The 53,700-nt window shown below is 62.0% G+C and carries 58 protein-coding genes, 1 tRNA gene and 1 riboswitch (2 of these 60 running past the window's edge); of the genes, 31 read left to right on the forward strand and 28 right to left on the reverse strand.

From position 1 onward, the window contains the following. Positions 1-676: the 3' portion of an isocitrate lyase/PEP mutase family protein gene (locus tag ACP15O_RS02910; RefSeq protein WP_425094536.1), read on the forward strand. Its footprint begins 167 nt before the window's first position; the window shows 676 of its 843 coding nt (coding positions 168-843); its start codon lies off the left edge, out of view; it ends in the stop codon at positions 674-676. A 6-nt stretch (positions 677-682) separates the two neighbouring features. Here the strand turns inward: ACP15O_RS02910 and purD are convergent, their stop codons facing one another. Further along, positions 683-1,945: a phosphoribosylamine--glycine ligase gene (purD, locus tag ACP15O_RS02915; protein WP_425094537.1), complete on the reverse strand. Its 1,263-nt coding sequence runs from the start codon at positions 1,943-1,945 to the stop codon at positions 683-685. A gap of 73 nt (positions 1,946-2,018) precedes the next feature. Between purD and xseA the strand changes: the two genes are divergently transcribed. Beyond that, positions 2,019-3,575, forward strand: coding sequence for an exodeoxyribonuclease VII large subunit (xseA, locus tag ACP15O_RS02920; protein WP_425094538.1), 1,557 nt, complete (start codon positions 2,019-2,021; stop codon positions 3,573-3,575). Here the strand turns inward: xseA and ACP15O_RS02925 are convergent. Together ACP15O_RS02925 and ACP15O_RS02930 are read right to left on the reverse strand one after the other, a co-directional pair. Continuing rightward, entirely contained in the window at positions 3,572-4,591 is a 1,020-nt protein-coding gene (locus ACP15O_RS02925; protein WP_425094539.1) for an alkane 1-monooxygenase, read from the reverse strand. The two genes, xseA and ACP15O_RS02925, sit on opposite strands and share 4 nt — an antisense overlap. A 144-nt stretch (positions 4,592-4,735) precedes the next feature. Beyond that, on the reverse strand, positions 4,736-5,128 hold the full coding sequence (locus ACP15O_RS02930) for a hypothetical protein (protein ID WP_425094540.1): 393 nt from the start codon (positions 5,126-5,128) through the stop codon (positions 4,736-4,738). A gap of 108 nt (positions 5,129-5,236) precedes the next feature. Between ACP15O_RS02930 and ACP15O_RS02935 the strand changes: the two genes are divergently transcribed. The 5 genes from ACP15O_RS02935 to ACP15O_RS02955 all read left to right on the forward strand — a co-directional run bounded on the left by ACP15O_RS02935 (position 5,237) and on the right by ACP15O_RS02955 (position 9,287). After that, positions 5,237-5,866, forward strand: coding sequence for a lysoplasmalogenase family protein (locus ACP15O_RS02935; RefSeq protein WP_425094541.1), 630 nt, complete (start codon positions 5,237-5,239; stop codon positions 5,864-5,866). Between the two features lie 57 nt (positions 5,867-5,923). After that, a complete protein-coding gene (ftsY, locus tag ACP15O_RS02940) occupies positions 5,924-7,132 on the forward strand; it encodes a signal recognition particle-docking protein FtsY (protein ID WP_425094542.1) in 1,209 nt (402 codons plus the stop codon). 210 nt (positions 7,133-7,342) lie between these two features. Next, complete coding sequence (locus ACP15O_RS02945; protein WP_425094543.1) at positions 7,343-7,777, forward strand: hypothetical protein; 435 nt, start codon at positions 7,343-7,345, stop codon at positions 7,775-7,777. Then, the gene (locus tag ACP15O_RS02950; RefSeq protein WP_425094544.1) at positions 7,774-8,676 is read left to right on the forward strand and encodes an EamA family transporter; all 903 of its coding nucleotides are present in this window, start codon (positions 7,774-7,776) and stop codon (positions 8,674-8,676) included. The genes ACP15O_RS02945 and ACP15O_RS02950 overlap by 4 nt, the downstream gene beginning before the upstream one ends. 2 nt (positions 8,677-8,678) lie before the next feature. Beyond that, positions 8,679-9,287: an inner membrane-spanning protein YciB gene (locus ACP15O_RS02955; RefSeq protein ID WP_425094545.1), complete on the forward strand. Its 609-nt coding sequence runs from the start codon at positions 8,679-8,681 to the stop codon at positions 9,285-9,287. Positions 9,288-9,315: 28 nt separating this feature from the next. Here the strand turns inward: ACP15O_RS02955 and ACP15O_RS02960 are convergent, their stop codons facing one another. Further along, entirely contained in the window at positions 9,316-10,023 is a 708-nt protein-coding gene (locus tag ACP15O_RS02960) for a glutathione S-transferase N-terminal domain-containing protein (RefSeq protein WP_425094546.1), read from the reverse strand. A 25-nt stretch (positions 10,024-10,048) separates the two neighbouring features. Then, positions 10,049-10,996: a DUF726 domain-containing protein gene (locus ACP15O_RS02965; RefSeq protein WP_425094547.1), complete on the reverse strand. Its 948-nt coding sequence runs from the start codon at positions 10,994-10,996 to the stop codon at positions 10,049-10,051. A 110-nt stretch (positions 10,997-11,106) separates the two neighbouring features. Next, a riboswitch (SAM riboswitch) is annotated at positions 11,107-11,183 on the forward strand. Between the two features lie 62 nt (positions 11,184-11,245). Here ACP15O_RS02965 and metZ point away from each other — a divergent pair. The 4 genes from metZ (at position 11,246) to ACP15O_RS02985 (ending at position 14,713) form a co-directional block, all read left to right on the forward strand. After that, positions 11,246-12,427, forward strand: coding sequence for an O-succinylhomoserine sulfhydrylase (gene metZ / locus ACP15O_RS02970; protein ID WP_425094548.1), 1,182 nt, complete (start codon positions 11,246-11,248; stop codon positions 12,425-12,427). 113 nt (positions 12,428-12,540) lie between these two features. Continuing rightward, the gene (gene folE2 / locus ACP15O_RS02975) at positions 12,541-13,638 is read left to right on the forward strand and encodes a GTP cyclohydrolase FolE2 (RefSeq protein WP_425094549.1); all 1,098 of its coding nucleotides are present in this window, start codon (positions 12,541-12,543) and stop codon (positions 13,636-13,638) included. A 237-nt stretch (positions 13,639-13,875) separates the two neighbouring features. After that, positions 13,876-14,370, forward strand: coding sequence for a hypothetical protein (locus tag ACP15O_RS02980; protein WP_425094550.1), 495 nt, complete (start codon positions 13,876-13,878; stop codon positions 14,368-14,370). Positions 14,371-14,485: 115 nt separating this feature from the next. After that, positions 14,486-14,713, forward strand: a complete 228-nt coding sequence (locus ACP15O_RS02985; RefSeq protein ID WP_425094551.1) for a DUF1127 domain-containing protein — start codon at positions 14,486-14,488, stop codon at positions 14,711-14,713. A 183-nt stretch (positions 14,714-14,896) separates the two neighbouring features. On the opposite strand, the gene ACP15O_RS02990 is transcribed toward ACP15O_RS02985, so the two are convergent. Then, a complete protein-coding gene (locus ACP15O_RS02990; protein ID WP_425094552.1) occupies positions 14,897-16,654 on the reverse strand; it encodes a serine protease in 1,758 nt (585 codons plus the stop codon). Positions 16,655-16,844: 190 nt separating this feature from the next. Between ACP15O_RS02990 and ACP15O_RS02995 the strand changes: the two genes are divergently transcribed. The 7 genes from ACP15O_RS02995 to folP all read left to right on the forward strand — a co-directional run bounded on the left by ACP15O_RS02995 (position 16,845) and on the right by folP (position 26,112). After that, on the forward strand, positions 16,845-17,777 hold the full coding sequence (locus tag ACP15O_RS02995; RefSeq protein ID WP_425094553.1) for a glycine--tRNA ligase subunit alpha: 933 nt from the start codon (positions 16,845-16,847) through the stop codon (positions 17,775-17,777). Further along, positions 17,774-18,301: a DUF6446 family protein gene (locus tag ACP15O_RS03000; RefSeq protein ID WP_425094554.1), complete on the forward strand. Its 528-nt coding sequence runs from the start codon at positions 17,774-17,776 to the stop codon at positions 18,299-18,301. The genes ACP15O_RS02995 and ACP15O_RS03000 overlap by 4 nt, the downstream gene beginning before the upstream one ends. 1 nt (position 18,302) lies before the next feature. Continuing rightward, positions 18,303-20,558, forward strand: a complete 2,256-nt coding sequence (glyS, locus tag ACP15O_RS03005) for a glycine--tRNA ligase subunit beta (protein WP_425094555.1) — start codon at positions 18,303-18,305, stop codon at positions 20,556-20,558. A 149-nt stretch (positions 20,559-20,707) separates the two neighbouring features. Beyond that, positions 20,708-23,263, forward strand: a complete 2,556-nt coding sequence (locus tag ACP15O_RS03010) for a putative PEP-binding protein (protein ID WP_425094556.1) — start codon at positions 20,708-20,710, stop codon at positions 23,261-23,263. Positions 23,264-23,430: 167 nt separating this feature from the next. Next, on the forward strand, positions 23,431-24,048 hold the full coding sequence (locus tag ACP15O_RS03015) for a cell wall hydrolase (RefSeq protein ID WP_425094557.1): 618 nt from the start codon (positions 23,431-23,433) through the stop codon (positions 24,046-24,048). A 101-nt stretch (positions 24,049-24,149) separates the two neighbouring features. Then, on the forward strand, positions 24,150-25,070 hold the full coding sequence (locus tag ACP15O_RS03020; RefSeq protein WP_425094558.1) for a dihydroneopterin aldolase: 921 nt from the start codon (positions 24,150-24,152) through the stop codon (positions 25,068-25,070). Between the two features lie 28 nt (positions 25,071-25,098). Continuing rightward, positions 25,099-26,112: a dihydropteroate synthase gene (gene folP / locus ACP15O_RS03025; RefSeq protein WP_425094559.1), complete on the forward strand. Its 1,014-nt coding sequence runs from the start codon at positions 25,099-25,101 to the stop codon at positions 26,110-26,112. On the opposite strand, the gene ACP15O_RS03030 is transcribed toward folP, so the two are convergent. Both ACP15O_RS03030 and ilvC read right to left on the reverse strand, forming a co-directional pair. After that, positions 26,102-27,019 (reverse strand): DMT family transporter, encoded by a 918-nt coding sequence (locus tag ACP15O_RS03030; RefSeq protein ID WP_425094560.1) that lies wholly within the window; start codon positions 27,017-27,019, stop codon positions 26,102-26,104. The genes folP and ACP15O_RS03030 overlap by 11 nt on opposite strands. A 69-nt stretch (positions 27,020-27,088) precedes the next feature. Next, complete coding sequence (gene ilvC, locus ACP15O_RS03035; protein WP_425094561.1) at positions 27,089-28,111, reverse strand: ketol-acid reductoisomerase; 1,023 nt, start codon at positions 28,109-28,111, stop codon at positions 27,089-27,091. A gap of 131 nt (positions 28,112-28,242) precedes the next feature. Here ilvC and ACP15O_RS03040 point away from each other — a divergent pair, with 131 nt between their 5' ends. Genes ACP15O_RS03040 through ACP15O_RS03055 form a run of 4 tightly spaced genes read left to right on the forward strand, consistent with a single transcriptional unit; the run spans position 28,243 to position 30,832 of the window. Continuing rightward, entirely contained in the window at positions 28,243-28,698 is a 456-nt protein-coding gene (locus ACP15O_RS03040; protein WP_425094562.1) for an Lrp/AsnC family transcriptional regulator, read from the forward strand. Continuing rightward, positions 28,695-29,189 carry an Lrp/AsnC family transcriptional regulator gene (locus tag ACP15O_RS03045; protein ID WP_425094563.1) on the forward strand — a complete coding sequence of 165 codons (495 nt, stop codon included), beginning with the start codon at positions 28,695-28,697 and terminating at the stop codon, positions 29,187-29,189. Before ACP15O_RS03040 ends, ACP15O_RS03045 begins: the two co-directional genes overlap by 4 nt. Before the next feature lie 29 nt (positions 29,190-29,218). Then, complete coding sequence (locus tag ACP15O_RS03050; protein ID WP_425094564.1) at positions 29,219-30,361, forward strand: aminotransferase class V-fold PLP-dependent enzyme; 1,143 nt, start codon at positions 29,219-29,221, stop codon at positions 30,359-30,361. Between the two features lie 3 nt (positions 30,362-30,364). Further along, the gene (locus ACP15O_RS03055) at positions 30,365-30,832 is read left to right on the forward strand and encodes a DM13 domain-containing protein (protein WP_425094565.1); all 468 of its coding nucleotides are present in this window, start codon (positions 30,365-30,367) and stop codon (positions 30,830-30,832) included. Here ACP15O_RS03055 and ACP15O_RS03060 read toward each other — a convergent pair. The 3 genes from ACP15O_RS03060 to ACP15O_RS03070 form a co-directional block, all read right to left on the reverse strand. Continuing rightward, the gene (locus tag ACP15O_RS03060) at positions 30,829-32,028 is read right to left on the reverse strand and encodes a UbiH/UbiF family hydroxylase (RefSeq protein ID WP_425094566.1); all 1,200 of its coding nucleotides are present in this window, start codon (positions 32,026-32,028) and stop codon (positions 30,829-30,831) included. The two genes, ACP15O_RS03055 and ACP15O_RS03060, sit on opposite strands and share 4 nt — an antisense overlap. A 75-nt stretch (positions 32,029-32,103) precedes the next feature. Further along, positions 32,104-32,307 carry a hypothetical protein gene (locus ACP15O_RS03065; RefSeq protein WP_425094567.1) on the reverse strand — a complete coding sequence of 68 codons (204 nt, stop codon included), beginning with the start codon at positions 32,305-32,307 and terminating at the stop codon, positions 32,104-32,106. Positions 32,308-32,410: 103 nt separating this feature from the next. After that, entirely contained in the window at positions 32,411-33,055 is a 645-nt protein-coding gene (locus ACP15O_RS03070) for a pyrimidine 5'-nucleotidase (RefSeq protein ID WP_425094568.1), read from the reverse strand. A 91-nt stretch (positions 33,056-33,146) separates the two neighbouring features. On the opposite strand from ACP15O_RS03070, the gene ACP15O_RS03075 reads away from it, so the two are divergent. Next, on the forward strand, positions 33,147-33,785 hold the full coding sequence (locus ACP15O_RS03075; RefSeq protein WP_425094569.1) for a GntR family transcriptional regulator: 639 nt from the start codon (positions 33,147-33,149) through the stop codon (positions 33,783-33,785). Here ACP15O_RS03075 and ACP15O_RS03080 read toward each other — a convergent pair. Both ACP15O_RS03080 and carA read right to left on the reverse strand, forming a co-directional pair. After that, positions 33,741-35,666 (reverse strand): glycosyltransferase, encoded by a 1,926-nt coding sequence (locus ACP15O_RS03080; protein WP_425094570.1) that lies wholly within the window; start codon positions 35,664-35,666, stop codon positions 33,741-33,743. The two genes, ACP15O_RS03075 and ACP15O_RS03080, sit on opposite strands and share 45 nt — an antisense overlap. Before the next feature lie 101 nt (positions 35,667-35,767). Further along, entirely contained in the window at positions 35,768-36,925 is a 1,158-nt protein-coding gene (gene carA, locus ACP15O_RS03085; RefSeq protein ID WP_425094571.1) for a glutamine-hydrolyzing carbamoyl-phosphate synthase small subunit, read from the reverse strand. A 212-nt stretch (positions 36,926-37,137) separates the two neighbouring features. Between carA and ACP15O_RS03090 the strand changes: the two genes are divergently transcribed. Beyond that, on the forward strand, positions 37,138-37,599 hold the full coding sequence (locus ACP15O_RS03090) for a GatB/YqeY domain-containing protein (RefSeq protein ID WP_425094572.1): 462 nt from the start codon (positions 37,138-37,140) through the stop codon (positions 37,597-37,599). Positions 37,600-37,752: 153 nt separating this feature from the next. After that, the gene (locus ACP15O_RS03095; protein WP_425094573.1) at positions 37,753-38,907 is read left to right on the forward strand and encodes an aromatic ring-hydroxylating oxygenase subunit alpha; all 1,155 of its coding nucleotides are present in this window, start codon (positions 37,753-37,755) and stop codon (positions 38,905-38,907) included. Positions 38,908-38,973: 66 nt separating this feature from the next. Here ACP15O_RS03095 and ACP15O_RS03100 read toward each other — a convergent pair whose 3' ends face one another. The 4 genes from ACP15O_RS03100 to ACP15O_RS03115 form a co-directional block, all read right to left on the reverse strand. Further along, positions 38,974-39,468, reverse strand: a complete 495-nt coding sequence (locus tag ACP15O_RS03100) for a DUF2244 domain-containing protein (RefSeq protein WP_425094574.1) — start codon at positions 39,466-39,468, stop codon at positions 38,974-38,976. A 5-nt stretch (positions 39,469-39,473) separates the two neighbouring features. After that, positions 39,474-40,133, reverse strand: a complete 660-nt coding sequence (locus ACP15O_RS03105; RefSeq protein WP_425094575.1) for a class I SAM-dependent DNA methyltransferase — start codon at positions 40,131-40,133, stop codon at positions 39,474-39,476. 89 nt (positions 40,134-40,222) lie between these two features. Continuing rightward, complete coding sequence (gene ctaD, locus ACP15O_RS03110; protein ID WP_425094576.1) at positions 40,223-41,896, reverse strand: cytochrome c oxidase subunit I; 1,674 nt, start codon at positions 41,894-41,896, stop codon at positions 40,223-40,225. A gap of 287 nt (positions 41,897-42,183) precedes the next feature. Beyond that, positions 42,184-42,633 (reverse strand): c-type cytochrome, encoded by a 450-nt coding sequence (locus tag ACP15O_RS03115; protein WP_425094577.1) that lies wholly within the window; start codon positions 42,631-42,633, stop codon positions 42,184-42,186. A gap of 216 nt (positions 42,634-42,849) precedes the next feature. Here ACP15O_RS03115 and argC point away from each other — a divergent pair, with 216 nt between their 5' ends. Then, on the forward strand, positions 42,850-43,758 hold the full coding sequence (gene argC, locus ACP15O_RS03120; protein WP_425094578.1) for an N-acetyl-gamma-glutamyl-phosphate reductase: 909 nt from the start codon (positions 42,850-42,852) through the stop codon (positions 43,756-43,758). 68 nt (positions 43,759-43,826) lie between these two features. On the opposite strand, the gene lipB is transcribed toward argC, so the two are convergent. Further along, the gene (lipB, locus tag ACP15O_RS03125) at positions 43,827-44,480 is read right to left on the reverse strand and encodes a lipoyl(octanoyl) transferase LipB (RefSeq protein ID WP_425094579.1); all 654 of its coding nucleotides are present in this window, start codon (positions 44,478-44,480) and stop codon (positions 43,827-43,829) included. A 118-nt stretch (positions 44,481-44,598) separates the two neighbouring features. Here lipB and ACP15O_RS03130 point away from each other — a divergent pair, with 118 nt between their 5' ends. Together ACP15O_RS03130 and ACP15O_RS03135 are read left to right on the forward strand one after the other, a co-directional pair. Continuing rightward, positions 44,599-46,215: a peptidoglycan-binding domain-containing protein gene (locus ACP15O_RS03130; RefSeq protein WP_425094580.1), complete on the forward strand. Its 1,617-nt coding sequence runs from the start codon at positions 44,599-44,601 to the stop codon at positions 46,213-46,215. A 149-nt stretch (positions 46,216-46,364) separates the two neighbouring features. After that, positions 46,365-46,451 (forward strand) — tRNA-Leu (locus tag ACP15O_RS03135). Between the two features lie 813 nt (positions 46,452-47,264). Here the strand turns inward: ACP15O_RS03135 and ACP15O_RS03140 are convergent. Genes ACP15O_RS03140 through ACP15O_RS03170 form a run of 7 tightly spaced genes read right to left on the reverse strand, consistent with a single transcriptional unit; the run spans position 47,265 to position 49,734 of the window. Next, a complete protein-coding gene (locus ACP15O_RS03140; protein WP_425094581.1) occupies positions 47,265-47,630 on the reverse strand; it encodes a hypothetical protein in 366 nt (121 codons plus the stop codon). Beyond that, positions 47,627-47,986: a hypothetical protein gene (locus tag ACP15O_RS03145; protein ID WP_425094582.1), complete on the reverse strand. Its 360-nt coding sequence runs from the start codon at positions 47,984-47,986 to the stop codon at positions 47,627-47,629. The genes ACP15O_RS03140 and ACP15O_RS03145 overlap by 4 nt, the downstream gene beginning before the upstream one ends. Beyond that, the gene (locus tag ACP15O_RS03150; protein ID WP_425094583.1) at positions 47,976-48,308 is read right to left on the reverse strand and encodes a hypothetical protein; all 333 of its coding nucleotides are present in this window, start codon (positions 48,306-48,308) and stop codon (positions 47,976-47,978) included. The genes ACP15O_RS03145 and ACP15O_RS03150 overlap by 11 nt, the downstream gene beginning before the upstream one ends. Next, complete coding sequence (locus ACP15O_RS03155; RefSeq protein WP_425094584.1) at positions 48,305-48,790, reverse strand: hypothetical protein; 486 nt, start codon at positions 48,788-48,790, stop codon at positions 48,305-48,307. Before ACP15O_RS03155 ends, ACP15O_RS03150 begins: the two co-directional genes overlap by 4 nt. Further along, positions 48,777-48,959 (reverse strand): hypothetical protein, encoded by a 183-nt coding sequence (locus tag ACP15O_RS03160; protein WP_425094585.1) that lies wholly within the window; start codon positions 48,957-48,959, stop codon positions 48,777-48,779. Before ACP15O_RS03160 ends, ACP15O_RS03155 begins: the two co-directional genes overlap by 14 nt. Further along, the gene (locus ACP15O_RS03165) at positions 48,959-49,192 is read right to left on the reverse strand and encodes a hypothetical protein (RefSeq protein ID WP_425094586.1); all 234 of its coding nucleotides are present in this window, start codon (positions 49,190-49,192) and stop codon (positions 48,959-48,961) included. Before ACP15O_RS03165 ends, ACP15O_RS03160 begins: the two co-directional genes overlap by 1 nt. A 23-nt stretch (positions 49,193-49,215) precedes the next feature. After that, positions 49,216-49,734 carry a hypothetical protein gene (locus tag ACP15O_RS03170; RefSeq protein WP_425094587.1) on the reverse strand — a complete coding sequence of 173 codons (519 nt, stop codon included), beginning with the start codon at positions 49,732-49,734 and terminating at the stop codon, positions 49,216-49,218. 269 nt (positions 49,735-50,003) lie between these two features. Between ACP15O_RS03170 and ACP15O_RS03175 the strand changes: the two genes are divergently transcribed. After that, positions 50,004-50,261, forward strand: a complete 258-nt coding sequence (locus ACP15O_RS03175; protein WP_425094588.1) for a pyocin activator PrtN family protein — start codon at positions 50,004-50,006, stop codon at positions 50,259-50,261. Here ACP15O_RS03175 and ACP15O_RS03180 read toward each other — a convergent pair. Further along, the gene (locus ACP15O_RS03180) at positions 50,258-51,343 is read right to left on the reverse strand and encodes a tyrosine-type recombinase/integrase (protein ID WP_425094589.1); all 1,086 of its coding nucleotides are present in this window, start codon (positions 51,341-51,343) and stop codon (positions 50,258-50,260) included. The two genes, ACP15O_RS03175 and ACP15O_RS03180, sit on opposite strands and share 4 nt — an antisense overlap. Before the next feature lie 102 nt (positions 51,344-51,445). Between ACP15O_RS03180 and dusA the strand changes: the two genes are divergently transcribed. Next, positions 51,446-52,459 carry a tRNA dihydrouridine(20/20a) synthase DusA gene (gene dusA, locus ACP15O_RS03185; protein ID WP_425094590.1) on the forward strand — a complete coding sequence of 338 codons (1,014 nt, stop codon included), beginning with the start codon at positions 51,446-51,448 and terminating at the stop codon, positions 52,457-52,459. Positions 52,460-52,539: 80 nt separating this feature from the next. Next, positions 52,540-53,361 carry a sulfite exporter TauE/SafE family protein gene (locus ACP15O_RS03190; RefSeq protein WP_425094591.1) on the forward strand — a complete coding sequence of 274 codons (822 nt, stop codon included), beginning with the start codon at positions 52,540-52,542 and terminating at the stop codon, positions 53,359-53,361. On the opposite strand, the gene ACP15O_RS03195 is transcribed toward ACP15O_RS03190, so the two are convergent. Next, complete coding sequence (locus ACP15O_RS03195) at positions 53,358-53,594, reverse strand: DUF1289 domain-containing protein (RefSeq protein ID WP_425094592.1); 237 nt, start codon at positions 53,592-53,594, stop codon at positions 53,358-53,360. The two genes, ACP15O_RS03190 and ACP15O_RS03195, sit on opposite strands and share 4 nt — an antisense overlap. Beyond that, positions 53,591-53,700, reverse strand: partial view of a Holliday junction resolvase RuvX gene (gene ruvX / locus ACP15O_RS03200; RefSeq protein WP_425094593.1) — the end only. 367 nt of this gene lie beyond the right edge of the window; 110 of the gene's 477 nt are visible here — the last part of the coding sequence; the start codon falls outside the window, past its right edge; its stop codon occupies positions 53,591-53,593. Before ruvX ends, ACP15O_RS03195 begins: the two co-directional genes overlap by 4 nt.

Raw genomic sequence — 53,700 nt, forward strand, 5'->3', positions numbered from 1 at the left:
ACGCGATTCCTTTGCGGCGCTCAGCCGGGAAGAGATTTTGCACAATGCGGCCGAGATCGTTGGGGCCGTCGACCTGCCGGTTTCTGCGGATCTGGAGGATGGGTTTGGCCATGCGCCTGACATATGCGCGGCGACCATACGCCAGGCCTGTGATACGGGGCTCGTGGGTGGCTCGATCGAGGACGCGACGGGCGATCCCGATGCACCGATCTATGAGTTCTCGCTGGCTGTCGAGCGGGTTCAGGCCGCAGCCGAGGCGGCGCAAGGCTTGCCGTTTCTGCTGACCGCCAGGGCTGAGAACCATTTGTGGGGGCAGGGCGATCTGGCGGACACGATCAAACGGCTACAGGCCTTTTCCCAGGCGGGGGCGGATGTGCTGTATGCGCCCGGATTGCCAGATATTCAGGCGATCCGCACAGTCTGCCAAGAGGTTGACAAACCTGTGAATGTGGTGATGGGGCTGCGCGGGCCGGGTTATTCGGTGGAAGAGCTGGCGCAGGCCGGGGTGCGGCGGGTCAGCGTGGGCGGCTCGTTCGCTCGTGCGGCCTTTGGGGCGTTGATGCGCGCCGCCGAGGAGGTGCGCCAGCACGGCACCTTTACCTATGCCGCGCAAGCGATGCCGGGCGCCGATCTGGAGCGGCTGATGTCGCCCGGCAAGCCGGGCGAGCGTTCCTGAGCGGATTTACAGCGCGCGCCAGCCGATATCGCGGCGGCAGAAGCCTTGGGGCCAGTCGATCTGATCGACCATGGCATAGGCGCGATCTGCGGCCTGGCGCAGGCTGTCGCCGCGTGCGGTGACGTTCAGCACGCGCCCGCCGGTGGCGATGATCTGACCTTCCTTGGCGCTGGTGCCCGCGTGGAAACACATCTCATGCGCGGTTTCGGGCAGAGCCTCCAGCCCTTTGATCACGCTTCCTTTTTCATACGAACCGGGATAGCCGTTGGCGGCCATCACCACGGTCATGGCGTGGTCGTCGGCCCAGTTCACACGGGCCTCGGACAGGCGGCCCTCGGCGCAGGCTTGCATCAGGTCCAGCGCCTGCGCGCCCAGCCGTAGCATCAGCACCTGGCATTCCGGGTCACCAAAGCGCACGTTGTATTCCACCAGGCGCGGCTGACCGTCCTTGATCATCAGACCGGCATAAAGCACCCCCTGATAGGGCATCCCGCGGTCGGCCATGGCCTTCATCGTGGGGCGGATGATTTCCGCCATCGCTTTTTCAGCAATGTCGTCCGACAGGACCGGCGCGGGGGAATAGGCCCCCATGCCGCCAGTGTTCAGGCCGGTATCGCCTTCGCCGACGCGTTTGTGATCTTGCGCGGTGCCGATGGGCAGGCAATCCTCGCCATCGACCAGAATGAAGTAGGAGGCTTCCTCGCCCTCCATGAATTCCTCGATCACCACTTCGGCCCCGGCGGCCCCGAATTCACCGCCGAACATGTCGTCGATGGCGTCCAGCGCGGTCTGTTCGTCCATCGCCACGATCACGCCCTTGCCGGCGGCCAGCCCGTCGGCCTTGATCACGATGGGCGCGCCGTTTTCGCGGATATGGGCCTTGGCGGCATCCGCATCGGTGAAATGGCCGTAGCCCGCGGTGGGTGCGTTCGCCGCGTCGCAGATTTCCTTGGTGAAGCTTTTCGAGGCCTCCAGCCGTGCGGCATCCTTGGATGGTCCGAACACGCTGAAACCCGCCGCGCGCAGATCATCGGCCACCCCGGCCGCCAGCGGGGCCTCGGGGCCGACGATCACGAAATCAATCGCGTTTTCCTCGGCGAAATTCACCACGGCCACGCCGTTTTCGATGTCCAGACTGGCGCAATCGGCGATGGCGGCGATCCCGGCATTGCCCGGTGCCACGATCAGCTTGTCACATTTGGGGTTTTGCATGACGGCCCATGCCAATGCGTGTTCGCGTCCGCCGCCGCCCAGGATGAGGATATTCATGCCATGTCTCCGCTTGGCCTCTTGTCTGAGGCGTTCTAAGGTGGCTGGCGCACGGATACAAGTCAGGCCCCACATGTCGGAACTTTTTGATCAGGCCCCTGAGGGCCAAAACGCCCCCGAATTCAGCGTGTCCGAGATTTCGGGCGTGGTGAAACGCATGATCGAGGGCGAGTTTTCCCACGTTCGAATCCGGGGCGAGGTGGGGCGCGTGTCGCTGCCGCGCTCGGGCCATGTGTATATGGATCTGAAGGACGATCGCGCGGTGCTGGCCGGGGTGATCTGGAAAGGCGTGGCCGCTCGGCTGACCACCCGTCCCGAGGAAGGCATGGAGGTGGTCGCCACTGGCCGTCTGACCACCTTTCCGGGGCAATCCAAATACCAGATGGTGATCGAAGACATCAAACCCGCCGGCATGGGCGCGCTGATGGCCATGCTGGAAAAACGCAAGGCCGCGCTGGCCGCCGAAGGCCTGTTCGCCCCCGAACGCAAGCGCCCGCTGCCCTATCTGCCGCAGGTGATCGGGGTGGTGACCTCGCCCTCGGGGGCGGTGATCCGCGACATCCTGCACCGGCTGCGCGACAGGTTCCCGCGCAAAGTGCTGATCTGGCCGGTCGCCGTGCAGGGCCAGAAATGCGCCCCCGAGGTGGCCAATGCGATCCGCGGTTTCAACGCGCTGACACCGGGCGGCGCGCTGCCCCGGCCCGATCTGCTGATCGTCGCGCGCGGCGGTGGCTCGATCGAGGATCTGTGGGGCTTTAACGAAGAAATCGTTGCCCGCGCGGTGGCGGCATCCGAGATTCCGCTGATTTCGGCGGTGGGGCATGAAACGGATACGACGCTGATTGATTACGTGTCGGACATGCGCGCGCCCACGCCGACGGCGGCGGCGGAGCTGGCCGTCCCCGTCCGGCTGGAGCTGCTCAGCGCAATCGAGGACCAAAACGCCCGTCTGACCCGCGCCCTGACCCAGGGCATTGCGCAGCGCGGGCAGCGGCTGTTCGATCTGTCCCGCGCCTTGCCCCGCGCCGAGACCTTGCTGGATGGCCCGCGTCAGCAGCTTGACATGGTAAGCACGCGTTTGCCTCTGGCGCTGGGGCGGGGTGTGCAGGCGCGCAAACTGCGCCTGTCCGAAACCGTGGGCGGCCTGCGGCCTTCGGCACTGCGCGCGCGGATCGAGGCGGACAGCACCCGCCTGTCGGGCCTGTCTGCGCGCTTGCGCACGGGGCTGGAACGCTCGATCCGATCCAGCCAGGATGCGCTGGAACGCCGTGCGGATCGCTTGAAGATCGGGCCATTAGCTACTGATATAAAGCGGAAAAAATCAGATCTGAGCGCGCTTGAAAAACGCCTCTCCGAGGCTGGCCGGCGGCAGATCGATGCCTGGCGTCAGCAGGTCGGGCACCTGGATCGGATGCGGGAAACTCTGGGCTATGAGGCCACTTTGAAACGCGGATATGCCGTAGTCTGGACGGGTGAAACCGTCGTGACCTCGGCCAGGGCCGCCAGAAAGGCTGACGCTCTGGAAATCCAGTTTACCGACGGTCGTTTGCCGGTCGGGGGCGGGAAAACGGCGCGAAAACCGGCCAAGCAAACCACGCAGAAACCGCCCGAGCAAGGCAGTTTGTTCTAAGATTCCAAGGATTTGACGCGCGGATCCATGATCTTGCGCCACAGCGGCGGAAGGGTCGCGATCAGCGCCATCACGGGCAGGGAATAGGGCCATGTCGGCATCGCCTGATCCAATTTCAGCGCGGGATAGGGGCGGGTTGGATGCAAGTGATGATCCGAATGTCGCGGCGCATTCAGCATCATCGCCGAGGACCACAGATGCGGGCTGTTCCATGAATGCGCCGCGCTGACGGGAACTGCACGTCCTTTGGGGCCCGTCTGGCGGCGCAGCCCGTAGTGTTGCACATAATCGGCCAGAAGGATCTGGATTTGCGCGTATCCTGCCAGGGCCAACAGGCTGAAAATGCCCGTCGGACCGCCCAAGATATAAGATGAACTTATCGTCGTAAGTGACGTAAAAACATAAATAAAGTATGGATGGATTGGATTGCGGATCTGCGGATTTCGGGCGCGGCGCTGCTGTTCGGCCCGCCACCCGGCCAGGAACGAGCCCAGCCAGGCACGGGGGGCGAATCTCCAGAAACCGCGGCCCAGAGGGGCGGAGTTGGGGTCATTTTCCGTGCCGACATGCACATGATGCACCAGACGATGCGCCGAGACGTGATGCCCGAACAGCAGGCTGGCGTAGATCATGACGCCCAGTCCGCGCAGAACGCGATGCGAGCGGTGGATCAGCTCGTGCGCGTTCGGGTGGGACACTTGCCCAAAGAACAGGCCGTAGCCGATAAAAAGACCTGCCCGTTCCGATCCAGACAGGGCATTTTGCCCACTAATTGCCCAAACCGCCATTCCCAGCATCGGCAGGTGCAGCAGCGCCAGAAGTACCGACAGCCCGTCTGCCGCCGGGAACTCTTGCCCCGGACGGGGGGGAATGACCTGGCCCAGAAACAGCCGGTCAATCAGGTAGCAGACCACGGTGATCAGCAGCACAGCGGCCAGAATCCAGCCGCCGCCAAGCACCGAACCGCACAGTAGCAGCGCGGCGGGAACAAGGGTGGCAAGCGAGAAAAGCAACATGGGGGACCGACGGAAAACAGAGGCTCTGCGCAATGTTACGCCGCGCGGCCCGATACGCAAAGGCAGAAGCTGAATTATCGGTTCTTGATATTTATCGGGTCATTTAATGCCGATAGTAGGGTTAAAAAGACTCTTTTAGATAAGTCATACTCCGACCTCAGGGCCCAGGCATGTCATGGGTTTGGGGCTTTGGCGGGTCTCATATAACAAGGTCGCCTGCGGATCGCGCCCAAGCTGTGCGACCAGCCCGGCGGGGCTGTCAAAGAAGGTCCAGCACTGCGGGTCGGGCCGGTCCTCGTAGACAAAGCAGATCTGGCCGGCTTCTTCGTACCAATGCCCATTCTTGCACTGCCCATCCAGAAAGGACCAGCGCACGCGGCGATCGGGCAGATATTCCTCGCCGCCGTAATCCTGACCGTTTTCGGCATAATAGAAGGTCTTACCCCGCGTGTAGGCGTCGAATTCCTCGGCTGTCATCGGAGTTTGGGCGCTGGCGGCACTGGCGGCCAGCAGGATCAAAAAAGCAAACTGTTTCATGGGGCGAAAATGCCAAATGGGGCGGCTTCCTCCAAGTCACAATTGCGCGTGGCGGGAATTTGAGTGGAAAGATGCGCGTGCAGGGATATTCTGCGACAGGAGGACAGCATGATCTTGATCGCACTCGGGGCCGGGCTGGCCGTGGTTTATGGTGGCTGGTTTTGCTGGCGCGATCCCAGCTGGCTGCGATCCGCCATCAAGACCGGCGCTGTGGCGCTGCCGGCCATCGCGCTTGGCCAGATGGGGGTGCCGGGGGTGGCGCTGGCGGGGCTGTGGGCCTGCGCTTTGGGCGATTATCTGCTGTCACGCCCGGCAGAGCTGACGCTCAAGGCCGGAATCGGAGCCTTTGCGCTGGGGCATATCCTGTATGTGGTGGGGTTTGTCAGCCTGTTCGATCCGGGCCGGCCCGATCTGCTGTTCTGGACGGTGACGGGGGGGCTGATTGCGCTGGGTGCCTCGACCGAGCTGTGGCTGTCCGCTCATACCGGCCCGCTGCGGCCCCTTGTGCGGATCTATGTCGGGCTGATCCTGGGGATGGGGATCTGTGCCGCGCTGCCGGGGCTGCCACGGGAATTCCTGCTGACCGGGGCGCTTAGTTTTGTGGCCTCGGATCTGATCTTGTCCACGCTGATTTTCCTGGGGTGGACCGCCCGCTGGGCCTCTTATGCGGTTTGGGGGCTGTATTGGCTGGCGCAGGCGCTGATCATGGCCGGGTTCTGGCAGGTTGCGGCGGCCTGAGGGCTTCCATTACGGGGGCAGAATGGATAGGTGAAGTGAAACATCTTCGGAGGCCCCATGTCCTTTTTCGGCAAGCTGAAACAACGTCTGACCCGCTCGTCATCCAAGCTCGACCAGGGGCTGGACGCGATTGTCGAGGAGGGCGGTGTCGAAGAAGAGGTCGCGCTGCCTCCGCAGTCCGCGCGCCCCGAGCCCGTATCGGCCCCGCAGCCGGGCCCGGCCCCTGAGGCAGATGTTGGGCCAGATGTTGGGCCTGATGCTGAGCCAGACGCTGGTCCGGAAACCGCGCCCGTAGTGCCGTCCGAACCGGCCCCCGACACCGCCCAGCCTGAACCTGCCCAGCCTGAATCCGCCAAGCCCGTGCCCAAATCCGAACCCAAACCCGGTCTCATCGGCCGTCTGCTGGGCCGGGATGACGCGCGCACTGTCATGCGCCGCACGCTGGACGATGACATGCTGGAACAGCTCGAAGAACTGCTGATCGCCTCGGATATGGGGGTGGATACGGCGCTGCGGGTGACGTCCAATATCGCCGAGGGGCGGTTCGGCAAGAAGGTCTCGACCGCCGAAATAAAGACCCTTCTGGCCGAGGAAATCGCCCGCGTGATGGAGCCCGTCGCCAAACCACTGCCGCTGTACCCCAAAAAGCCACAGGTCGTGCTGGTGGTGGGGGTGAATGGCTCGGGGAAGACTACGACGATCGGCAAGCTGGCCAGCCAGTTCAAGGCGGCCGGCAAAAACGTGGTGATTGCCGCCGGCGATACCTTCCGCGCGGCGGCCGTGGAACAATTGCAAGTCTGGGGCGACCGCGCCGGCGTGCCCGTGCTGACCGCCCCCGAGGGCAGCGATCCGGCCAGCCTGGCCTTTGACGCGATGACCCGCGCCGAGGCCGATGGCGCCGACCTGCTGATGATCGACACGGCGGGCCGTCTGCAAAACCGCGCCGATCTGATGGAGGAACTGGCCAAGATCGTCCGCGTCATCCGCAAAAAGGACGAAACCGCGCCGCACAACACCTTGCTGGTGCTGGACGCCACGACGGGCCAGAACGCGCTGAGCCAGGTGAAAACCTTTCAGGAGCTGGCCGATGTGTCTGGGCTGGTGATGACAAAGCTGGATGGCACGGCCAAGGGCGGCGTGCTGGTGGCGCTGGCCGATAAGTTCGGGCTGCCGATCCATGCCATCGGCGTGGGCGAGCAGATCGACGATCTGGCGCCTTTCGATCCGGCCGATTTTGCCCGCGCGCTGACCGGATCGGACGAATAACCCGTTCAGGCCGATTGCCACAGGATTCCCTCAGCTTATCCCCTGGGTTATCCCCAGCTAATTCCGCCCGCCCGGTTGCGCCGCGCCGCGCTCCGAGTCAGAAATTCCGGACTTGGACAGTGGGGCCTATGATTCCGTTAAGGGATTCGCCCTTATAATCACGGGTTTCGGGCGTCGCGTCCGGGGGCCAAAGGCGCGGACGGCACGACTATGCTAGAGATTTTCGAGACCCTGAAATCCCAGGCCGACTGGGGGGAAACGGGTCTGTTCGAAGCAATGGAAGACCTGCTGGAATGGTCCTGCGTGGATGCCCGGCCCGATCAGGGGCCCTGGCCCGACGGGCGCGTTGTCTGTGCCGAATGCGTGCTGGCCAAGGGCGATGATGTCGTTGGAATGGCGCGTCTTTTGTGGGATTCGCACATCGAGGACAGCCTGCCGCGCGTGGCGCATCTGTGTCTGACGCCGACCTATCACACCGATTTCGTCATCGAGAGCCTGGAGACGGTTCTGGCCGAATCCTATGCCGCCGAGCCCATCGCTGGCGATCACATCCGCCTGAGCAACGGGCGCGTGCTGGATCTGCTGGGCAATACCCGCGCGCAAACCCGTGGCCAGGTGGGGCAGCTTGCGCCGCGTGTGATATGAGCGCCTGGCTGGTCTCTTTGGAAGGGACCGAGGCGGGGCACACTCTGGCATTGGCCCTGGCGCTGCTGGCGGCGTTCCTGCACGCGGTTTTCGGCGCGTTGCAAAAGGGCCGGCACGATCCGTGGCTGTCGCGCGGGGCGATTGATTTTTCCTACGGCGTGATGGCCGCGCCGATTGCCCTGTTCGTGGTGCCCTGGCCCGAGCCGCACATGTGGCCGATCTTTGCCACCGCTTTCGTGATCCATGTGGGCTATAAGCTGATGCAGGCCTGGGCCTATACCAAGGGCGCCTATACCGTCGTCTACCCGGTGGTGCGCGGGACGGGGCCTTTGTTTGCGGTGGTCGGCGCCTATCTGGTCTTTGGCGAGGTGTTCTCGGCCGTGCAATGGCTGGGCGTGGCGGTGCTGCTGGCGGGGATTTTCGGGCTGGCGCTCTATAATCTGATCTATCTGGAACTGAACCGAGACACGCTGAAACCGGCGCTGGCGCTGGCTGTGGGGACGGGGCTGTTTGTGGCGCTGTACACCACCTATGACGCCTACGGCATTCGCGCCACGGCCGATCCTTTCACCTTTCTGGCGTGGTTTTTCATGATTGACGGGATTTTCATGCCGCCCATCGCGGTGCTGCGCTATCGGTCGATGACGGACCGTCCGGCGCTGGGGCCGTTGATGCGCAGGGGTGTAATTGGCGCGTTTGTGGCCTATTTCAGTTTTGGCTCGGTCATGTTGGCGACGCGTCTGGATAAGGTGGGCGAGGCCGCCGTCTTGCGCGAAACCTCGACCGTGTTTGCCGCCCTGATCGGGTGGCTGGTGCTAAAAGAAACCGTCGGCCCGCGCCGGGTGGCCTTGATGGCCCTGATCGCGCTGGGGGCCGTGATTGTGGAAATGGGGGGCTGAGCATGGCCGAACAGAAGATTAACCCGATGCTGAAAACCGGGCTGGAGCTGGGGCCCATCGTGGTGTTCTTTGCCGCCTATGTCTGGCTGAAGGACCGCGTGTTCACAATCGGCGGCACCGAGTATGAGGGCTTTATCCTGGTCACGGCCGGGTTCATTCCGCTGATGCTGCTGTCCACCTTTGTGCTGTGGAAACTGACGGGCCATCTGTCGAAAATGCAGATCGTGACGCTGGTGCTGGTGGTGATTTTCGGCGGGCTGTCGGTGTGGCTGAATGACGATCGGTTCTTCAAGATGAAACCGACGCTGATCTATCTGCTGTTCGGCGGCGCGCTGGGGTTCGGCCTGTGGCGCGGCGAGAGCTATCTACAAGACCTGATGGATGCCGCGTTGCCGCTTACGGATGCGGGCTGGATGGTGCTGACCCGGCGTTTGTGCCTGTTTTTCCTGGGGCTGGCCGCGCTGAACGAGCTGGTCTGGCGCACCCAGAGCACGGACACCTGGGTTTATTTCAAAACCTTCGGGCTGACGGCGGCGCTGTTCGCGTTCTTCATGACCCAAGGCAGCGTGTTCAAACGATACGCGCTGGAAGAGGACAGCGACGAGACCTGACCCGCGCCGGGGCCGGTCTCGTGCATGTTCAGCCTTTCTGGCCGAACAGAACCTTTTGCGCCTCTTTGCTGCGCGGGCCATTGCCGCGGTGCTCGGCGGCCAGGGCGCGGCCCTTTTGGACGGCGGGGCGGGCGGCCAGCGTGTCCAGCCAGCGCTTGACATTGGGCTTGTCCTCCAGGGTCTGTTCCTGCCCTTCCCACAGCGAAACCCATCCCCACAGAGACATGTCCGCGATCGAGTAGAAATCCCCCGCGACATAGGCATTTTCCGCCAGCTGCGTGTCCAGCACCCGATAGAGCCGGCTGACCTCGTTGCGGTAGCGGTCCTGGGCATAGGGCAGATCGTTCGGCGGATCCATCGCGGGCGCGTATTTCAGGAAATGATGCGCCTGGCCCGCCATCGGCCCCACACCGCCCATCTGCCACATCAGCCATTGATCCACGGCGATGCGGTCTCGTTCCGTCTTGCCATAGAACTGGCCGGTCTTGCGCGCCAGATATTGCAGGATCGCGCCGGATTCAAAGATCGAGATGGGCGCGCCATCGTGCCCATGAGGATCGGTGATGGCCGGCATCCGGTTATTGGGTGAGATTTTCAGGAAGTCGGGCTCGAACTGATCGCCCGCGCCGATATTGACCAGATGCAGCCTGTAGGGCAGGGCCATTTCCTCAAGCGCGATAGAGATTTTCCAGCCGTTGGGCGTGGGCCAGTAATAGAGATCGATTGGTTGTGACATGGGGCTCCCCTTCCGTATGAGGGGATCATGATGGGGCTTTGCCCGCCAAAGGCAACCCAGCCCGCATCCGCACAGGGGCAAGAAAACGTGAAGGCGCAGCCGGGGCCGGGCGTGCCAGCGCGGCTTGCAGCGCCGCGAACGGGTGCCGCTGCGGGTGCAGCAGCACTGCCCGGTACAGATCGAACACGCCGGGGCGCAGATAGCCCGCCCAATGACACAAGCGCCGCTGGGGCGGGGCGACGGGCAGGCCTCGGGCGTGCAGAGCCTCAAGAGTGTGCGGGTCGGACAGGTGCACGGGCAGCAGATTTGGCAGATCGGGGTCTTTGATGCGGTCTTGGGGCTGGGGCGGGGGGATCAGCCGCTCCAGCGCGAAATCAAAGAGGCGGTTCTCGGCGCTGTTGATCCAGAAGACCTGCGTTTGCGCCCCCGCAGGCGTGGCCAGAGCCTGAGCCGCAGCCGAGCGATATTCGGCCGGGTGCAGCAGCAGCAGCCGGTGCAGGGCTCCGGGCGGGCAGTGCGGCAGGGCTTGCAGGATCACACGGCCCCCCATCGAATGGCCGATGGCGTGGATCGGACGGCGCGGCGCGGCGCGGTGCAGCGTGCTTAGCACCTGCGCCAGATGCAGCCCGGCACTGCGGGCCTGCGCATGGGCCTGCCACAGCGATCCCAGCGCGTTCCAGCCAAAGGCAATTCCCAGCCCCGGCGCATCCGCCCCCACCAGCCCCAGAGCGCAGGGCCAGCTTAGCGCCTTCCGGTTTCGGGGGCGTTCATGCGAGGACAGAATATGCGTGTGAGGGCAGTCGTTGCCCGCATCGGGGGCAAAGCGGAACCCGTGGACCATCACGATTATCGGCCTCGTGTCGGGCGCGTCCGGCGTATCTGCTGCGGCGCGGTGCAGGCTGGGCAGAACCGGCTGGGCCGAGCCATGCAGGCCAAGCCCCCGGTCCGTGGCATTGATCCGTAGCAGTGGCATTCCCTCACCCTCTGCGTCTTTTCGCGCCCTTTGTGCGCCCAGCGTGCAAAGCGTGGATGAAATCTTGGTTAAAGCTACGTGACGGTTGACCTGTTTGCGCACGGGGCGTATCAGGCGGATGTGGCGATTTGTTACCGGATTGCGGGCCACGTAAAACATGCCGCTAAAAGGTCAGGATGAGAGAGCCCCTTTCGCTTGACCGCGTTCGGGGTTTTTTTATTGGCCGATGGGGGCCAGAAGGACAGACAAATGAGCGACAGCTGGAAGAAACGCACCAAACTGGTACATGGCGGCACGCGCCGCAGCCAATATAACGAGGTCTCCGAGGCCATTTTCCTGACCCAGGGCTTTGTCTATGACACCGCCGAGCAGGCCGAGGCGCGGTTCATCGAGACCGGCCCGGACGAGTTCATCTATGCCCGTTACGGCAACCCCACCGTCGCCATGTTCGAAGACCGGATCGCCGCGCTGGAAGGCGCCGAGGATGCCTTTGCCACCGCCAGCGGCATGGCGGCTGTGAATGGCGCGCTGGTGTCTGCGCTCAGGGCGGGCGATCATGTGGTTGCGGCCAGGGCGCTGTTTGGCTCGTGCCTGTATATTCTAGAGGACATCCTGGTGCGTTTCGGGGTCGAGGTAACGCTGGTGGACGGCGCGCAGCTGGACGAATGGCGCGCCGCCGTGCGCGAGGACACAAAGCTGGTGTTCTTTGAATCCGTCTCGAATCCCACGTTGGAAGTGGTTGATATTACAGAAGTCTCCAGGATCGCTCATGCGGTGGGGGCGCTGGTTGTGGTGGATAACGTGTTCACGACCCCGGTGTTTTCCAATGCGATCGCGCAGGGGGCCGATGTGGTCATCTATTCGGCCACCAAACATATCGACGGTCAGGGCCGCGCCCTGGGCGGGGTGATCCTGGGCACGCGCGATTTTATCCGCGGCACCGTCGAGCCGTATATGAAACATACCGGCGCCGCCATGAGCCCCTTCAGCGCCTGGATCATGCTGAAAGGTCTGGAAACAATTGATCTGCGGGTGCGTGCCCAGGCCGAAACCGCGCTGAAACTGGCCGAGGCGCTGCAAGGCCACCCCAAACTGGCCCGTGTGATCTATCCCGGTCATCCCAGCCATCCGCAGCACGAACTGGCCGTCGCGCAAACCGAAAAGGGCGGCACCGTGGTGTCCTTTGACGTTGCGGGCGGGCAGCAGGCGGCCTTCAAGGTGCTGAATGCGCTGGAGGTGGCGGTGATCTCGAATAACCTGGGCGATGCGAAATCCATCGCGACGCACCCCGCCACCACCACCCACCAGCGCCTGCCCGATGAACAAAAGGCCGAGCTGGGCATCACCCCCGGTCTGATCCGCTTTAGCGTAGGGCTGGAGGATGCCGAGGATCTGATCGCGGATATTGTGAACGGGCTGGATCAGCTCTGACCTGAAAAAAGCTGATCCAAGACGCCCGATCGGGCGTATTCCCTTTCGATATTGGAAATTTCCGGCAAGAGTGACTAAGTTACTCTTCCGGAAGGAACCCGAAAGGCCCGACGATGAACATACACACGCCGGATATGGATAAGGAAATGACCCGTGACGAGGCTGCTCAGGCGCTGGCGCGGCTGCGTGCCTGGGCAAAATCCGCCAGCGCCGAGGAAATCACCGATCTGGACCCGTCTGTCGCGGCATTGCTGCCGGGGCAGGGGGGCGAGTATCCGGCTCTGTCACGCGAGTACCCGGCCGATTTTGAGGTGGACGCGGCCTATAAGGCGCAGCTGCCGGACTTGCAGAACGGCCCGGCCAGCCTGATCCGGGGCGCGAAGCGGCAGATTCAGCATGTCGGCATTTCCAATTTCCGCCTGCCGATCCGGTTTCACACGCGCGATAACGGCGATCTGACGCTGGAAACCAGCGTCACCGGCACCGTCAGCCTGGAGGCCGAGAAAAAGGGCATCAACATGTCCCGGATCATGCGCTCTTTCTACAAACACGCGGAAAAGACCTTTAGCTTTGAGGTGATCGAGGCCGCGCTGGACGATTACAAATCCGATCTGGACAGTTTCGATGCCCGGATCCAGATGCGCTTTTCCTATCCGATGAAGGTGGAAAGCCTGCGCTCGGGGCTGATGGGGTATCAATATTACGACATCGCGCTGGAGCTGGTGGAAACCGGCGGGCTGCGTAAGAAAATCCTGCATCTGGACTATGTGTATTCGTCCACTTGCCCCTGCTCGCTGGAGCTGAGCGAACATGCCCGCATGAGCCGCGGCCAGCTGGCCACGCCGCATTCGCAACGCTCGGTCGCGCGGATCTCGGTTGCGGTGGACGAAGGCGATTGCCTGTGGTTCGAGGATATGATCGACATGGCCCGCACCGCCGTGCCCACCGAGACTCAGGTCATGGTCAAACGCGAGGACGAGCAGGCCTTTGCCGAGCTGAACGCCGCCAACCCCATTTTCGTCGAGGATGCCGCGCGCCTGTTCTGCGAACAGTTGCACAAAGACCCGCGTATCGGCGATTTCCGCATCGTGGCCAGCCATCAGGAAAGCCTGCACAGTCACGATGCGGTCTCGATCCTGATGGAGGGCGACACATTCGCCAGCGAAAGCATCGACCCTTGGTTGTTTTCCACGCTGTTCCATATTGGCTGACCCAGGGTAACTGTGCCGCTTTTGCAGGCGCTGACTGGTCCAATCGCCCTGAAGAGTCCGTTTTTTGAGCGTTCCGCAGCCCCCGCGCGGGGGGGCGGGGCTTTCAGAGTCGGGCCGGGGCGGAAGCTCTGGCAGGCTCAGAGCCGTGATCTCAGCGCCCGGATGCACGTTGTCGTAGAAGAGTGATCTTCTGTTGTTAGGATGCGGCGGGCCATGCAAGCGGAAAGGACCGTACCGATGATCCATGTTATGAATCCCTATCAGCTGTCTACGTCGATGTTTCGGCTGGCGGCCTATTCGTGGGACACGCAGGTGAAGATGTTTCAGTTTTTCACCCAGATGGCCAGCCAGTCGAATCCGATGATGCTATCGCGTGAGGCGATCCTGAAGAAGGATGTGGCCGCAGCGCCGGAGCCTGCCGCTAAAGCCGTCCCGAAACCCGTGGCGAAACCCGCAGCAAAGCCGCGCGCGAAGCCTGTGGTCAAATCCGTGGCGAAACCGGCGGCTAAACCGGCGGCGGCCAGAAAAACGGCAAAGGCCCCGGCAAAGGCCGTTGCGACGACTGCGGCCAAGAAGACGGCCGCCAAGAAGACGGCGGCAAAATCCGCGCCCAAGGCGGCCTCGGCTGTGACGCCAAAAACAGCATCCAAGACCAGTGACGCACCCGAAACCAGGAAATACCGCGCGCCCTCCAAGCCTCCGGCCATGCCGAATGGCAAATCGGCCGAATGAATGCTGCGATGCAGCAATCGCAGTCCGGCCATGCGTAATTCGCATTGGTAAAGTCAAGGATGCTGACCTAGATTGAGTGGCAGGGAGGAAACCAAAGTTATCAGAGGTTTCCAAAATGGCTGCACCTGCACCTTCCATCGAATTCGTCAAAGGCGGTCTGCGCGAGCGCGTGGATGCTTTCTTTGCCAGCATTGGCCAAGGGATCAACGCTTATGTGCAATACCGCTCGCGCGCTGATCAGATCAATGCGCTTGAGGCAAAATCGGACACCGAACTGGCCAAGCTGGGCCTGAAGCGCGACGATATTCCGCGCTATGTCTTTCGCGACATGTTCTACGTCTAAGCGATTTCACACATCCTGAGGGGGCCGAGGCCTCTGATGAAAAAGCCCGCGCCGTTTCCAATCCGGCGCGGGCTTTTGGTTTGCCCCTTTTGGTTTGCCCATGGATGATCCAACATGGATGACCCAAACGGCCTGTTTAGGGGCGCAGCGCGGAGCGGGTGGCCACGCGCTGCTGTTCGGGGCCTATTCCCAGCAGCTGACCAAAACCGTCATGCCAGTGGCGGCGATGGTCAGGTCTTCGGGGTCGATCGCGGTGATCTGGCCGGTTTGGGCCGGGCTTACCCCCAACGAGGCCAGCAGCGCCTGGATATCGGCACCATCGCGGGCAAAGCTGACATCCTCGGGCAGTTTCTGAGCGCTGTCCTGACGCGGCAGCAACATGCCCAGAACGTCTCCGCCGGTATCGAAAACCGGGCCGCCCGCGTCACCGGGCATTGCGGCCAGGGCCAGACGATCCAGGTTTTGCTCGCCCTGAAGGCCGCGTAGATCGGCCAGCGTACCGTAGGTCAGGGTGGGGGTGTCCAGAACACCGCCAAAGGAAAAGCCCGAGACCGCGATTTCCGAATTCAGACGCGGCACGGCGGTCTGGAACCGGGCGACATTGGCCGGGGCCAGCGCGGTTTCAGGTGTCAGCACGGCCAGGCCCAGGGCGGCGTCGCTGCCCAGCACGGTGGCCTGAGTGTCGGCGTCCAGGGTGATGCGGCTACAGCTGGCGACAGCATCGGCGGTGGTGACCACGGTGCCCTTGCCATCCACATAAAACCCCGAGCGCGTCAGTTTCGGCTGGCGCACATCCAGGCCGGACACCAGATCCACGCGCTGTTCCAGATTGCTGCCGGCGGCGGGGTCCAGAACGCCCTGGGTGCGGGCAAAGCTGGCCTGCATTTCACCCAGCACACGGGTGCGGCGCTCTTCGTCGCCGGTGGGCCAGATCAGGGTAAAGCCCTTGATTTCACCGTCTTGCAGGCTGGCCTGGGTATGCGAGATGAAATCGCGCCCCTCGCCCGTCAGCATAAACGAGTCGCCATCCAGTTTGCGCGCGCCCTTCAGCGGGACGATTTCCAGCGTCTGCATGATGTCATAAAGACCATACAGCGTGTTGCGATCCCCCGTCTGCGAGATCATCAGAACCCGCGCCCGATCCACCGCACCGGCGGTGTCGAAATGGGCAAAAGGCGCCTCGTATTTGGTGAATTTCACCGCGCTTAGCGGCAGTTGCATCTGGATGCCCATGCGATCCTCGGTCAGCAGCTGCATGTCCAGCCCGTCCAGAATGGCATTGTATTGGGCCAGCAGCTCGGTCCGTTGTCCGGTGGTCAGAACGCCGGTGGGCTCGTATCCGTTGGCCTCTTGCCAGGCGGCCATCGAGGCGCGGGTGCCCCGGCCAAAAGCGCCATCAATCGCGGAATTGTAGAACCCGGCCCATTGCAGCAGGCGTTGCAGGTCTTTCTTTTCGTCCCGGTTCAGCGCGGCCTCAGAGCGGCGGGCCTGCGCAACGGTTTCGTCGGGCTGACGGATTTCCGGCTGGGCTGCCTGTTCGGGCTGGGTTTCGGCGGTGTTGTCTGTGGGGGGCGTGGTGGGGGCGGGGGGCGTGGCGGGGACAGTCACCCCAGCGGTGCCCACCGGATAGAACTGCGCATCGAAGTTTGAGCTATAGGCAATGAAACTGTCGCGGGGGATGCGGCGCTCGGCGCGGTAGACGCGCAGCACCTGTTCGGCGTCATCGCGCAGATACGGCCCCAGAACGATGGCATACCAGCCCCCCCGGACGGCAAACCCGCCCACATCGGGCAGATTGGCGGCATAATCGCGCGCGCGCTCCAGCGCCTGGTTCAAGGTTGGCTGGGCTTCGATCTGAACCCAGACGGTGTCTTCTTGTGCGAAAAGGCTTTTTGTGGCCATCACCACGAAAATAAGAGCGGCGGTCACTAATCTCAGCATATTGTCAAAAGGTCCTTGCCCTGCATTTGTTAACGTCTTTGATTTCGGGTTTTATCAAAAACGGTGTCTCATGCACTTAAATAATGCGTCTTGGCGCAATTGACCCCGCTGGATGGGGGCCGTAGGTAGGGCGGGACTTTTTATTAGGCCGAATACGGGCCCCGCAGCTGGGCCGATCAGAGGCAGGACGATGGCAGAAACGACCACCAAACCGCGCAGCTTTCAAGAGATCATCCTGAGGTTGCAATCCTACTGGGCGCAAAAGGGCTGCGCCGTGATGCAACCCTATGACATGGAGGTCGGCGCGGGCACGTTCCACCCGGCCACCACGCTGCGGTCCTTGGGCTCGGTTCCGTGGGCGGCGGCCTATGTGCAGCCCTCGCGCCGGCCCACCGATGGGCGCTATGGGGAAAACCCGAACCGTTTGCAGCACTATTATCAGTATCAGGTGCTGATCAAACCCAGCCCGCCGGATTTGCAGGATCTGTATCTGGGCAGCCTTCAGGCCATCGGCATCGACATGGATCTGCACGACATCCGTTTCGTCGAGGATGACTGGGAATCGCCCACTCTGGGCGCCTGGGGCCTGGGATGGGAGGTCTGGTGCGACGGCATGGAAGTCAGCCAGTTCACTTATTTCCAGCAGGTCGGCGGGCACGATTGCCATCCGGTCTCGGGCGAGCTGACCTACGGGCTGGAGCGTCTGGCGATGTATGTGCTGGGCGTCGATCACGTCATGGACATGCCCTATAATGACCCGCAGGCTCCGATCGCGCTGAAATACGGCGATGTGTTCCGCCAGACCGAGCAGGAATATTCGCGCTGGAACTTCGACGTGGCCAATACCGACATGCTGCTGAAGCATTTCGAAGAGGCCGAGCAGGAATGCGAGGACATCCTGGCCGCCGAGCATGTGGACCCCAAGACCGGCAAGCGCATCATCATGGCGCACCCGGCCTATGACCAGTGCATCAAGGCCAGCCACCTGTTCAACCTGCTGGATGCGCGCGGCGTGATTTCCGTCACCGAACGTCAGGCCTATATCGGCCGCGTCCGTGCGCTGGCCAAGAAATGCGCCGACGCCTTCGTGCAAACCGAGGCCGGGGGCTGGGCAGTCGAATGATCGGAAAACTGATTGCGGGGTTTATCGTGATAACCGCCTTGGCTGCCGGTGTGGCGATGTATTACCTTCAGGTCTACGCCTATTATGACGAGGTGTCCGCCAGTGGCACCGATGATGTGCAGATCACGTCGTTGGCCAGCGGCCAGCCCGAACCCATCGTCTATGACAATTTCCAGGCGATTGATTCCGACAGCTCGCCCATCCGGTTCCGCGCCTGTTTCACCACGGGCCACAGCCAGGCCATGCTGACGGAAACCTACCAGGCCTATGCGGATGCGGCGCCTCTGGTTGCGCCCGGCTGGTTCGACTGTTTCGACGCCAAGGAACTGGGCGCCGCGCTGGAAAACGGCCGCGCCCTGGCGTTTATGGGTCAGGAAAATTACCGCTATGGCATTGATCGCATCGTCGCCGTGATGGATGACGGGCGCGGCTATGTCTGGCACCAGATCAACCATTGCGGCGAGGTCGTGTTCAACGGCGAACCCGCCCCCGCAGATTGCCCAACCCCGCCGGAAGGCTACTGATATGTCCGATTTGCTGATTGAACTCTTCTCGGAAGAAATCCCCGCCCGTATGCAGGCGCGCGCCGCCGAAGATCTGAAAAAACGCGTCACCGACGGCCTGGTTGACGCCGGTCTGACCTATGCGGGGGCGGCGGCGTTTTCCACGCCCCGCCGCCTGACGCTGACCGTGCAGGGCCTGCTGGATCAAAGCCCCACCGTGCGCGAAGAACGCAAAGGCCCCAAGGTCGGCGCGCCCGACAAGGCGATCGAGGGGTTCCTGCGCGGTGCCGGGTTGACTCGCGATCAGCTGGAGGAACGCGAAACCCCCAAGGGCAACGTCTATTTCGCCACCATCGAAAAGCCCGGTCGCCCCGCCGCCGACATCGTCGCCGAGGTGCTGGAGGCAACCGTTCGCAATTTCCCCTGGCCCAAATCCATGCGCTGGGGCGCGGGGGCCCTGCGTTGGGTGCGGCCGCTGCATTCCATCCTGTGCATCCTGACAAATGACGCGGGCGAGGTCTCCACCGTGCCCCTGTCCATCGACGGGATTGCGGCGGGCAACACCACGCAGGGGCACCGTTTCATGGCCTCGGGGCGGTTCGCGGTGCATGGGTTTGACGATTACGTGTCCAAGCTGAAGCGCGATCATGTGATCCTGTCCGCAGACGAAAGGGCCGAGCATATCTGGCAGGACGCCACCAACATGGCCTTTGCCGCCGGGCTTGAGGTGGTCGAAGATCGCGGCCTTCTGGCCGAGGTGGCCGGGCTGGTCGAATGGCCCGTCGTCCTGATGGGTGAAATTGGCGCCGAATTCCTGGACCTGCCGCCCGAGGTGCTGCAAACCTCGATGAAAGAGCACCAGAAGTTTTTCAGCGTGAAGAACCCCAAAACCGGGCGGATCGAACGCTTCATCACTGTCGCCAACCGCGAGACCACCGATCAGGGCGCGACCATTCTGGCGGGCAACCAAAAGGTGCTGTCGGCCCGTCTGTCGGATGCGAAATTCTTCTGGGAAAACGATCTGCGGGTGGCCAAACAGGGCATGTCCGACTGGACGGACCGTCTGTCCAACGTGACCTTCCACAATAAATTGGGCACGCAGGCGGCGCGGATTGATCGCATCGCCGCGCTGTCTCGCGAGATTGCCCCGGTGCTGGGGGTCGAGCCCGATCTGGCACAGCAAGCGGCCGAGGTGGCCAAGGCGGATCTGTCCTCGGAAATGGTGTATGAATTCCCTGAGCTACAGGGCCTGATGGGGCGCTATTATGCGCAGGCTGCGGGTCTGCCACAGGCTGTGGCCAACGCGTGCGAGCAGCATTACCAGCCGCTGGGCCCCTCGGATGATGTGCCGTCCGAGCCCGTGTCCTCGATCGTGGCGCTGGCCGATAAGCTGGACACGCTGACGGGATTCTGGGCGATTGACGAAAAACCCACGGGGTCCAAAGACCCCTTTGCCCTGCGCCGGGCCGCGCTGGGGGTGATCCGGATCATTCTGGCCGGCGAGATGCGCGTGAAACTGGATCGGTTCATCGACAGCCAGCTGCTGAAACATCAGATCAACCAGGCCGGGGTCAATGGCGACGATCTGGAGGCGATGAACTCTTTGCTTGATGAAATCGCCGATCATGGCGTCTTTGGCGCTGCGCTGGAGACCGTGCTGGACCGTCTGACCGGGGATGCCAGGGCGGCTGTGGAAACGGTGGCGACTCCGGTTCCGGATATCAGCGCCGATTTGCTGGGCTTTTTCCATGATCGGCTGAAGGTGTATTTGCGCGATCAGGGCCTGCGCCATGATGTGATCGACGCCTGCCTGAGCGGCAACAGCAGCGCGCCCGAGGGGGCCGCGCCCGGCAATGACGATCTGACGCTGCTGGTCAAACGTGCCCGCGCGCTGGGGGATTTCCTGAAGACGGATGACGGGGAAAACCTGCTTCAGGGCTTTAAACGCGCCAACAATATCCTGACTCAGGCCGAGCAGAAGGATGGGGTGGAATATTCCTATGGCGCGGATGTGAAATTCGCTGAAACGGATGTGGAAAAGGCCCTGTTTGCCGCCTTGGACGCGGCCGAGGCGCAGATCTCGCCGGCGATGGAGGCCGAGGATTTCGAAGCCGCGATGCGCGCGATGGCCTCGCTTAGGGCGCCGATTGACGTATTTTTCGAGGCTGTTCAGGTGAATGCGGATAATGAGGTTGTGCGTCGGAACCGTCTGAACCTGCTGTCGCGTATCCGTGTGATCTGTCTGTCCGTGGCCGATTTGACGGTGATTGAGGGCTGAGAACGGGCTGGGGGCGCTGCCCCCACCGCCTGCGGCGGCCCCCCGGAGTATTTTTGCAAGATGAAGGCCCGCGTTCGGATTTTTCCAGACGCGGGCTTGCCTTGTGTGGGGTTGGGCGTATTCTGCCGGCATTGACGAAAGGTGCCGCAGTGCAGCAAAACGATCCCGATATTACTTTGATCACGCAAACCGCTCCGGTGGCGACGTCCACGCATGGGGGGCGGGCGAAATGTCTGCAACGGCTGGTGCGGCTGGATTTGCCGGTGCCGCGCACTGTTGCGCTGAGTTTCGATGAGGTGCATCGGATTGCGGCCGGGGATATGCCCGACATGGCTGTTTTGATGGCCCCCTTTGGGGATGCGCCGCTGCTGTGTGTGCGTCCCTCGTCCGAGGATCCCGATTGGGGCGGGCCCGGTGCGGTGTTGAACATCGGGATGAATGATGCCGTTTATGTCGATCTGTGCGATCAGCTGGGCCAGGAGGCCGCCAGCGCGATGTATCTGCGGTTTGTGCAGGCCTATGCGATTCATGTTGCCCGGCTGGATCCGGACATGTTTGAGGATGTTGCGATGGATGGTCCCGAGGGGCTGTCCGAAGCGTTGCGCGCCTATGAGGATGAAACCGAGGAGGTTTTCCCTCAGGATCCGGCGGTGCAATTGGCCGAGGTTCTGCGCTCGATGGCGCGGGCCTGGGAGGGCACGACCGCCCGTCTGCTGCGTCAGGCCAAGGGGGCGCCCGCGGATGCGGGGCTGGGGCTTGTGGTGCAGGAAATGGCGCTGGGGCTGGGGCTGGGCGAATGTGGCTCGGGGGTGATCCAGCTGGTGAATTCGCGCACGGGGGCGCCGCAGATCACCGGGCGCTACCTGTCGCAGAGCCAGGGGCGCGATGCGCTGTCCAAGGGGGCTGGGGCGCTGTTTCTGGGGCGGGATCCGCGCGGGCCGTCCTTGCAGGAACTGGAGCCCGAGGCCTATGGCGAACTAATTGAATACACACGGAAAATGCGGGTGCGCCTGCGCGAGGAAATGCAGGCTGAATTCACCATTGAAAACGGCCATGTACATTTGCTGGATGGGGTGCGCGTGGCGCGCAGTGCCCGTGCGGCGGTGCGCATTGCGGTGGGGCTGGCTCAGGACGGGATCATCCCCAAAGAAGAGGCCCTGACCCGGATCGAGCCGCGCGCCATTAACGAATTGCTGCACCGTCAGGTGGATCCCGAAGCGCGGCGTGACCGTCTGGCGCGGGGGATTGCGGCCAGTCCGGGGGCGGCCTCGGGGCGGATCGTGTTCTCGGCTGCCGAGGCGCAGGCCAGCGCCGCCCGCAATGAGCCCTGTATCCTGGTGCGGCGCGAAACCAGCCCCGAGGACATCCGCGGAATGCACGCCGCCGTTGCCGTCCTGACAGAGCGCGGGGGCATGACCAGCCACGCTGCGGTGATCGGGCGCGGGATGGGGCTGCCTTGTGTGGTGGGGGCCTCGGATATCAGCTTTGATCTGCGCCGCAACGTGCTGCGCGGGCCGGATGGGCGCGAATTCCGGGCTGGCGACATCCTGACGATCGACGGCACCAATGGCGAGGTGCTGGTGGGCGAGGCTCCGATGCTGGAGGCCACGCAGGACGATGCCTTTCTGACGTTGATGGGCTGGGCCGATGAGAACCGCGATATCGGCGTGCGCGCCAATGCCGACACGCCTGCCGACGCGAAGACCGCACGGAATTTCGGCGCTCAGGGGATCGGCCTGTGCCGGACCGAGCACATGTTCTTTGAGGCCGACCGCCTGACCGTGATGCGCGAGATGATCTTTGCCGATGACGCCGAGGATCGCCGCGCCGCGCTAGAGCGCCTTCTGCCGATGCAGCGCGATGACTTTGCCGAGCTGTTCCGCATCATGCAGGGGCAGCCGGTGTGTATCCGCCTGTTCGATCCGCCTTTGCACGAATTCCTGCCCTCGGACCGGGCAGGGCATCGCGAACTGGCCGAGGCGCTGGACCTGCCCCTGTCGGACGTGACCCGCCGGGTCGAGGCGCTAAGCGAATATAACCCCATGCTGGGGATGCGCGGCGTGCGTCTGGGCATCACCATGCCGGAAATCTACGAAATGCAGGCTCGCGCGATTTTCGAGGCCACGATCCAGGCCAGCCAGGACGGAGACCCGGTGGTGCCGGAAATCATGATCCCGCTTGTGTCTGCCAAACGCGAGGTCGAGCTGGTCAAAACCCGTGTGGATGCGGTGGCCGTGGCCGTGCGCAACGAAACCGGGGTGGAATTCGCCTATCGGCTGGGGGTGATGGTGGAAACGCCGCGCGCGGCTTTGCGGGCGGGGGACATCGCGCCGCAATGTGCCTTTCTGTCCTTCGGGACGAACGATCTGACGCAGATGACTTATGGTCTGTCGCGCGATGACGCGGGGCGCTTTATGTCCGATTATGTGCAGCAGGGCGTTTACCCTGAGGATCCGTTTCACATGCTGGATGCTGACGGCGTGGGCGAATTGCTGACAATCGGCGCGACGCGGGGGCGGCAGGCGCATCCGGGCTTGACCTTATCCATTTGCGGCGAACACGGGGGCAACCCCGAATCAATCGCCTTCTGCCGCGAGGCCGGCTTCTCTTATGTGTCCTGCTCTCCGTTCCGGGTGCCGGTGGCGCGTTTGGCCGCAGCGCAGCTGTCCGTCCGCGAGCGAATGCAGTTTCCCGTCGCTAAGTAATTATAATTTAAGTTTTTTCCAATCTTCTGCCGCAAATAGGCCAGCGTGCCGAATTGCAACAGGGCTGGCGTGCGGGGCGCTCTGGCTGGACGCGGCGGGGATTTTTCTCTATGGCGCGGGGGCTACGGCAGCGTTTTTTGACGCTTCCTCGCTTTGGAGATTGATGAATGCGTACTCTTTTGGCCTTTGTTCTGGCGCTGGCAACCATGACCCCGGCCGTGGCCGATACCCCCATGGATCAGGTGTTGAAACAGGAACAGCGCGGGCTTTTTGGCCTGTCCTCCGGTCGGCTGAGCAAATTGCTGCGCCCCTCGGGTAAGGTTGAGCAGATCACCTATTCCAAAGAATGGCTGGCCACGCTGCCCGCCACCAAGGGCGATGAGGAATGGCAATGCCTGGCCGAAGCCCTGTATTTCGAGGCCCGCGGCGAAAGCGTCAAAGGCCAGTTCGCCGTGGCCGAGGTGATCCTGAACCGTGTCGATAATGCGCGCTTCCCCGATACCGTCTGCGGCGTGATCAATCAGGGCACGGGCCGCAAATATCAGTGTCAGTTCACCTATACCTGTGACGGCCATGCCGAGGTGATCGCCGAGCCGCGCGCCTATGAACGTGTGGGCAAAGTGGCCCGGCTGGTTCTGTCCGGCGCTCCGCGCAAGCTGACCGATGGCGCCACTTACTATCACACCAAGGCCGTGCGCCCCAGCTGGTCGCGCAAATTCACACGCACCACGACAATCGGCGTTCACCATTTCTATCGCCCGCAGACGAAGCTGTCTCAAAACTGATCTCTGTGCCGGTTTTGAGGCCTATTCTGGCGGTTGCGGCCTGTTTTTTCCGGGGCGCAGGCCCTAGATAGACACAGACGAACCAGCCGGAGAGCGACGCCATGTCTCAGGAATTGAAATGGGCCTTTGGGCATCCCTCGGAACGGGCCGAAGGCACGGCTGCGGTGGGGCCCTTGGATCGGATTTCCCTGCGCGATCACGTGGTCGAGGTGGAAATCGGTGCCTTTCAGAAGGAACGCGGCACCACTCAGCGTGTGCAATTCAACATCGTGGTCGAGGTCCGCCCGCTGACCGGGCCGGTGGACGATGATGTGGATCGGATCCTGTCCTATGATCGTGTGACCGAGGCTATTGCCCATGAGCTGGCCGCCGAACGGCTGAACCTGCTGGAAACCCTGGCCGCCCGGATCGCCGAGCGGATTCTGGCCGAACCGCAGGCCATGCGCGTTTTTGTCCGGATCGAGAAACTGGATCGCGGCCCCGGTGCTTTGGGCGTTGAAATCGTGCGTGCGCGCGAGGATGTGCACCCCGCCGATCCCCCCGAGGACCGCCCCCATCCGCAGGTGGTTTACCTGTCCAACGCGGCGATTCAGTCGCCCTTGCTGACGGGGTGGATTGATCAGCTGGTGCAGGAACACCGGCCCACGATTCTGTGTATCGGCGCCCCGGACATCAGCGCGCCCGAGGTCTCTAACCCCTTGGCGCAGCGCAGAATTGACCTGCTGGCGATCGAGCAGAACGCCTGGGTTCTGGCCGGGCGCGATAAACGCTGCGTGGTCGTCAACACCCGGACCGAGCTGGACTGGGCGATGAAAAACGATCAGATCAGTGTCTGGGCCCCGTCCAAGATCGTGCTGGATGCGGTGGACGGCCCCTCGGCCGATCCGCGTCAGGCCTTGGCGCTGGTTTTGTGGTTCGCGCGGGCGATGGAAGCAGCAGATGTGTTAATAATTGGCGAGGAATTGCCGCAGGATGACAGCTTGCCCTTGCGGGCCGTCGCGGCAGACGTGAAAATGCTATAAAAGCAGGCAGCGCCTCGAGAGATTTTTTATGAAGAGCTATTTTCGTCCGATTCCACAGATTGATTGCGCGCGCCCCGAAGGTGCGCAGCCGCTGGCTGGCGGCTGGGCCTGGTTCGACCGGATCGAGGTGATCAGCCGGGCTGGCACCGCCCTGATTCCGGCTTCTCAGGCCCCCGATGACGTGCTGGAGCGTCTGACCGCCCCGCGTCCCGCTCTGGCTGGGCTGCCGATGACGCGGCCCTTGGTGATGGGCATCGTGAATGTGACGCCGGACAGTTTTTCGGATGGGGGCGATCACGCGGGGCCAGAGGCGGCGCTGGCCCACGCGCGGCAGATGGTTCAGGATGGCGCGGATCTGCTGGATGTGGGCGGGGAATCGACCCGTCCGGGGGCCACCTGGGTGCCCGTCTCTGAGGAAATCGCCCGGATTGAGCCTGCGATCTCGGCGATCCATCAGGAACTGTCGGTGCCGATCTCGGTTGATACCCGCAAAGAGCCCGTCGCCCGCGCGGCGGTGGCGGCTGGGGCGGCGATCGTGAATGACGTCTCGGGGTTTACCTTTGATGCGAAACTGGCTGAATACTGCGCTGCGGAAAAACTGCCGGTCATGGTCATGCATTCGCAGGGCGATCCGCAGACGATGCAGCGCGCGCCGCAATATGATAACGTGCTGCTGGACGTCTATGATTTTCTGGAAGAGCGCGTTGCCTATCTGACCGGCCTGGGCATCCCGCGTGGTCAGATCATGGTGGATCCGGGCATCGGGTTCGGCAAGACAATCGAGCATAACCTGCGGCTTTTAAACAGGATTTCCCTGTTTCACGCGCTTGGGTGCCCGATCTTGCTGGGGGTCTCGCGCAAGCGTTTTATCGGCACCATCGGCAACGCAGAACAGCCCAAGGCCCGCGCGGCGGGTTCGGTTTCCGTGGCGCTGCGCAGCGTGATGGACGGGGTGCAGATGCTGCGGGTGCACGATGTGGGGGAAACCCGCTCGGCGCTGAGCCTGTGGAGCGCGGTCTGCGATGGTGAATTCAACGGCTGAAAAACAGCCGTCTAAGCGCGCCCAACTGCCCCAGGGCAACCCCCGACAGGATCAGCAATAGCCCCCAGATCAGGCTGTTGGGCAGGGGCTCGGACAAGATCCAGGCCCCCAGGATCACCGACCAGATCGGCACCTGATAATTCACCAGCGTCATGAATGTCGGCCCGGCCGAGCGGATCACCAGCACGCGCAGCAGGTTCATCGCGGCGGTTGACACCACCCCCAGCGCCAGCAGCGCCCAGATTGCGCTGGCCTGCGGCATCGGGGGCAGCCCTTCGGCCAGCAGGGTAAAGGGCAGGGTGATGGCGGCGGCGCTGACCATCATCATCGTGGTCAGCCCAATCGGATCCACAGGCGGTAACCGGCGAATGGTGATCGAGTTCACAGCATAGCACACCGCCACCAGCAGGCAGGCGATCTGCCCCCATAATTCCAGATCCGCGCCTGACCCGCTCAGCCCGTCGCCGCGTACCAGACTCCACACGCCCAGGATGCCCAGCAACACACCGATCACCTTGCGCAGGCTCAGCTTTTCACCCGCGACCATGAAATGCGCCAGCGGCAGCACAAAGATCGGCACCGCTGCCATGGCGGTCCCGGCAAACCCCGAGGTCACATGCTGTTGCCCCCAGTTCAGCAGCAAAAACGGAATGCCCGAGCTGACCGCCCCGGTCCATAAAATCTGAAGCCATGTCGGAGGGTTATCGGGATCCAGCGCCAGCCGAGCGCCCTGGTGCCACCAGAACAGCCCCAGCACGATGGCCGCCACCGTCAGCCGCGCCGTGGCCAGCCAGAAGGGCGGGATGCCCCCGGCCAGGGCGATCTCGATGATCATGAAAGTCGAGCCCCAGACAAAGCCCAGGATGCCCACCATCAACCAGCTGGATTTCGTGATATTCGGTTCCATGGTCCCTCGTAAGGCAAAGAACCCCGGCGCAGGGCCGGGGTTCATCCAGATCAGGCGATGTGCCCGGCCTTAGTTTTTCTCTTTATCGACCATTTTACCGGCGGAAATCCACGGCATCATGCCGCGCAGCTTGGCGCCGGTTTCTTCGATCATGTGCTCGTCATTGGCACGGCGCGAGGCTTTTAGCGTGGGCTGACCCACGGTGTTTTCCAGCATGAAGTCGCGGACGAATTTGCCCTGCTGAATGTCGTTCAGCACTTCTTTCATGGCTTTCTTGGTCTGCTCATAGGGCAGGATGCGCGGGCCGGTGACGTACTGGCCGTACTCGGCGGTGTTCGAGATCGAGTAGTCCATGTTCGCGATGCCGCCTTCGTAGATCAGGTCCACGATCAGCTTCACTTCGTGCAGACATTCGAAATAGGCCATTTCGGGCGCATAACCGGCTTCGACCAGGGTCTCAAACCCGCAGCGGATCAGTTCAACCAGGCCACCGCACAGAACGGCTTGTTCGCCGAACAGGTCGGTTTCGCATTCTTCGCGGAAGTTGGTTTCGATGATGCCCGAACGCCCGCCACCGATGGCCGAGCAATACGACAGGCCGATTTCCAGCGCTTTGCCGGTTGCGTCGGTGTCAACGGCGACCAGGCAGGGCACGCCGCCGCCTTTGGAATATTCGCCGCGCACGGTGTGGCCAGGGCCTTTGGGGGCCATCATGATGACGTCAACGCCGGGCTTGGGCTCGATCAGGCCGAAATGCACGTTCAGGCCGTGGGCGAATGCGATGGCGGCGCCTTCGCGGATGTTATCATGGACGTATTTTTTGTAGGTTTCGGCCTGCAATTCATCGGGCATGGTGAACATGATCAGGTCACACCAGGCGGCGGCCTCGGCGATGCCCATCACTTGCAGACCTTCGCCTTCGGCTTTCTTGGCCGAGGGAGAGCCTTCGCGCAGGGCGACGACGACGTTTTTCGCACCCGAGTCGCGCAGGTTCAGCGCGTGGGCATGGCCTTGGGAACCGTAGCCCAGGATGGCCACTTTCATGTCTTTGATCAGGTTGATGTCGCAATCGCGATCGTAATAGACGCGCATTTTGGCGTTCCTTCCTTTATGTTTCTGGGGGGATCATAGGCGGATTGGCGGAAATCACGAGGTTAATCGCGTCACTAAATTCACAAGTTATATGCTTTTCATTCGCCATTTGTGCTATTACTGATAAATTCATGCTTGATGATCTGGATCGGCGCATTCTGCGCCATTTACAAAGCGACCCCGAACAATCCCTGCCGGATTTGGCGGATCTGTTGGGGATGACGGCCTCGCGTCTGTCGCGGCGGCTGGAGAAACTGCGTGAGGCCGGGATTTATCGCGGGCAGCGCGCGGTAATTGACTGGCGCGCGCTTGGCTTTACGGTCGAGGTGTCCCTGCGCGTCAGTCTGGACAAAACCCAGACCCGTGCCTTTGACGATTTCATCGCCGCCGCCCGCGACATCCCCGAGGTGATCGAGATTCAGACCTTTCTGGGCCGTGTCGATGTGCGCCTGTCCGTCATCGCGCGCGATATGGCGCATTATCAGCAGGTCTACCGCGCGCAGATCCTGACCTTGCCGCATATCAACGACATCGAGGCGCTGATGCATGTCGCCCGTATCAAATCGGACGAGACCTTGCCGCTATGATTGATCTGGATGACACCGACCTGGCGATTTTGCGCGCGCTTGCGCAGGACGCCACGCAACCGGCCAGCACCCTGGGGCGGCAGCTGGGCCTGTCGCAGCCTGCCACCTGGCGGCGGATCAAACGGCTGACCCAGGCCGGCATCATCGCCGGGCGCAAACTGGACCTGGACCGCGAGAAGCTGGGCTTTGGCGTCACCGTGTTTCTGGGGGTCAAGCTGGCCACCAAGGGTCGCATCAGCCTAGAGGATTTCGAGCGCGCCGTCAGCGCCATCCCCGAAGTGCAGACGGTCGAGCACGTGCTGGGCATGTATGACTATCGCCTGCGTGTTACCGCGCGTGATATTGCCGATTTCGAACGGGTTTTGCGGCGGCGGGTGATGGCCTTGCCCGGCGTTGGCGATGTCGAGGCCAACGTGCTGCTCAGCGAAGAGCGCAGGCCCGGTCCGTTGGGCGGCGAATGGCCCTTGGACATGGGGGCGCAACGGGGCTAAATCTGGTTTGACTGGATAGGAGATCTGACATGCCCGCATTGCTTGATACCGTTGACCCGGACGGGTTGCAGGAATTTTCCGTGGTCTTCACGGATCGCTCGTTGAATCATATGTCCGCGTCTTTTCAACAGGTTATGCGCGACATTTCGGACCTGTTGAAAGAGGTGTACACCGCCGATGGCGTGGCGCTGATCCCCGGAGGCGGCACCTATGGGATGGAGGCCGTCGCCCGTCAGTTCGGCCATGATGCTCATGCGATGATCGTGCGCAATGGTTGGTTTTCCTACCGCTGGAGCCAGATTTTCGAGGCCGGGGATTTCGCCGCGCAGACCACCGTGTTCAAGGCCCGTCAGACCGGCAATGGCACGCAGTCGCCCTTTGCCCCCGCGCCCATCGAAGAGGTGACCGAGGCAATCCGCGCGGCCCGTCCCGACGTGGTGTTTGCCCCCCATGTGGAAACCAGCGCCGGGCTGATCCTGCCCGATGCGTATATCACCGCGCTGGCCAGTGCCGCGCATGAGGTGGGCGCGCTGATGGTGCTGGACTGCATCGCCAGCGGGTGTGCTTGGGTGGATATGCAGGCAACGGGCGTGGATGTGTTGATTTCGGCGCCGCAAAAGGGCTGGTCGGCCTCGCCCTCGGCCGGGCTGGTGATGATGTCTGATCGTGCTCTGGAGCGGCTGGAGGTCACGCAATCGGACAGTTTCGCCATAGATCTAAAGAAATGGTATACGATCATGCAAGCCTATGAGGCCGGCGGGCACGCCTATCACGCGACGATGCCCACGGATGCTTTGCGCGCTTTCCGCGACACGATGGTCGAAACGCGCGACTATGGGTTTGAACGCCTGCGGGCCGCGCAGTGGCAATTGGGTGATGGGGTGCGCCAGATGCTGGCCGCGCGGGGCGTGCCTTCGGTGGCTGCTCCGGGCTTTGGCGCGCCGGGCGTGGTGGTCAGCTACACCGAGGATCCGGGCATTCAGAACGGCAGTAAATTCGCCGCAGAGGGGATGCAGATTGCTGCCGGGGTGCCTCTGGCCTGTGACGAGCCCGAGGGATTCATGACCTTCCGCCTGGGTCTTTTCGGTCTGGACAAGCTCTATGATGTTGAGGGCACGATGGCCCGGCTGCGCGTCGTTCTTGACAAGGTGATCGGCCCCGCCGCAGGCTAGGCCATGCGAAAACTGATCTTACTTGTGACACATGCGGCGGCGTTGGGTGTCGGGGGGGCGCTGGGGATTTACCTGCTGCCGATCCTGACGGCCCCCGCCAGCCCCGACGCGCAGACCTTGCAGGAAATGGCGCGCGGGGCCAGCTATCGGGCGCAATTCTCGCGCGATTTGAAGGGCAGCGATTTCCTGCATTGGGGCGAGGGGACGGTTGCGGTTTCGCCGCAGCGGATCGTGCACATGGGCGCTTTGGCCCCCGGTCCGGATTACAAACTGTATCTGGTGCCAGACTTCGCCGCGGATGAGGCAGAGTTTCTGGCGCAAAAGGCCCAATCGGCGCGGGTGGGCGATGTTTCGGGCTTCGGCGGTGCGATTCTGGACATCCCCGCAGGGATCGACATCGAGGCCTATACCACCGTTGTGATCTGGTGCGAGGCCGTTGGTGAATTCATCACCGCCGCCAAATACCGTTAACGCGTGCCCAGCCCCATCTGCATCATCGTCTTGCGCACCGGCGCCAGCGAGTAGATCGCATTCAGCCCGGCCGCCCGCAGATCGCGCAGAGGGCGGGCCTGCATCATCGAGGCGCGGTTCAACAGGTCAATCCCGGTGACGCGGGCCTGGACCTCGGGGTGGCGGCGGCGGTGATATGTCTCTAGCATCTTGGCGCTGCCCAGCTGATCGGGGGCGGCCTGGGCCAGTTCCAGCAGGATGCGCATATCGCCCAGGGACATGTTCAGCCCCTGCGCGCCGATGGGCGGAACGACATGGGCGGCCTCGGCCACCAGGGCCACGCGTTCGGCATACATCCGTTCGGCCACCTGGCTGATGATTGGCCAGACCGTCCGGCGCGAGGCCAGTTTCAGCGGGCCGAACAGCGCGCAGGAGCGCTCGGTCATTGCGGCCTCGAATTCCGCGTCGGGCAGGTCGGACAGGCGTTTGACCTCGGGGCCGCGCTCCATCCAGACAATGGCCGAGGAGGGCAGGCCGTTGTAATCGGGCAGCGGCACCAGCGTGAACGGCCCGCCCGAGCGGTGGATCTCGGTTGAGACATTTTCATGCGGAATCGGGTGGGTGACGGCAAAGGCCAGCGCCTTTTGCCCATAGCGCGTGGTTTTCACCTTCACGCCCGCCGCCTGACGCATGGGCGAGCCCCGCCCGTCTGCCGCGATCACCAGACGGGTGCGTACGGTGGTGCCATCGGTCAGCCCGACACGGGCCTCGGCCTGGCGGGTGAACAGGTTGGCGGTGCCGGTGCCGGGGCGAAAGTCCACATTGGGCAGCTCGTCCAGACGGGCCAGCATCTCGCGGCGCAGCAGCCAGTTGGGCAGGTTCCATCCAAAAGGCCGGTCCGAGATGTCAGAGGCGTTGAAATCCTTAACGATTCGAGGCTCGGGCAGGGCGCCGCCGGCATCCACGATCCGCATGATTTGCAGCGGGGCGGCGTGGGCGTCCAGCCGATCCCACAGGCCCGCGCGGTCCAGCAGGGCCTGGCTGGGCTGCAAAAACGCGGTGGTGCGCAGGTCGGATCCGGCGGCGTCACGCTGCGTGATGGGCGGGGTCGGGTCCACGCACAGAACGCTGAATCCCGCGCTGCCAAAGACGGCCGCGGCGGTCAGCCCGGCGACACCGCCGCCGGAGACCAGAATATCAAAGTCACAGATGCTCATGTTGGATGCCTCCTGGCGCACAATCTAGTGCTGATTGCGGGGGCTTTCCAAGCGGCATCCTGTCATCCCGTCAGGTCAGCCTTGGGAAATGATGATCAAGATCACGTACATGACCGGCACCATGGCCAGCGCAGGGATGTAAAGCCCTGGAATCCCAAAGAAAAACACCGAGCCCCCCCAGGCGATCACAGCCAGCAGAACCACCAGCAGGATCAGGGTATCGGGGGATTTGGGCTTGGTTTCGGCGGCGGGCAGCTCGGAGGGGTCGATCGCGGTCATGTCGTTGTCCTGTTCAGAATTTCAGAATGTCGGGAGCCTCCATTTAACATTCGTAAAACTGAATAAAAGAGGCCGATTGCCGCACTGCGGCAGCCTGCCTCGGTTAGCGCAGACGGGACAGGAACGCGGTCAGATCGTCGGTATGGTGGTGGATATGATCGGCCGGGTGCGGATCGGGGGCCACATGCACGGTGCGCATCCCCATCGCGTGCGGCGCGGCCAGATTGCGCGGGTCGTCCTCGAACATGGCGGCCTGGGCGGGGGACAGCCCGTCGGCTTCAAACACGCGGCGAAAGGCGTCGGGCTGCGGTTTGGGCACAAACCCGGCATGTTCCACGCCGTAAACCGCATCGAACAGCCCATCCAGCCCGCGCGCCGCCAGCACCCGCTCGGCATAGGGCGCGCTGCCATTGGTGTAGACGATCTTACGTCCGGGCAGGGCGCGGATGTGATCGGCCAGATCGCTGTCGGGTTCCAGATGATCCAGGCTGATCTGATGCACATCGTCCAGATAGGGCAGCGGATCCAGATCGTGTTCCTGCATCAGCCCGGCCAGGGTCGTCCCATAGGTGGCCCAGTAATGGCTGCGCAGGTGGTCGGCGCGCTGCCGGTCCACCCCCAAAGAGCGCATCACATAGTCGGTCATGCGGTGCTCGATCTGGTCAAACAGGCGCGCGGCGGGGGGATAGAGCGTGTTATCCAGGTCAAATACCCAGAACGTGACGTGGCTGAAGGCTTGTTTTGGCATGGGCAGACGCTAAAACGCCGCGACGAAAGGCGCAAGCCAATGGGGTTGATCGCGGCCAGATGTGGCGCTTACTGTGTCCGGATGCGATGGGATGGGAAAGGAACAGCCGGTGCACAAGGACGCATATACGCTGATACTCGAAGCGATTGATACCGGGGTCTACCGCCCCGGCGACCGGCTGGTCGAAAGCGAACTGGCGGACAGGTTCGGCGTGTCCCGCACGCCGATCCGCGAGGCGCTGCAACGGCTGGAGACGCAATCATTGCTGACGCGCGACGGGCGCAGCCTGATCGTGGCCTCGTTGGATCACAACCAGCTCAGCGAGCTATACGTGGTGCGCGCCGAGCTGGAGGGGCTGGCCGCCCGTCTGGCCGCACGCCATGCCACCCCCGAAGAGGTGCGCGTGCTGGAAGAAATGGTTGCCGAGGATCAGGCGCTGCTGGGCGATCCGGCGGCGTTGTCGCGGGCGAACCGACGGTTTCACAAGCAGATTCACCTGGCCTCGCATAACCGCTATCTGGTGCAGCAGCTGGACCTGGTGCATCGGTCCATGGCGCTGATGGCGACGACCTCGCTGGCGGCCGAAGGACGCGGAGAGGTGGCCCTGGCCGAGCATGACGCCATCGTGCGCGCGATCGGCAACGGCGATGAGAACCGGGCCTATGAGGCGCTCAAAGAGCATATCTCAAAGGCGTTCGTGACCCGGCTCAAGCTGGACGCTTCCGCCTGACGCAGGGGGCGGAGCGCCCGATGCTTGGCACGTCTGCAAGGAATGCCCGTGTTCGGTTTTGTCCCAATAGAACGGCGCGCAGACCAGCTCATATAGTGCCTTATAGGCAGCCAGAATCCCCAGCGGGTAATAGAAATGCATCGACGGCACCCAGGCCAGCAGGTGCCGGTGCGCGGGGCCTGACACGGCCACCAGGCCAACCCCGATATTGCACAGCTCGACCGTGAAAAACATGATCGCCATGGTGCGGATCCACTCGCCCGAGACGACCTCGGTCAGCGGATGATACAGGCCAAACACCATCAGCCAGTTCGACCACAGGAACGGGGCCAGCAGGAAACAGGACATCGCGGTGATGAAATGCGCCTGAAAGCCCAGGAATTTCCACGCGCCCAGATCGCGAAACAGCCGCGCGGGCGCGCGCATATGCACCATATAGGTGACCATATAGCCCTTTAACCAGCGCGAGCGCTGCTTGACCCAGGGAAGGGGGCGGCAGTTGGCCTCTTCTCGGGTGGTGGAATCCAGCATGGCGGTGCGATAGCCGTGCCGCGCCAGACGAAAGCCCAGATCGGCGTCCTCGGTCACGTTATGGGCATCCCATCCGCCCAGCTCTTCCAGCGGTTCGCGGCGGAAATACAGCGTCGTCCCCCCCAGCGGCAGCGCAAAGCCCAGCTGCTGCAATCCGGGCATGATCACGCGGAACCAGGCGGCATATTCGATGGTAAAGCACCGCGCCATCCAGTTCTGGCGCGCGTTGTAATAGTCCAGAACCCCCTGAAGACACACGACATCGGCAGGAGCGGTGCGGAATTGCTCGGCCACTTTGTCCAGCTGGTCGGGTTCGGGGGCGTCCTCGGCGTCGAAAATGCCGATGATGTCGCCATCGCAGAAATCCAGCGCATAGTTCATTGCGCGCGGTTTGGTTTTGGGGGCGCCATCGGGGACAACGACAACCCGCATCCAATGGGGCAGGGTGGCCTCGGCCACGGCCTCACGCGTGAGGGTATCGTTTTCCTCAAGCACCAGCACCACGTCCAGCAGCGATTTGGGATAGGTCAGGCGCGTCAGCCGGCGCAGCAGGACGCGGGCGATTTCCGTTTCGCGATAGAGCGGCACAAGGATCGAAATACGCGGGCGTTTATAGTGCGGATCGGGAGGAACATGCGGCGGCGGCGTCGGGTCGGCCCGGTTGGTCAGGTAGGCCAGGAAAGAGACCACCTTGATCACGGTCGAGACCAGCATCGCAAAGGCCGCCCAGGCGGTGATCGTGGTGAAAACCGCGATAGGATACAGAACGGTCAGCGCCAGCAGGCTCAGGATCGCCAGCGCCGACAGCCACACCCGCTGACGCGAGACATTTTCCCAGCTGCGGCAGCTTTCGAAATCGGGGGTGCGGGTTTGCGCGGCATAGGTCAGCTGATCGCGATAGGTCTGGGCAATGACCGCCTGAATGTCATCCAGCGTGGCGGCGACGGGCTGAATGACGCCCCAGTCCGTGGGCAGATCGGGCAGCAGTTTTTGAAAGCTTTCGGGACGGGCCGTGGCGATATAGGTCAGCCCGGCCCGTTCCCCCAGCGGCAGAATACCGTATCGCAGGCAGAACCGGGGGCCCAGATGGTCCAGCATCTGAAGGTTCGGGGTCAGCTCGGCCGGGGTGGCGCGGCTGGTGCGCATCCATTCGGCCGCGCGATCGGCATAGCTGTCGGGGCTTAGCGCCCCCAAAGCGATCAGCACCTCGCCCAGATCGGCATCGCTGGTCAGCCGTTCGGCATTGGCCCGCAGCATATGTGCCGAGCCAATAACGCCACGGTCCATCAGGTATTGCCCGAAAGACCAGTGTGTTCTGGGGTGGAAAAGGATCCGCTCTTGTAGCGTCACCGCTGCTCTCCTGACCGTGTGGTCAAATCATGCGGGCAGAAGTGTTAACGAACGGTTAATAAATGTTAATCGGGCCCGCGATGGGGCCCGATTGCAACAGCTCAGGCCTTGCGCGCGGCCATGTTCGCGGCGAAGCGCTCGAACAGGTAGAAACTGTCCTGCGGGCCGGGGCTGGCCTCGGGGTGGTGCTGTACGCTGAACACGGGGCGATCGTCCATCGCGATCCCGCAGTTCGAGCCGTCAAACAGCGACACATGGGTTTCGCTGACGCCGTTGGGCAGGCTGTCTGCATCCACGGCAAACCCGTGGTTCATCGAGGTGATCTCGACCTTGCCGGTGCCATGTTCCTTTACGGGGTGGTTGGCGCCGTGGTGGCCGTGGTTCATCTTGATGGTCTTGCCGCCCAGGGCCAGTGCCAGCATCTGGTGACCCAGGCAGATGCCAAAGACCGGCAGGCCCGCATCCAGCACCGATTTGATCATCGGCACGGCATAGGTGCCAGTGGCCGCCGGATCGCCGGGGCCGTTCGACAGGAACACGCCGTCGGGGTTGTGGGCCAGCACCTCTTCGGCGGTGGCGGTGGCGGGCAGCACGGTCACGTCGCAGCCGGCCGAGGCCAGGCAGCGCAGGATATTCCGTTTGGCCCCGAAATCGACGGCCACGACCTTGTGCTGGGGGGCGTCCTGCACCGGATAGCCATCGGGCCAGGCCCACCGCATTTCGTTCCACTTATAGGATTGTGCGCAGGTGACCTCTTTGGCCAGATCCATGCCTTCAAGGCCGGGGAAGGCGCGGGCCTGGGCGACCAGGGCCTCGATGTCGAAATTGCCTTCGGGGTCATGGGCCAGAGCCACATGCGGGGCACCGGCCTGGCGGATGGCGCGGGTCAGGCGGCGGGTGTCGATACCGCCGATGGCGATGCGTCCGCGCTGTGCCAGCCAATCGGCCAGCCGCCCGGCCGAGCGCCAGTTGCTGGGCTCGGTCGGATCCCATTTGACCACCATACCGGCGGCAACGGGATCGGCGGTTTCGTCATCCTCGGGGGTGATGCCGGTGTTGCCGATATGCGGGAAGGTAAAGGTCACGATCTGGCCGGCATAGGACGGATCGGTCATGATTTCCTGATAGCCGGTCATGGCGGTGTTGAAGCACAGCTCGGCCTGGGCGACGCCGGTCGCGCCGAACCCCGTTCCGTAGAAGATCGAGCCGTCCGCAAGAACAAGGCAGGCAGTCGGGCGGGAAGAGGGCGTCTGGGCCATGGCGCGAGTCTCCGAATGGGTGGCAAATTGCTGGGGTTCTATGGTCCGGCGCGCGCGGGGTCAAGAGGCAGAAGCGCGCGAAGTCTACGCTTTATTGTGCGCTTTGCCCGCCCTTTAAAACAAGGCGATGACGTGACGTAGGCTTTGCTTGATCGTGCGGGCGCGATTGGATAGTGTCGCCTTTCGATGCACACCCAAGGGGATGGGATATCATGGAATTGCGAGACCGGATCAACACGGCCCTGAAACAGGCCATGAAAGAGAAGGCAGCCGACAGGCTTTCGACATTGCGGCTGATCAACGCCGCCATCAAGGACCGCGACATCGCGGCCCGAGGCGAAGGCAAAGAAGAGGGCGTCAGCGACGCCGACGTTCTGGCGATCTTGGGGAAGATGGTCAAGCAGCGTCAGGAAAGCGCACGCACCTACGAAGAGGGCGGCCGGCTGGACCTGGCCGAACGCGAACTGTCCGAGGTCACGGTGATCGAGGATTTCCTGCCGCGCCAGCTAAGCGAGGCCGAAGCCGCCGCCGCCGTCGAAGAGGCGATTGCCGAGATCGGCGCCAGCTCGATCCGTGACATGGGCAAGGTGATGGGCGCGCTCAAGTCCAAATACACCGGCCAGATGGATTTCGGCGCGGTGGGGCCGCTGGTCAAGGATAAGCTGTCGGCGTAATTGTGTTGCACTATGATGACAAAAGAGGGCCTCGGCCCTCTTTTTTGTTGCAAGATAATGCGCGGGGATGCTTGCGCCCCCCTGAGCTGCCAGTTTAAGACATTCGAAATTTTGAGACTAAGCCGGCCGAAGACCCGAAGGAGCCCCCGCGCCATGCAAATTTCCGCAGAAGAACGCGAGATCATCGAGAAAACCCTGGCCTATGCCGAGGCCGGCACCACCAATATGCTGCCTCGGATGATGGAAGCTCCGGTTACGCGCTACACCGATCCCAAACAGCTGGAGCAAGAGGTCAACACCCTGTTCCGCAACTTCCCGATCATCGTGGCGCATAGCTCGGAACTGGCCGAGCCGGGCGATTTCATGACCCATGATCACACCGGCATGCCCATCCTGCTGACCCGGAACAAAAACGGTGAGATCCGCGCCTTTCTGAACGTCTGCCGTCACCGCGGTGCCCGGCTGAAGGATGAACCCTGCGGCAAGGCCAAGACCCTGTCGTGCCCCTATCACAGCTGGACCTTTGATCTGGATGGCAATCTGCGCGGGATGCCGCAGCCCTACGGGTTCGAAGGTCTCGATAAATCCAAGCTGGGCCTGCGCGAATTGCCCGTGCACGAACGGTTCGGCCTGATCTGGGTGGTGCCCGCGCCGCAGGACAAGCCGGTGGATTTCGACACCTGGCTGAAACCGATGGAAGAGCAGCTGGAAAGCCTGAGCCTGGACACCCATGCCGTTTACCGTAAATGGACGCTGGAGCGAAACATGAACTGGCGCCTGGCGCTGGAGGGGTTTCAGGAATCCTATCACTTCTGCCATGCGCACAGCGAAACCGCTTGTGCGGCTTATCTGGATAACCAAAGCCACCAGATCAACTTTGGCCCGCATGTGCGCCACGCCGTGCCTCTGCCCCGTGTGCTGGAGCTAAAGGGCCAGGATCCCGAAACCTGGGAATACCGCCCGAATTTCCTGACACAGAACTACCTGTTCCCGGCCAATTTCGTGCAGTGCCAGGTGGATCACGTCTATATCCACGCGATCATCCCGACCGGGCCGGACACCTGTATTTTCCAGTGCCATATGCTGATCCCCGAGGCCCCCAAGACCGAAAAAGCCGAGCGCTACTGGCAGAAAAACTATGATCTGATCCGCACGGTGTTCGAAGAGGATTTCGTCATCGGCGAAGGCATTCAGAAGGGCCTGAACAGTGGTGCGAATGACTTGTTCACCTTTGGCAAATACGAATGCGGGCTGCATTGGGGCCATGACGCGATCGAGGATGCGCTGGCCGGCCGTCTGACCGTCTGAACGAAGGCGCTTAGCGATTGGCGCATTTGGACTGTGAACAGCCAGAATCTGTATCGGGGGTCCTTTTCATTTGCTGCTGCGCCATGCGTCCAGGTTGCGGATCAGCTCGTCATAGAGGGATTTGCGTTCGTCCTCGGATAGAAAACTGCCGATTTCCACTGTGCGCCCATTGCCGGCCAGGGTCAGGTAGTAGGGGACGGGGCCGCCGTGAACGTGCATTTCCACACGGGTCCAGTAGACGTTGCATTCCCACTCCAGGGGGGCGCCGCGCACGGGGCTGTGGGTCAGGTGCAGCATGTCCCCGCGCAAGGACAGCTCTTCCAGAATGTCGGCATCGCGATAGGACCGCTCCAGCCCCCACCACAGCGCGCCCACCATGATCAGGATAAAGGGCAAAATCCCCCACAAAGCCACCGTGCCGATCAGCCCATACAGCGGGATCGTCCCAAGGGTAAAGGCCAGCAGGATCATCGCGGCAAAACCGCGGCGGGGCAGGGATCTGTGCGGCCACAGACGCAGCAGCGGAGCAGTTTTCGAATCGTCAGACCAAGTATAGGGCATATCCGTCAGCCTCTTTTGCCCGTTGCCAGCAAGACGCATCTGCCCAGCACCGAGGCGTCCTTCAACGTGACCGTGACCGCGCTGAACCCGGCCTGTTTCAGGATCGTGACATATTCATCTGTCGAAAGGCTGCCGTGATAAACGGTTTCGCCGTTGACAGTGCCGGTGACGGCGCCTTCGCCCCAGCCAACGGTAAGCATCATGGCTCCGCCGGGGCGCAACCGGGCCGCCATGCGGGGCAGGGCGCTGCGCTGTTCCTGGGGGCTAAGATGAAAGAACCCGTCCCAGCTGAGAATACCATCCCAGTGGCGGTCTGTGGACATATCACGCATGTCGGCGACATGCCATGCGGCGGTGGGCCAGCTGGCGGTGGGAAAGTGGCTTTGGGCAAGGCGGATCATGCGCGCGCTGTAGTCATAGCCCGTCAGCTGATGCCCCTGCGCCAGCAGGAAGCCCGCGATGGGCCGGCCGGAACCGCAGCCCAGATCAAGAAGGTCAGCCGGGCGCGGCAGGCTGGCCAGCCACTTTTGCAGCCAGTTTCTTTCGTAAAGCCCTAGCTCCTCATGGCGCTGGCCACGCTGGCTGTCCCAGGCGTCGGCCTGCCGGTCATAGACGGTTTGGGTCTGGGCCTTGATGGCAGAAAAATCCAGGAGGCGGTCAGTCATCTTTGGGCGCGGGTCGCTGGCTGGCAATAGAAAAGGGGCCCCGGCGTGTGTCCGGGGCCCCTTTCGCGATGTTCAGAGGCGGGGGGCGCTTAGTGCGCGTGGCCCTTGTCCCAGTCTTCCTGCTTCGGCAGCTGCTCGAACGTGTGCTCGGGCGGGGGCGAGGGCAGGGTCCATTCCAGGGTATCCGCATATTCGTTCCAGGGGTTCGCTGCGGTCTCTTTCTTACCTTTCAGCAGCGCGTAGATCACGATGCCGAAGAACAGCAGGAACGAGCTGAACGAGATCATCGCACCGATCGAGCTGATCTTGTTCCAGTAAGCGAATGCTTCGGGGTAGTCGATGTAGCGACGGGGCATCCCCTGACGGCCCAAGAAGTGCTGCGGGAAGAAGGTCAGGTTCACGCCGATGAAGAACAGCCAGAAGTGAATCTTACCGAAGAATTCCGAGTACTGACGGCCCGTCATCTTGCTGAAGTAGAAGTAGATCCCAGCAAAAATCGTGAACGCGGCCCCCATCGACATGGTGTAGTGGAAGTGCGCCACAACGTAGTAGGTGTCGTGATAGGCACGGTCCACGCCCGCCTGGCTCAGCACGATGCCGGTCACACCACCGATGGTGAACAGGATCAGGAAGCCGAAGGCGAACAGCATCGGGGTTTTGAACTCGATCGAGCCGCCCCACAGCGTTGCAATCCAGCTAAAGATCTTCACGCCCGTCGGCACCGCGATAACCATCGTGGCCAGCATGAAGTAGCTTTGCTGAGTCAGCGACATCCCCACGGTGTACATGTGGTGCGCCCACACGACAAAGCCCAGGGCCCCAATGGCGACCAGCGCCCAGACCATCGGCAGGTAGCCGAAGACGGGCTTGCGCGCGAAGGTGGCGAACACGTGGCTGACCAGGCCGAAACCGGGCAGGATCACGATGTACACTTCGGGGTGGCCAAAGAACCACAGGATGTGCTGGTACAGGATCGGGTCGCCGCCACCGCTTGGGTCAAAGAAGGTGGTGCCGAAATTCCGGTCGGTCAGCAGCATGGTGATGGCGCCGGCCAGAACGGGCAGCGACAGCAGGATCAGCCACGAGGTGACAAAGATCGACCAGGCGAACAGCGGAACCTTGAACAGGGTCATGCCGGGGGCACGCATGTTCAGGAAGGTGGTGATCATGTTGATCGCACCCAGGATCGAGGACGCACCCGAAACGTGCACCGCGAAAATCGCCAGGTCCATGGACATGCCGCCTTCGAGGGTGGACAGCGGCGGGTACAGAACCCAGCCCACGCCCGAGCCCAGCTGACCGTTGCCACCGGGGCTGAGCAGCGAGGCCACACCCAGCGCGGTGCCGCAGAAATACAGCCAGAAGGACAGGTTGTTCATGCGCGGGAACGCCATGTCCGGCGCGCCGATCTGCAACGGCATGAAGTAGTTGCCGAAACCGCCGAACAGGGCGGGAATCACGACGAAGAACATCATCAGAACGCCGTGATAGGTGATCATCACGTTCCACAGATGCCCGTTGGGGGTACATTCGCCCGCGGCGGCAGCAATGAAGCGCGCGCCTTCCAGACACATGTACTGAACGCCGGGCTCCATCAGCTCCAGGCGCATGTACACGGTGAAACATACAGAGATCAGGCCGACAAGTGCCGACGTGATCAGATAAAGGATACCGATATCCTTATGGTTGGTAGACATGAACCAGCGGGTGAAGAAGCTGCGCTGGTCTTCGTGTCCGTGGCCATGGATGGCTGCGTCTGCCATACTCTGCCTCCTGTTGGTGTGTTGAAGGCGCAGAGAGACTCTGCGCCCGTGGTCCAATTCCGGTTTTAGAATGCCTGCGGGGGCGCGGCAATTGCTGAATTTGATCTAGGTCAAATAATTTTGTCGCACCCTCTTGAGATTTCCGCGCTCAGACGGGGGAAAGCTGCCCCAAGGGTAATCTGCGGGCGATTTGCGCCATGCCGGCGCGCTTTAACATGTATTTCAGCCATATAAAAACGGCGCAAGAGCAAGCCCCGCGCCGTTCTGATTCCATCTGCCGGGCCGGATTATTCGGTGGCGGCGGCCTCTTCGGCGGGGGCTTCGACAGCCGGACCGACCGAGGCCAGATAGGCCGCGACATCCTCGCCGCCCTTCTTCAGTTTGAAGGACATTTTCGACTTGGCCGCGCCATCGCCGGTGACCTCTTTCAGGTAGGCCTTGGGATCGGCAACATAGGCTGCCAGGGTCTCTTCGTCCCAGGTCAGGCCGCCTTCGCCCGCCGCAACCAGAGAGCTGCCGTATTTGAACCCGTCAACAGTGCCCGCCTGACGGCCAATCACGCCATAAAGGTTGGGGCCGGTTTTGCCGCCCTTCTGGATTTTGGTGCCGTCATCGGCCACAATCATGTGGCAGGATTTGCATTTCTTATACAGCTTTTCACCGGCTTCGGCGTCGCCTGCAACAGCAGGAGCGGCCAGGGCCATCAGAGCAGCGGAAGCGATCAGGAGGTTTTTCATGGGCTTGCCTCTAGTTGTGTTGGGTAGCGCGTTGGTGCTTATAGATACTGCACTGCATCACGCTGACAACGGGTGTCATACGGCAGAATTGTCGCAGTGCAGATAAAAACATGTGATTGTCCCTGTTTTTCGGCGTTTTGCCACCGAGGGGGCTTTCGATTTGCGGTTTGCCGATGTAGGCGGCTGTGACTGTAACAAACCGATCAGGAGGACGCTATGACGACCAAGGTATTCATTGACGGCGAAGCTGGCACGACCGGCCTGCAAATCCGTGACCGCCTGATCCTGCGAGACGATATTCAGCTGATCCAGATCGACCCGGCCCTGCGCAAGGACGATGCCGCCCGGTATGACGCCTTTGCCGCGGCCGACGTGGCGATCCTGTGCCTGCCCGACGAGGCCGCGCGGGCTGCGGTGGCCCTGTCCGCCGATCTGGATGTGCGGATCATCGACGCCAGCACAGCGCATCGGGTGCACCCCGATTGGGCCTATGGTCTGCCCGAGCTGTCGGCCGCGCAGGCGCAGCGGATCAGAACCGCGCGTTATGTGGCCAATCCGGGCTGCTATTCCACGGGGGCGATTGCGCTGCTGGCTCCGCTGGTGGCGGCGGGGCTGGTGCCGGCGGATGCGCCGATCTCGATCAACGCGGTCAGCGGCTATACCGGCGGAGGCAAAGCCCTGATCGCGGAATATGACGCGGGCACGGCCCCGGCGCATTTCGTCTATGCCACCGGGCTGCAACACAAGCACCTGCCCGAGATCGTGGAATATGCCGGTCTGTCCGAGGCGCCGATCTTTGTGCCTGCCGTTGGCGATTTCGCCCAAGGCATGGCGGTGCAGATCCCGCTGCATCTGGGCGCGCTGGGAACGGGGGCGACAATGCAAAGCCTGCATGACGCTCTGAGCGCGCATTACGGGGCAGGGGGCAATATCCGCGTTCTGCCGCTGGACGCTCAGGACAGCCGGATCGTACCCTCTGCGCTGAACGATACCAATTTCCTGGATATTAGCGTGCGCGGGGATGCCGGCAGCGGCCGTGTGGTGCTGATCGCGGTGCTGGATAACCTGGGCAAGGGCGCCTCGGGGGCCGCCGTGCAGAACCTGGATCTGATGATCGGCGCCTGAACCGCGATGACATGACCTGAAACGCCGCCCGCTTGAGGCGGCGTTTTTATTCAGGCTTCATTCCGGATTTATTCCGCGCCAAACACCGCCTCGAACGAGGCCCGGAGCACCACGTCCAGATCGGTCATGCTGACGGGCAGGCCCAGATCGACCAGGCTGGTGACGCCATGTTCGGTGATCCCGCAGGGGACGATGCCGGTGAAATGCTCCAGGTCCGGTTCGACGTTGATCGAGATCCCGTGGAAGCTGACCCATTTGCGCAGGCGGATGCCGATGGCGGCGATCTTGTCCTCTTGCGGCTGCCCGTTGATGCCTAGCGGTTTGTCATTGCGAGAGACCCAGACACCGACGCGGCCTTCGCGGATCTCGCCACGGACGTTGAACTGGTCCAGCGTGGCGATCACCCATTCTTCCAGCTTTTGCACGAATTTGCGGACGTCGCGGCCGCGCTTGTTCAGGTCCAGCATCACATAGGCCACGCGCTGGCCCGGCCCGTGATAGGTATATTGCCCGCCGCGTTTGGACGGGTAGACGGGAAAGCGGTCAGGATCGGTCAGGTCGGCGGGCCTGGCCGAGGTGCCAGCGGTATAGAGCGGCGGATGCTCGACCAGCCAGATACATTCGTCGGCCTCGCCCGCGGCGATCCGGGCGGCGCGGTCCTCCATGAAGGTGACGGCTGTCTCATAGTCGGTCAGCCCCTCTGACGTGATCCACTCTACCATTGGAAAACCTGCCTTTGCGCCCGCAATCGGGGGTGGTTTGGGTCGTTTTTTTGTCGCCCAACGCCCAGTCCTGGGCTAACCTGATTCCATTCTTTCACAGTTATAGGGAGCGGGACGGATGTTTTCCAAGTCGCTAAAGACAACTTTGGCAGCCTCGCTGATTGCAACGTCGATGACGGCACCGGCATTTGCGGACAATCTGGGGGCGGCCATCATGGGCGGGATCATCGGCGGCGCGCTGATGAACGAGGCCAACAAGAACAAGAGCAAAAAGAAATACTATTCCGGCAATACGGTCGCGCGTCAGCAGAACCGCGAGGCGCAGACCGCGCTGAACTATTTCGGCTTTCCGGCGGGGACGGCGGACGGGGTGATGGGCTCGCGTTCACGCGCGGCGGTGTCGCAATATCAGGTGTTCATGGGCTATCCGGGCACCGGACGCCTGACGCAATATGAACGCGATTTCCTGGTGTCTTCGTATCAGCGGGCGCAGATTGGCGGCCCGCAGGTCATCAAGGCGATGCAGGGCCCGCAGGGCGTGCGCGGCCTGCTGACCACCTGGCGGGACGAGGCTCAGGGCACCCGGACGGCCTATTCCGGCGGCTATGGCGGCGTGCCGATCGAGGTCAGCCAGGCCATTGACGAGATCGCCTCCAGCACCGAACCCAGCGCCGAGCAACTGATGCAACGGTCGGGTTTCATGCAACTGGCCGATCTGAATAATGACGGCAAGAACGATTATATTCTGGATACCTCGGTGTCGGGCAGCTCGTTCTGGTGCGGGGCCTCGCATTGTACGGTGATGGTGTTCGCCTCGGCGCCGCAGGGCTATCGGCGGATTGATTTTCAGGCGCGCGGCGTGACCCCGGCCAGCTTTAGCTGCCATCTGACCACCTGTTCGCTGAATGACGCGCAGCACAATCCGCCGAAACCTGTGGCGGCCTCGCCGGCCTATCCGCAGCAGGCCCCCAGCGCGCCGCAGACGATCATGACCTCGGGGCAGACGCAGGCGCCGGCCCAGCCGCTGGGCGGTATTCAGCCGTTCACCATGGCCGGGACAGAGCCGCAGCAGCCCTCGCTGGCCAGCCATTGCAGCAAGGTCAGCCTGCTGACCAACTCGAATGGCGGGTTCATGACCGTTTCCAGCATCACCGACCCCGATCTGGCCCTGTCCGAGCAATTCTGCCTGACCCGCACCTATGCCATCGGCACCGGAGAAAGCATGGTCAGCAAGGTCCAGGGCGCCAGCCAGGCCCAGATTGACGCGCAATGCGACGCCTTCGGCCCGGCGTTGCAGCCCTATGTCGATAGCCTGGGCACCAAGGACGCGCTGGCCGTGAAGGGGGATGTGCAGAAATTCGTTCTGGGCTCGAACATGTCCATTGGGCAATTGGCCAGCACCGCCAAGATCTGCCTCTATTCGGGCTATCGCCGGGATAAGCTGGATGTGGCGCTGGGGTCGGCGCTGCTGATGGTGGGGATCGGTCAGACGCCCTATGCCGAGCTGGTCGGCCACCATCTGTCGCAAGGCTTTGGTGCCCCGCGATCGGCCGCGCAGGCCCAGGGGTGGTACGATATGGCGCTGCAAGCACTTGAGGGCGGAACCGAGCCGGTCTTTGCTCCTGGTCAACCCGAACGTATGGGCGTGATCAAGGCCGCCTCGGCTGCGCTGAATGGTGGGGGCTTGCCTCAGGCCAGCCCGGCTGCCGCCCTGCCGACCTTCAAGATGGAATAAGTCGCGGAACTGACGCCAAGAAGGGCCGGGTTTTTCCCGGCCCTTTTTGCTGCGCCGGGCAATGTGGGAACCGGGCAGGGCAGAGGTGAATTTGCCTCTTCACATCCGCCCCGCGCTCGTCTATACGCCCCCCAACTACCAGATCACGTGCGGCCGTGGCGGAATTGGTAGACGCGCAGCGTTGAGGTCGCTGTTCCTTAACCGGAGTGGAAGTTCGAGTCTTCTCGGCCGCACCATTTCACATTTTGATGTGAAATACGCTAAAAAATCAAAGATTACAGGCGCTTGTGGGGTTCGGTAACCGTTTTGGCGGTCATACGCCAATGGGGCTTGGAAAGCCGTTTTCAGGATGGTTTTCCGCACTTCTAACGATCCAGTTTCATAGATATTCCAAGGGTTTGAGAGAAAACCTCTCAACAGTTCGATAATTTCGGACAGTGTGCTCTTTGTGCTGGCGTCTGATTTCAGTCTTTGCTTGGCCTGTAACCCGCATAGATCGCGCGGTTGAGCATGTCCGCCACCTTCTGTTGACGAATGGGCCATTGAGCGGGTCTTTAGGAAACTCGGGCTGGGTTTCCAAGAAACGCTTGGACGGTCCTTCATAGTTATTGGGACCCATATAGAAGTCCATGACGTTGGCCGCAGCATACGCCTTTTGGTCCGCACAAGCGGGCGCTGAATTACCTTTCATTTGGTATCGTGTTCCTTCGATATTGGACCATTGCGGCTTGCTTCGTTGAGCCTTTGCCGGTATTGTCCGGGTGTTGATTTTACTTGGCCCGCCTGTTTGCTTCCTTCGCAAACACATCGTTGGTAGCGATGAGTGCGGGCCATACCTTTTCTTATAAGCTCATATTTGGCACCTGTCGAATCAATCGGGCCAATTTTTGGGGTTGTGCCCTTATGTCAGACCTCAGCTAACGGCAAGAAAAAGTTTAGCGTCACGGGAATTTTGGGAAAATTTCCCAATAGAGGCCAATTTTAGGGCCATTTCGCAAGGCAAAACCCTCACTTTCAGAACGCTTTTCTTATTTTTAGCGTCCCGACGCTCAATAGACCAAGAATTCCACATCCAGCGCCTGTGCCGCCCACTGTTCAGCGTATTGGTCGCGCACCCTAACGGGCGCTGGCCGCATCGCATCATTGATTGCTGCGTCGGCATCAAAATCTTTGCCCAGCACTCGCGCAATGCGTTCAATGACCGCCCGCAGTTCAGCTTCGTCCTGCACCACATCGAAGGTATCGGCTTCGTAACTGATCAGGTCCAGCGGAAACGTCTCAAGACCCCGAAACGGTGACCCGTTGCCGAAACAAAGTTTGCCTTCTTTGTCGAGAACCACGGTTGGTGGACAGTGCCCGCTATCAAGCCGAGTTTTGCGATTGGACTGACGTCCAACAGGACCTTTGCGTGTCATTTCAGAAAATCCTCATTCGCACGCCGGTTGCGGCGGCGTTGTTCGCGTAGCTTGAGACATTGGACGCATTCTGAACCGCGCCGCCCGCCACGCAGCTTTCGCACCGAGTACGCACCGCAATGCGGGCAACGCTCGCCAGTGAAGGCAAAACGCAACCCGCTGACGCGGGCTTCACCAACGCTGACAATACGGCGAACATGCCGCCCGTCGCTGTAATAGTCGGCTGCGCTGTCATAGTGCTCAGCGAACAGATGGGCCGCGTCAGCGGCGCTAACTGGCCCGGTTGGCAAATTGGCAGACGAACATTCGTCCGTCAGGATGGATGCGGGCACGGCGAAGGGGAGGTTATTTTTCATTGAAGACCTCATTGCCCCCGAAGGAACTATGAGCATCGAGGATTGCACCCAATTTCTGCGCTGCCATCAACAACAGCCCGTCATTGTCAGCGGGCTTCACGGGGGCTTTCTGCGTTGCGTTTGGATCGCCGGGCGGAAGAGCTTCCATGTGCTTGCTCAAAGAATCCAGAGCGCTTGAAAGCGTCGTACAAACGGATTCGACGGCACGCAAACGGGCGTCGATCACCCGACTATCCGCGTTTTCCAGTGCCGCCACACCCGCTTTAAGTTCAGCCAGACTTGTTGTTGCTACAAATACCAAGCTTTCAATAGGCGTGCTCATTTCGAATACTCCAAAATTTGGCGCGCCATTGCTTCAACGTCACTGTCATCGACTGTCTGCGTTGCGCCCGGATTTTCGACGCGACGCGCAATGCGATTTTGTCGCGACACATGCCGTACCAGCCCCTGTTTGATGGTATTCGCGAGTTTGAGAGCGTTGTGGGCGGTCGCCAATTCTGCCGCCCGGCGCAAATGGACGCTGATTTCATCCATCAGATTCAGAAGCGCTTGGGGTTCTGTGCTGACTTCTACCGGAGCCGCTGCACCCCCTTTCTGTTTAGCCAGAAAAGAACGCCTAGAGGCCGTACGCTTGGCAGCGCGGCTGGATTGTACGCGCGCGGCGGGTGACCGCTCAGGGCGCGGGCCGGGGCGGGACTCAATCCAAGCATCCTGATAAGACAAGCCCTCGACTGCCACCAGCCGCGCAAACATTTCATCGTCTTCCCGCGCCAACGGGATTGATCCGTCTTCAAATGCGCTCATCATTGATCACCTGAATGATGTGTCCCCGCTCTTCGCTCGTGACATAAGAGTAATCGCCGCCGGGGCCGGTCCAGAGCCAGCCACCGCGCGGGGCCGGTTCAAACATGGAGCGCGGGTCCGCGCCGTACCGGCGCAACTCGGCAAGAATGCGTTCAGTCAAACCGGTCATCACACCACCTCGCGCGCAGCGGGTCGCGCCAGTTCGCGCAGTTTCGTTTCATGCAGCGCCCCGAAATGGCGACTGTGCCGATAGAGGAAGGCAACGGCGGCATCAATCGGATAGCCGCGCTCCTGCCATGCAGACCGGCGCGACCGAACGGACTCCGTGGGTGCTTGCGGCCTGCCTGCAACGCGCAGGAACTTGGAAAAGCTAGGTGCGTCCACACCCATCACTTCGGCCATATCGCCGTTTGAGACGTACAGAGTCACAGGCCCAGTTCCCGTACGCGCGCCATTTTCATCGCCGCCAGGAGGCGTTCCAGTTCTTGGAGCGCGGCGGCTTTCTCTGCCGGGCTGAGGGGCTGACGCTTGGTTTCGCCGGGGCCGGGAAGGCGCTGGCCCAGTTCGCGGGCACGTGCCATGCGCTCACCGGGTGACAATTTGGAAAGCTCAGTTTCCAGCGCTTCAACGGCTTGGGCGTGACGGTCATTCTTCGCGTCTGCTACGGCTTCCATCACGGCGCGCTCTTCGGCAGCCCTTTGGAAGGATTCCAGCCCATGGGCCTCAGCTTCCGCGAACCAATCGCCAACAGGTTCGTTTTCATTCAGCATGACCTGCAAGCGAGCGGACGGCAGGCTATATGCCTCGTCAACGCTCATCCGAATGCCTTGCCGCGCGGCCTGCGCGATGACGTTTGCAGCGGCTTCCTGAGCACGCGATTTCATTACTTGGTTGTTTTCGTCGTCAATCAGTTTCTTGAACGACGACAGGTTGTCGATTGCCATTTTCGTGTTTCCGATGTGTGAGGAAAATTTTCTCTTGACACATCATATACCACAAAAGCGAATCGCTGACAAATGTGGGCGGTCGCGCTCGGTTGCAGTCAGTATTGATGAGTGTAATTTCCCGTCATGCTAAACAAGTAAGTAAAATCAGATACTTAGTTGAAGTTGGGCTTGACTGAACCGACGCAGATGTTCTATCTAGCAGTCACCGAAACGAAACCGCGCGGCGTTGCGCACAGGAGAGGGACCGTAGGTATGGGAATGTAGACGTGAATACGCTTTGGATGTTGATGGGGCAGTATGAGGGTCAGCCGGTTATTCCCGTAGATGTGGTCGCGCGCGATCATTTTGGTTTGGATCGGCGGGTTTTTCTTCGCAAGGTGGATGATGGGAGCATTGCGCTGCCGGTGATGCGAATGGAAGAGAGCCAAAAGAGTGCCAAGGGCGTACATGTGCATGACCTTGCTGAATACATCGACCGGCGGCGGGCTGACGCCCGCCGAGAATTCGAACAGCTACACCACTAAGTGACCATGCCCAGCCACTTCCACCCTTCGAATTTGTCCCCGATCTGCCGAACGTGCGTATAGCGGTCTAGACTTGCCATTGATCGGTGTCCCGTCACAGCCATTAGTTGCGGAACCGTCCGCCCAATTTCGGCCAAACGGCTTGCCCCCTCATGGCGCAGATCATGAAAATGTAGGTCTTCGATGCCCAGAACCGCGCAAGCTTCGGTGAAGCGGCGGCTAACCGTGTCGCTATTGAAGGGGAAGATGCGATCTTTCTTGCGAGGCATTGCGGCTATGATTGAAGCGCACGGGTCTGGCAGTTCCACCACGGTGTCTCTGCCACCCTTGTCGCCGGGATTTTTCATTTTCCGCACCATGACACGCTTGGCGTCGGGGTCATATTCCTCCCAAGTTATCCGACATATCTCCGCCTGACGGCGGGTGCTGAAAATCGCGAAAGCAACGATCCGATGCATGGGAATACAACGCGGATCGTGTTCGGAGGCTCGGACAAAGTGCGCCATGATATTGTCCAGTTCGGAAAGGGTAGGGCGGCGGTCACGCTCTTCGGAGCGCTTTGCAATGCCAGCGTGCTTGATGGCAATCATGGCGTCTTCCATGGCCTGCCGGTCCAGTTGGAAGCCCCAAAGTGCTGGGGCATGTGTGAAGACGGCTGAAAGGTGCGACAAGTAGTTCATTACCGTCGCTGGTGAGCTAACACCGGGGCGCTGGTGAAGTTCACGGGCAAACGCTACTATGTCTGGTGCTGTGATCCTATCGCATCGCATGTTTGCAATAGAATACTCGTTACGGATAGTCCGCAGAACCTGCGCCTTTGTTCCGCCGATCTCATGCATGGACTCGTCCACATACTTGTCTATGGCATCGCCAAGGGTGACGCGCATTTCGCTGCGCTTCTTGGGTGTGCGACCAGCAGCAATCTCCGCGTCTATTTCGCCTTCACGTTTCTTCGCCCATGCTTCGGCGGTCTTGCGTTTGTCAAAGGTCTTCGATTCCTGATATGCAGGGTTTCGTCGCACAATCTGCGCCGTCACGCTGGTTTTGCCGCTCTTCAATGTTCGTTCTCTGAAAGTGGCCATTCTGGTATGACTCCTAATAATCTCGTATGACTCTGAGTCATACTATATGTCGAAACGGGCCGGAATAGGGCAAAATCATACGGAAACGTGCTGGTTGAAAATATGGTGAAAACAACAGAAAAGCCAATAAAACAAGGCGTATCACGCGCTGCACGTTTATCTGTAGCTCCCATGATGGACTGGACAGATCGGCATTGCCGGTATCTGCATCGGCTGCTGTCGCATGAAGCGCTGCTTTATACGGAAATGGTGACGTCTCCGGCGTTGGTGCGTGGGGGGGCGATGCATTTGCTGGATTATTCGCCGCAGGAACATCCCGTGGCGTTGCAGCTGGGGGGCTCGGATCCGGCCGAGCTGGCCAAGGCCGCCAGGTTCGGGGCGGATGTGGGATACGATGAGATCAACCTGAATGTCGGCTGCCCCTCGGATCGGGTGCAATCGGGCACGTTTGGTGCGGTTCTGATGCGCCAGCCCGATCTGGTGGCCGATTGTGTGAAGGCCATGCAGGATGCGGTGGAGGCTGAGGTAACGGTGAAATGCCGCATCGGCGTGGACGATCAAGACCCCGCGCAGGTGCTGCCCGATTTTCTGGAAACCGTCAGCGCGGCGGGGTGCCGCCGGTTCACCATCCACGCGCGCAAGGCCTGGCTACAAGGGCTGAGCCCCAAGGAAAACCGCGATATTCCGCCGCTGGATTATCCTCTGGTGCTGCGGATGAAGGAACAGTTTCCGCATCTTCACCTGTCGATCAACGGGGGCATTACCTCGCTGGAGCAGGCGCAAGAGTTCCTGTCCGCCGGTCTGGATGGGGTCATGATCGGGCGGGCGGCCTATCATCAGCCCGCCGATATTCTGTGCCGGGCCGATCCGCTGATCTATGGGACGGGGCAGGCCAGCGATCCGGTGCGGGCGGTGCAGCAGATGCTGCCCTATATCGAAACGCACCTGTCGGGGGGCGGCAAACTGGGGCAGGTGACGCGTCATATGCTGGGGCTTTTTGCGGGGCGTCCGGGGGCGCGGCACTGGCGGCGCATTCTGTCCGAAGGCGCGCACAGGCCCGGCGCGGGCCCCGAGCTGGTGCAGCAGGCGCTGGCGCAGATTCCCAAGGCTGCGTAATTAGGGCTGCGTGATTTTTCTGTCGCCTTTGGCCGCGACGGGGCTATGTAGGCGCGGGTGAGACTCGAAGGAGAGCGGCAATGGATCTGTCCCTGCTGGCGATGATGGTGGTGATGCTGATGGTGATCGGCGCCTTTGCGGGGGTGCTGGCCGGGCTGCTGGGTGTGGGCGGAGGCATCGTTCTGGTGCCCGCGTTTTTCTATGCGTTTCAGACGCTTGGCTATGATGGTCCGCAGCTGATGCAGATCTGTCTGGCGACCTCTTTGGCGACGATCATCGTCACCTCCGTCCGCTCGGTTCTGAGCCATCACAAAAAGGGCGCGGTGGATTGGGACATCCTGAAGACCTGGGCGCCGGGCATTGCCGTGGGGGCCGTGCTGGGGATGCTGACCGTGGCCTCTTTGCGGTCTTCGACATTGCAGGGGATTTTCGGTGTTCTGGCCTTTGCGATCGGGATGTACATGGGATTTGGCCGGTCTGAATGGCGGCTGGGGCAGGCGATGCCCAAGGGGGTGCTGCGGCTGATCCTGTCCCCCGCCGTGGGGTTTTTATCTGTGCTGATGGGGATCGGAGGCGGCAGTTTCGGCGTGCCTTTGATGAGCCTTTATAACACGCCCATTCACCGGGCGGTGGCGACGGCGGCCGGGTTTGGTGTGATCATCGCCGTGCCCTCGGTGATCGGGTTTCTGACGCTTGCGATTGATCCGGCGCATCGGCCGCCGCTGACTGTTGGCGCGGTGAACCTGCCAGCCTTCGGAGTGGTCATCGCGATGACGCTGATCACCGCGCCGCTGGGGGTGAAACTGGCCCATGCGATGGATCCAAAGCCGCTCAAACGTGTGTTTGCCGTGTTCCTGACGCTGGTGGCGCTGAACATGCTGCGCAAGGCGCTGGGATATTAATCGGCAGACCGGGCGCGGGCGGCGCGGCCCCCACGGCGTTTTTTCAGACGGTCCGCGCGGCTGGGCAGCTCGGCCATCAGGGCGCTGCGCTGATCGTCCGTCATTTTGGACCACTGCGTGATCTCATCAATCGAGCGCAGGCAGCCGGTGCAGATGCGCTCGGCCGGGTGAATGACGCAGATATTCACGCAAGGCGATTGGATTTCCGCGCGTTTCCAGACGTCTTTGCTCATGTTGCGGCCCCCATGTGGCGTAGCCGGTCCAGCGCGCCTTGCAGGATATACGAGGCGGCGACATTGTCGATCAGATCGGCGCGGCGCTTGCGCGAGGTATCGGCCT

The organism is Youngimonas ophiurae (nom. illeg.), from assembly GCF_049803795.1.
GTDB lineage: Bacteria > Pseudomonadota > Alphaproteobacteria > Rhodobacterales > Rhodobacteraceae > Thalassobius.

Excerpts from the sequence above, each read along its gene's own strand:
- purD (WP_425094537.1), bottom strand. The coding sequence starts at position 1,945 with ATGAATATCCTCATCCTGGGCGGCGGCGGACGCGAACACGCATTGGCA.
- xseA (WP_425094538.1), top strand. The coding sequence starts at position 2,019 with ATGTCGGAACTTTTTGATCAGGCCCCTGAGGGCCAAAACGCCCCCGAA.
- ACP15O_RS02925 (WP_425094539.1), bottom strand. The coding sequence starts at position 4,591 with ATGTTGCTTTTCTCGCTTGCCACCCTTGTTCCCGCCGCGCTGCTACTG.
- ACP15O_RS02930 (WP_425094540.1), bottom strand. The coding sequence starts at position 5,128 with ATGAAACAGTTTGCTTTTTTGATCCTGCTGGCCGCCAGTGCCGCCAGC.
- ACP15O_RS02935 (WP_425094541.1), top strand. The coding sequence starts at position 5,237 with ATGATCTTGATCGCACTCGGGGCCGGGCTGGCCGTGGTTTATGGTGGC.
- ftsY (WP_425094542.1), top strand. The coding sequence starts at position 5,924 with ATGTCCTTTTTCGGCAAGCTGAAACAACGTCTGACCCGCTCGTCATCC.
- ACP15O_RS02945 (WP_425094543.1), top strand. The coding sequence starts at position 7,343 with ATGCTAGAGATTTTCGAGACCCTGAAATCCCAGGCCGACTGGGGGGAA.
- ACP15O_RS02950 (WP_425094544.1), top strand. The coding sequence starts at position 7,774 with ATGAGCGCCTGGCTGGTCTCTTTGGAAGGGACCGAGGCGGGGCACACT.
- ACP15O_RS02955 (WP_425094545.1), top strand. The coding sequence starts at position 8,679 with ATGGCCGAACAGAAGATTAACCCGATGCTGAAAACCGGGCTGGAGCTG.
- ACP15O_RS02960 (WP_425094546.1), bottom strand. The coding sequence starts at position 10,023 with ATGTCACAACCAATCGATCTCTATTACTGGCCCACGCCCAACGGCTGG.
- ACP15O_RS02965 (WP_425094547.1), bottom strand. The coding sequence starts at position 10,996 with ATGCCACTGCTACGGATCAATGCCACGGACCGGGGGCTTGGCCTGCAT.
- metZ (WP_425094548.1), top strand. The coding sequence starts at position 11,246 with ATGAGCGACAGCTGGAAGAAACGCACCAAACTGGTACATGGCGGCACG.
- folE2 (WP_425094549.1), top strand. The coding sequence starts at position 12,541 with ATGAACATACACACGCCGGATATGGATAAGGAAATGACCCGTGACGAG.
- ACP15O_RS02980 (WP_425094550.1), top strand. The coding sequence starts at position 13,876 with ATGATCCATGTTATGAATCCCTATCAGCTGTCTACGTCGATGTTTCGG.
- ACP15O_RS02985 (WP_425094551.1), top strand. The coding sequence starts at position 14,486 with ATGGCTGCACCTGCACCTTCCATCGAATTCGTCAAAGGCGGTCTGCGC.
- ACP15O_RS02990 (WP_425094552.1), bottom strand. The coding sequence starts at position 16,654 with ATGCTGAGATTAGTGACCGCCGCTCTTATTTTCGTGGTGATGGCCACA.
- ACP15O_RS02995 (WP_425094553.1), top strand. The coding sequence starts at position 16,845 with ATGGCAGAAACGACCACCAAACCGCGCAGCTTTCAAGAGATCATCCTG.
- ACP15O_RS03000 (WP_425094554.1), top strand. The coding sequence starts at position 17,774 with ATGATCGGAAAACTGATTGCGGGGTTTATCGTGATAACCGCCTTGGCT.
- glyS (WP_425094555.1), top strand. The coding sequence starts at position 18,303 with ATGTCCGATTTGCTGATTGAACTCTTCTCGGAAGAAATCCCCGCCCGT.
- ACP15O_RS03015 (WP_425094557.1), top strand. The coding sequence starts at position 23,431 with ATGCGTACTCTTTTGGCCTTTGTTCTGGCGCTGGCAACCATGACCCCG.
- ACP15O_RS03020 (WP_425094558.1), top strand. The coding sequence starts at position 24,150 with ATGTCTCAGGAATTGAAATGGGCCTTTGGGCATCCCTCGGAACGGGCC.
- folP (WP_425094559.1), top strand. The coding sequence starts at position 25,099 with ATGAAGAGCTATTTTCGTCCGATTCCACAGATTGATTGCGCGCGCCCC.
- ACP15O_RS03030 (WP_425094560.1), bottom strand. The coding sequence starts at position 27,019 with ATGGAACCGAATATCACGAAATCCAGCTGGTTGATGGTGGGCATCCTG.
- ilvC (WP_425094561.1), bottom strand. The coding sequence starts at position 28,111 with ATGCGCGTCTATTACGATCGCGATTGCGACATCAACCTGATCAAAGAC.
- ACP15O_RS03040 (WP_425094562.1), top strand. The coding sequence starts at position 28,243 with ATGCTTGATGATCTGGATCGGCGCATTCTGCGCCATTTACAAAGCGAC.
- ACP15O_RS03045 (WP_425094563.1), top strand. The coding sequence starts at position 28,695 with ATGATTGATCTGGATGACACCGACCTGGCGATTTTGCGCGCGCTTGCG.
- ACP15O_RS03050 (WP_425094564.1), top strand. The coding sequence starts at position 29,219 with ATGCCCGCATTGCTTGATACCGTTGACCCGGACGGGTTGCAGGAATTT.
- ACP15O_RS03055 (WP_425094565.1), top strand. The coding sequence starts at position 30,365 with ATGCGAAAACTGATCTTACTTGTGACACATGCGGCGGCGTTGGGTGTC.
- ACP15O_RS03060 (WP_425094566.1), bottom strand. The coding sequence starts at position 32,028 with ATGAGCATCTGTGACTTTGATATTCTGGTCTCCGGCGGCGGTGTCGCC.
- ACP15O_RS03065 (WP_425094567.1), bottom strand. The coding sequence starts at position 32,307 with ATGACCGCGATCGACCCCTCCGAGCTGCCCGCCGCCGAAACCAAGCCC.
- ACP15O_RS03070 (WP_425094568.1), bottom strand. The coding sequence starts at position 33,055 with ATGCCAAAACAAGCCTTCAGCCACGTCACGTTCTGGGTATTTGACCTG.
- ACP15O_RS03075 (WP_425094569.1), top strand. The coding sequence starts at position 33,147 with ATGGGAAAGGAACAGCCGGTGCACAAGGACGCATATACGCTGATACTC.
- carA (WP_425094571.1), bottom strand. The coding sequence starts at position 36,925 with ATGGCCCAGACGCCCTCTTCCCGCCCGACTGCCTGCCTTGTTCTTGCG.
- ACP15O_RS03090 (WP_425094572.1), top strand. The coding sequence starts at position 37,138 with ATGGAATTGCGAGACCGGATCAACACGGCCCTGAAACAGGCCATGAAA.
- ACP15O_RS03095 (WP_425094573.1), top strand. The coding sequence starts at position 37,753 with ATGCAAATTTCCGCAGAAGAACGCGAGATCATCGAGAAAACCCTGGCC.
- ACP15O_RS03100 (WP_425094574.1), bottom strand. The coding sequence starts at position 39,468 with ATGCCCTATACTTGGTCTGACGATTCGAAAACTGCTCCGCTGCTGCGT.
- ACP15O_RS03105 (WP_425094575.1), bottom strand. The coding sequence starts at position 40,133 with ATGACTGACCGCCTCCTGGATTTTTCTGCCATCAAGGCCCAGACCCAA.
- ctaD (WP_425094576.1), bottom strand. The coding sequence starts at position 41,896 with ATGGCAGACGCAGCCATCCATGGCCACGGACACGAAGACCAGCGCAGC.
- ACP15O_RS03115 (WP_425094577.1), bottom strand. The coding sequence starts at position 42,633 with ATGAAAAACCTCCTGATCGCTTCCGCTGCTCTGATGGCCCTGGCCGCT.
- argC (WP_425094578.1), top strand. The coding sequence starts at position 42,850 with ATGACGACCAAGGTATTCATTGACGGCGAAGCTGGCACGACCGGCCTG.
- lipB (WP_425094579.1), bottom strand. The coding sequence starts at position 44,480 with ATGGTAGAGTGGATCACGTCAGAGGGGCTGACCGACTATGAGACAGCC.
- ACP15O_RS03130 (WP_425094580.1), top strand. The coding sequence starts at position 44,599 with ATGTTTTCCAAGTCGCTAAAGACAACTTTGGCAGCCTCGCTGATTGCA.
- ACP15O_RS03140 (WP_425094581.1), bottom strand. The coding sequence starts at position 47,630 with ATGACACGCAAAGGTCCTGTTGGACGTCAGTCCAATCGCAAAACTCGG.
- ACP15O_RS03145 (WP_425094582.1), bottom strand. The coding sequence starts at position 47,986 with ATGAAAAATAACCTCCCCTTCGCCGTGCCCGCATCCATCCTGACGGAC.
- ACP15O_RS03150 (WP_425094583.1), bottom strand. The coding sequence starts at position 48,308 with ATGAGCACGCCTATTGAAAGCTTGGTATTTGTAGCAACAACAAGTCTG.
- ACP15O_RS03155 (WP_425094584.1), bottom strand. The coding sequence starts at position 48,790 with ATGAGCGCATTTGAAGACGGATCAATCCCGTTGGCGCGGGAAGACGAT.
- ACP15O_RS03160 (WP_425094585.1), bottom strand. The coding sequence starts at position 48,959 with ATGACCGGTTTGACTGAACGCATTCTTGCCGAGTTGCGCCGGTACGGC.
- ACP15O_RS03165 (WP_425094586.1), bottom strand. The coding sequence starts at position 49,192 with ATGGCCGAAGTGATGGGTGTGGACGCACCTAGCTTTTCCAAGTTCCTG.
- ACP15O_RS03170 (WP_425094587.1), bottom strand. The coding sequence starts at position 49,734 with ATGGCAATCGACAACCTGTCGTCGTTCAAGAAACTGATTGACGACGAA.
- ACP15O_RS03180 (WP_425094589.1), bottom strand. The coding sequence starts at position 51,343 with ATGGCCACTTTCAGAGAACGAACATTGAAGAGCGGCAAAACCAGCGTG.
- dusA (WP_425094590.1), top strand. The coding sequence starts at position 51,446 with ATGGTGAAAACAACAGAAAAGCCAATAAAACAAGGCGTATCACGCGCT.
- ACP15O_RS03190 (WP_425094591.1), top strand. The coding sequence starts at position 52,540 with ATGGATCTGTCCCTGCTGGCGATGATGGTGGTGATGCTGATGGTGATC.
- ACP15O_RS03195 (WP_425094592.1), bottom strand. The coding sequence starts at position 53,594 with ATGAGCAAAGACGTCTGGAAACGCGCGGAAATCCAATCGCCTTGCGTG.